The organism is Kribbella sp. NPDC051137, from assembly GCF_040682535.1.
GTDB classification, from domain to species: Bacteria; Actinomycetota; Actinomycetes; order Propionibacteriales; family Kribbellaceae; genus Kribbella; species Kribbella karoonensis.
Genome location: NZ_JBFBBI010000009.1, coordinates 56,588 through 111,764, shown reverse-complemented (window position 1 = coordinate 111,764; position 55,177 = coordinate 56,588). Strand labels below are relative to the sequence as shown.

59 protein-coding genes and 1 riboswitch (2 of these 60 cut by a window edge) are annotated in these 55,177 nt (G+C 69.7%); of the genes, 37 read left to right on the top strand and 22 right to left on the bottom strand.

Annotated features, from left to right (window positions below; all coding sequences use genetic code 11):
* The 5 genes from folP to AB0M51_RS40445 all read left to right on the top strand — a co-directional run.
* Positions 1-707: the 3' portion of a dihydropteroate synthase gene (folP, locus tag AB0M51_RS40465; protein ID WP_344191331.1), read on the top strand. 169 nt of this gene lie to the left of the window's left edge; only the last 707 of its 876 coding nucleotides appear in the window; its start codon lies off the left edge, out of view; the stop codon is at positions 705-707.
* Positions 704-1,510 (top strand): pyrimidine reductase family protein, encoded by an 807-nt coding sequence (locus AB0M51_RS40460; RefSeq protein ID WP_363754037.1) that lies wholly within the window; start codon positions 704-706, stop codon positions 1,508-1,510. Before folP ends, AB0M51_RS40460 begins: the two co-directional genes overlap by 4 nt.
* On the top strand, positions 1,510-2,196 hold the full coding sequence (locus tag AB0M51_RS40455) for a class III extradiol dioxygenase subunit B-like domain-containing protein (protein ID WP_363754034.1): 687 nt from the start codon (positions 1,510-1,512) through the stop codon (positions 2,194-2,196). The genes AB0M51_RS40460 and AB0M51_RS40455 overlap by 1 nt, the downstream gene beginning before the upstream one ends.
* Positions 2,197-2,300: 104 nt before the next feature.
* The gene (locus tag AB0M51_RS40450) at positions 2,301-2,909 is read left to right on the top strand and encodes a hypothetical protein (RefSeq protein WP_344191323.1); all 609 of its coding nucleotides are present in this window, start codon (positions 2,301-2,303) and stop codon (positions 2,907-2,909) included.
* Between the two features lie 33 nt (positions 2,910-2,942).
* Positions 2,943-3,845, top strand: coding sequence for an alpha/beta fold hydrolase (locus AB0M51_RS40445; RefSeq protein ID WP_363754030.1), 903 nt, complete (start codon positions 2,943-2,945; stop codon positions 3,843-3,845).
* On the opposite strand, the gene AB0M51_RS40440 is transcribed toward AB0M51_RS40445, so the two are convergent.
* Together AB0M51_RS40440 and AB0M51_RS40435 are read right to left on the bottom strand one after the other, a co-directional pair.
* Complete coding sequence (locus AB0M51_RS40440; RefSeq protein ID WP_363754027.1) at positions 3,820-4,461, bottom strand: hypothetical protein; 642 nt, start codon at positions 4,459-4,461, stop codon at positions 3,820-3,822. The two genes, AB0M51_RS40445 and AB0M51_RS40440, sit on opposite strands and share 26 nt — an antisense overlap.
* 22 nt (positions 4,462-4,483) lie before the next feature.
* Positions 4,484-5,476: an iron-siderophore ABC transporter substrate-binding protein gene (locus AB0M51_RS40435; RefSeq protein WP_363754024.1), complete on the bottom strand. Its 993-nt coding sequence runs from the start codon at positions 5,474-5,476 to the stop codon at positions 4,484-4,486.
* A gap of 148 nt (positions 5,477-5,624) precedes the next feature.
* Between AB0M51_RS40435 and AB0M51_RS40430 the strand changes: the two genes are divergently transcribed.
* The 8 genes from AB0M51_RS40430 to egtD all read left to right on the top strand — a co-directional run bounded on the left by AB0M51_RS40430 (position 5,625) and on the right by egtD (position 16,377).
* Positions 5,625-6,590, top strand: a complete 966-nt coding sequence (locus AB0M51_RS40430; protein ID WP_363754021.1) for an iron ABC transporter permease — start codon at positions 5,625-5,627, stop codon at positions 6,588-6,590.
* Positions 6,591-6,604: 14 nt separating this feature from the next.
* On the top strand, positions 6,605-7,615 hold the full coding sequence (locus AB0M51_RS40425) for an iron ABC transporter permease (protein ID WP_363754018.1): 1,011 nt from the start codon (positions 6,605-6,607) through the stop codon (positions 7,613-7,615).
* Positions 7,615-8,397: an ABC transporter ATP-binding protein gene (locus AB0M51_RS40420; protein ID WP_344191311.1), complete on the top strand. Its 783-nt coding sequence runs from the start codon at positions 7,615-7,617 to the stop codon at positions 8,395-8,397. Before AB0M51_RS40425 ends, AB0M51_RS40420 begins: the two co-directional genes overlap by 1 nt.
* Positions 8,398-8,482: 85 nt before the next feature.
* Positions 8,483-11,986, top strand: coding sequence for a glycoside hydrolase domain-containing protein (locus AB0M51_RS40415; RefSeq protein ID WP_344191309.1), 3,504 nt, complete (start codon positions 8,483-8,485; stop codon positions 11,984-11,986).
* A gap of 119 nt (positions 11,987-12,105) precedes the next feature.
* The gene (locus AB0M51_RS40410) at positions 12,106-13,326 is read left to right on the top strand and encodes a glutamate-cysteine ligase family protein (protein ID WP_363754013.1); all 1,221 of its coding nucleotides are present in this window, start codon (positions 12,106-12,108) and stop codon (positions 13,324-13,326) included.
* Positions 13,323-14,654 carry an ergothioneine biosynthesis protein EgtB gene (gene egtB, locus AB0M51_RS40405; RefSeq protein WP_344191305.1) on the top strand — a complete coding sequence of 444 codons (1,332 nt, stop codon included), beginning with the start codon at positions 13,323-13,325 and terminating at the stop codon, positions 14,652-14,654. The genes AB0M51_RS40410 and egtB overlap by 4 nt, the downstream gene beginning before the upstream one ends.
* Positions 14,654-15,415, top strand: coding sequence for an ergothioneine biosynthesis protein EgtC (gene egtC, locus AB0M51_RS40400; protein WP_344191303.1), 762 nt, complete (start codon positions 14,654-14,656; stop codon positions 15,413-15,415). Before egtB ends, egtC begins: the two co-directional genes overlap by 1 nt.
* Positions 15,412-16,377, top strand: coding sequence for an L-histidine N(alpha)-methyltransferase (gene egtD / locus AB0M51_RS40395; RefSeq protein ID WP_344191301.1), 966 nt, complete (start codon positions 15,412-15,414; stop codon positions 16,375-16,377). The genes egtC and egtD overlap by 4 nt, the downstream gene beginning before the upstream one ends.
* Here the strand turns inward: egtD and AB0M51_RS40390 are convergent, their stop codons facing one another.
* The 3 genes from AB0M51_RS40390 to AB0M51_RS40380 all read right to left on the bottom strand — a co-directional run bounded on the left by AB0M51_RS40390 (position 16,378) and on the right by AB0M51_RS40380 (position 19,482).
* Positions 16,378-17,562, bottom strand: a complete 1,185-nt coding sequence (locus AB0M51_RS40390) for an extracellular solute-binding protein (protein ID WP_344191299.1) — start codon at positions 17,560-17,562, stop codon at positions 16,378-16,380. It lies immediately after the preceding gene.
* 125 nt (positions 17,563-17,687) lie between these two features.
* Complete coding sequence (locus AB0M51_RS40385; RefSeq protein WP_344191297.1) at positions 17,688-18,599, bottom strand: carbohydrate ABC transporter permease; 912 nt, start codon at positions 18,597-18,599, stop codon at positions 17,688-17,690.
* The gene (locus AB0M51_RS40380; protein WP_344191295.1) at positions 18,580-19,482 is read right to left on the bottom strand and encodes a sugar ABC transporter permease; all 903 of its coding nucleotides are present in this window, start codon (positions 19,480-19,482) and stop codon (positions 18,580-18,582) included. The genes AB0M51_RS40385 and AB0M51_RS40380 overlap by 20 nt, the downstream gene beginning before the upstream one ends.
* A gap of 129 nt (positions 19,483-19,611) precedes the next feature.
* On the opposite strand from AB0M51_RS40380, the gene AB0M51_RS40375 reads away from it, so the two are divergent.
* A complete protein-coding gene (locus AB0M51_RS40375) occupies positions 19,612-20,661 on the top strand; it encodes a LacI family DNA-binding transcriptional regulator (RefSeq protein WP_344191292.1) in 1,050 nt (349 codons plus the stop codon).
* A 29-nt stretch (positions 20,662-20,690) separates the two neighbouring features.
* The gene (locus AB0M51_RS40370) at positions 20,691-21,413 is read left to right on the top strand and encodes an alpha/beta hydrolase (RefSeq protein WP_344191290.1); all 723 of its coding nucleotides are present in this window, start codon (positions 20,691-20,693) and stop codon (positions 21,411-21,413) included.
* A gap of 40 nt (positions 21,414-21,453) precedes the next feature.
* Here the strand turns inward: AB0M51_RS40370 and AB0M51_RS40365 are convergent, their stop codons facing one another.
* Together AB0M51_RS40365 and AB0M51_RS40360 are read right to left on the bottom strand one after the other, a co-directional pair.
* Entirely contained in the window at positions 21,454-22,149 is a 696-nt protein-coding gene (locus AB0M51_RS40365) for a CHAP domain-containing protein (RefSeq protein ID WP_363754004.1), read from the bottom strand.
* A gap of 109 nt (positions 22,150-22,258) precedes the next feature.
* Entirely contained in the window at positions 22,259-22,747 is a 489-nt protein-coding gene (locus tag AB0M51_RS40360; RefSeq protein ID WP_344191286.1) for a CHAP domain-containing protein, read from the bottom strand.
* Between the two features lie 193 nt (positions 22,748-22,940).
* Here AB0M51_RS40360 and AB0M51_RS40355 point away from each other — a divergent pair, with 193 nt between their 5' ends.
* On the top strand, positions 22,941-23,585 hold the full coding sequence (locus tag AB0M51_RS40355) for an NBR1-Ig-like domain-containing protein (RefSeq protein WP_344191284.1): 645 nt from the start codon (positions 22,941-22,943) through the stop codon (positions 23,583-23,585).
* An 82-nt stretch (positions 23,586-23,667) separates the two neighbouring features.
* Here the strand turns inward: AB0M51_RS40355 and AB0M51_RS40350 are convergent, their stop codons facing one another.
* The 3 genes from AB0M51_RS40350 to AB0M51_RS40340 form a co-directional block, all read right to left on the bottom strand.
* Positions 23,668-23,994, bottom strand: a complete 327-nt coding sequence (locus tag AB0M51_RS40350; RefSeq protein WP_344191282.1) for a hypothetical protein — start codon at positions 23,992-23,994, stop codon at positions 23,668-23,670.
* Positions 23,995-24,125: 131 nt separating this feature from the next.
* Positions 24,126-24,608: a type IV toxin-antitoxin system AbiEi family antitoxin domain-containing protein gene (locus tag AB0M51_RS40345; RefSeq protein WP_363754269.1), complete on the bottom strand. Its 483-nt coding sequence runs from the start codon at positions 24,606-24,608 to the stop codon at positions 24,126-24,128.
* Positions 24,609-24,638: 30 nt separating this feature from the next.
* Positions 24,639-25,148 carry a MarR family transcriptional regulator gene (locus AB0M51_RS40340; RefSeq protein ID WP_344191280.1) on the bottom strand — a complete coding sequence of 170 codons (510 nt, stop codon included), beginning with the start codon at positions 25,146-25,148 and terminating at the stop codon, positions 24,639-24,641.
* A gap of 80 nt (positions 25,149-25,228) precedes the next feature.
* Between AB0M51_RS40340 and AB0M51_RS40335 the strand changes: the two genes are divergently transcribed.
* Genes AB0M51_RS40335 through rpe form a run of 7 tightly spaced genes read left to right on the top strand, consistent with a single transcriptional unit; the run spans position 25,229 to position 31,571 of the window.
* The gene (locus AB0M51_RS40335; protein WP_344191278.1) at positions 25,229-26,140 is read left to right on the top strand and encodes an ABC transporter ATP-binding protein; all 912 of its coding nucleotides are present in this window, start codon (positions 25,229-25,231) and stop codon (positions 26,138-26,140) included.
* Positions 26,137-27,735, top strand: a complete 1,599-nt coding sequence (locus AB0M51_RS40330; RefSeq protein WP_363753998.1) for an ABC transporter permease — start codon at positions 26,137-26,139, stop codon at positions 27,733-27,735. Before AB0M51_RS40335 ends, AB0M51_RS40330 begins: the two co-directional genes overlap by 4 nt.
* A gap of 55 nt (positions 27,736-27,790) precedes the next feature.
* On the top strand, positions 27,791-28,171 hold the full coding sequence (locus AB0M51_RS40325) for a TIGR03618 family F420-dependent PPOX class oxidoreductase (protein WP_363753995.1): 381 nt from the start codon (positions 27,791-27,793) through the stop codon (positions 28,169-28,171).
* A complete protein-coding gene (cbiE, locus tag AB0M51_RS40320) occupies positions 28,161-29,360 on the top strand; it encodes a precorrin-6y C5,15-methyltransferase (decarboxylating) subunit CbiE (RefSeq protein WP_363753992.1) in 1,200 nt (399 codons plus the stop codon). The genes AB0M51_RS40325 and cbiE overlap by 11 nt, the downstream gene beginning before the upstream one ends.
* 25 nt (positions 29,361-29,385) lie before the next feature.
* Positions 29,386-30,126, top strand: coding sequence for a precorrin-4 C(11)-methyltransferase (cobM, locus tag AB0M51_RS40315; RefSeq protein ID WP_344191270.1), 741 nt, complete (start codon positions 29,386-29,388; stop codon positions 30,124-30,126).
* A complete protein-coding gene (locus AB0M51_RS40310) occupies positions 30,123-30,851 on the top strand; it encodes a cobalt-precorrin-6A reductase (RefSeq protein WP_363753988.1) in 729 nt (242 codons plus the stop codon). Before cobM ends, AB0M51_RS40310 begins: the two co-directional genes overlap by 4 nt.
* Before the next feature lie 54 nt (positions 30,852-30,905).
* Complete coding sequence (gene rpe / locus AB0M51_RS40305) at positions 30,906-31,571, top strand: ribulose-phosphate 3-epimerase (protein WP_344191266.1); 666 nt, start codon at positions 30,906-30,908, stop codon at positions 31,569-31,571.
* Here the strand turns inward: rpe and AB0M51_RS40300 are convergent.
* Complete coding sequence (locus AB0M51_RS40300) at positions 31,536-32,744, bottom strand: MFS transporter (protein ID WP_363753985.1); 1,209 nt, start codon at positions 32,742-32,744, stop codon at positions 31,536-31,538. The two genes, rpe and AB0M51_RS40300, sit on opposite strands and share 36 nt — an antisense overlap.
* 35 nt (positions 32,745-32,779) lie before the next feature.
* Between AB0M51_RS40300 and AB0M51_RS40295 the strand changes: the two genes are divergently transcribed.
* Entirely contained in the window at positions 32,780-33,580 is an 801-nt protein-coding gene (locus AB0M51_RS40295) for an HAD-IIA family hydrolase (RefSeq protein WP_344191262.1), read from the top strand.
* Here AB0M51_RS40295 and AB0M51_RS40290 read toward each other — a convergent pair.
* From AB0M51_RS40290 to AB0M51_RS40265, 6 genes are all read right to left on the bottom strand, one after another.
* Positions 33,577-34,317, bottom strand: a complete 741-nt coding sequence (locus tag AB0M51_RS40290) for a polysaccharide deacetylase family protein (RefSeq protein WP_344191260.1) — start codon at positions 34,315-34,317, stop codon at positions 33,577-33,579. The two genes, AB0M51_RS40295 and AB0M51_RS40290, sit on opposite strands and share 4 nt — an antisense overlap.
* A 116-nt stretch (positions 34,318-34,433) precedes the next feature.
* Positions 34,434-35,096, bottom strand: coding sequence for a polysaccharide deacetylase family protein (locus tag AB0M51_RS40285; RefSeq protein ID WP_363753980.1), 663 nt, complete (start codon positions 35,094-35,096; stop codon positions 34,434-34,436).
* Between the two features lie 52 nt (positions 35,097-35,148).
* Complete coding sequence (locus AB0M51_RS40280; protein WP_344191256.1) at positions 35,149-35,886, bottom strand: amino acid ABC transporter ATP-binding protein; 738 nt, start codon at positions 35,884-35,886, stop codon at positions 35,149-35,151.
* Positions 35,873-36,607 (bottom strand): amino acid ABC transporter permease, encoded by a 735-nt coding sequence (locus tag AB0M51_RS40275; RefSeq protein ID WP_344191254.1) that lies wholly within the window; start codon positions 36,605-36,607, stop codon positions 35,873-35,875. The genes AB0M51_RS40280 and AB0M51_RS40275 overlap by 14 nt, the downstream gene beginning before the upstream one ends.
* Positions 36,607-37,449, bottom strand: a complete 843-nt coding sequence (locus tag AB0M51_RS40270; RefSeq protein ID WP_363753975.1) for an ABC transporter substrate-binding protein — start codon at positions 37,447-37,449, stop codon at positions 36,607-36,609. The genes AB0M51_RS40275 and AB0M51_RS40270 overlap by 1 nt, the downstream gene beginning before the upstream one ends.
* A 143-nt stretch (positions 37,450-37,592) precedes the next feature.
* Positions 37,593-38,255: a DNA-binding protein gene (locus AB0M51_RS40265; RefSeq protein WP_363753972.1), complete on the bottom strand. Its 663-nt coding sequence runs from the start codon at positions 38,253-38,255 to the stop codon at positions 37,593-37,595.
* A 146-nt stretch (positions 38,256-38,401) separates the two neighbouring features.
* Between AB0M51_RS40265 and AB0M51_RS40260 the strand changes: the two genes are divergently transcribed.
* The 8 genes from AB0M51_RS40260 to ribH all read left to right on the top strand — a co-directional run bounded on the left by AB0M51_RS40260 (position 38,402) and on the right by ribH (position 47,666).
* The gene (locus tag AB0M51_RS40260) at positions 38,402-40,573 is read left to right on the top strand and encodes a VWA domain-containing protein (protein WP_363753969.1); all 2,172 of its coding nucleotides are present in this window, start codon (positions 38,402-38,404) and stop codon (positions 40,571-40,573) included.
* 154 nt (positions 40,574-40,727) lie between these two features.
* Positions 40,728-41,978 (top strand): protein kinase, encoded by a 1,251-nt coding sequence (locus tag AB0M51_RS40255; protein ID WP_363753966.1) that lies wholly within the window; start codon positions 40,728-40,730, stop codon positions 41,976-41,978.
* 48 nt (positions 41,979-42,026) lie between these two features.
* Positions 42,027-43,235 carry an MFS transporter gene (locus tag AB0M51_RS40250; protein WP_363753963.1) on the top strand — a complete coding sequence of 403 codons (1,209 nt, stop codon included), beginning with the start codon at positions 42,027-42,029 and terminating at the stop codon, positions 43,233-43,235.
* Positions 43,236-43,293: 58 nt separating this feature from the next.
* Positions 43,294-43,426: riboswitch (FMN riboswitch) on the top strand.
* Positions 43,427-43,638: 212 nt separating this feature from the next.
* The gene (gene ribD / locus AB0M51_RS40245) at positions 43,639-44,649 is read left to right on the top strand and encodes a bifunctional diaminohydroxyphosphoribosylaminopyrimidine deaminase/5-amino-6-(5-phosphoribosylamino)uracil reductase RibD (RefSeq protein ID WP_363753960.1); all 1,011 of its coding nucleotides are present in this window, start codon (positions 43,639-43,641) and stop codon (positions 44,647-44,649) included.
* Positions 44,650-45,282, top strand: coding sequence for a riboflavin synthase (locus AB0M51_RS40240; protein ID WP_363753957.1), 633 nt, complete (start codon positions 44,650-44,652; stop codon positions 45,280-45,282).
* A complete protein-coding gene (gene pnuC, locus AB0M51_RS40235) occupies positions 45,279-45,953 on the top strand; it encodes a nicotinamide riboside transporter PnuC (protein ID WP_363753954.1) in 675 nt (224 codons plus the stop codon). The genes AB0M51_RS40240 and pnuC overlap by 4 nt, the downstream gene beginning before the upstream one ends.
* A gap of 1 nt (position 45,954) precedes the next feature.
* On the top strand, positions 45,955-47,193 hold the full coding sequence (locus tag AB0M51_RS40230) for a bifunctional 3,4-dihydroxy-2-butanone-4-phosphate synthase/GTP cyclohydrolase II (protein WP_344198289.1): 1,239 nt from the start codon (positions 45,955-45,957) through the stop codon (positions 47,191-47,193).
* Positions 47,193-47,666, top strand: coding sequence for a 6,7-dimethyl-8-ribityllumazine synthase (gene ribH / locus AB0M51_RS40225; RefSeq protein ID WP_344198287.1), 474 nt, complete (start codon positions 47,193-47,195; stop codon positions 47,664-47,666). Before AB0M51_RS40230 ends, ribH begins: the two co-directional genes overlap by 1 nt.
* A gap of 453 nt (positions 47,667-48,119) precedes the next feature.
* Here ribH and AB0M51_RS40220 read toward each other — a convergent pair whose 3' ends face one another.
* The gene (locus AB0M51_RS40220; RefSeq protein ID WP_363753949.1) at positions 48,120-49,073 is read right to left on the bottom strand and encodes a hypothetical protein; all 954 of its coding nucleotides are present in this window, start codon (positions 49,071-49,073) and stop codon (positions 48,120-48,122) included.
* Between the two features lie 61 nt (positions 49,074-49,134).
* On the opposite strand from AB0M51_RS40220, the gene AB0M51_RS40215 reads away from it, so the two are divergent.
* A complete protein-coding gene (locus AB0M51_RS40215) occupies positions 49,135-50,100 on the top strand; it encodes a WYL domain-containing protein (RefSeq protein ID WP_363753946.1) in 966 nt (321 codons plus the stop codon).
* Here the strand turns inward: AB0M51_RS40215 and AB0M51_RS40210 are convergent.
* Complete coding sequence (locus AB0M51_RS40210; RefSeq protein ID WP_363753943.1) at positions 50,091-50,573, bottom strand: MarR family transcriptional regulator; 483 nt, start codon at positions 50,571-50,573, stop codon at positions 50,091-50,093. The genes AB0M51_RS40215 and AB0M51_RS40210 overlap by 10 nt on opposite strands.
* Before the next feature lie 66 nt (positions 50,574-50,639).
* On the opposite strand from AB0M51_RS40210, the gene AB0M51_RS40205 reads away from it, so the two are divergent.
* Positions 50,640-51,272, top strand: a complete 633-nt coding sequence (locus AB0M51_RS40205; RefSeq protein WP_363753940.1) for an NAD(P)H-binding protein — start codon at positions 50,640-50,642, stop codon at positions 51,270-51,272.
* Positions 51,273-51,725: 453 nt separating this feature from the next.
* Here the strand turns inward: AB0M51_RS40205 and AB0M51_RS40200 are convergent, their stop codons facing one another.
* Both AB0M51_RS40200 and AB0M51_RS40195 read right to left on the bottom strand, forming a co-directional pair.
* Positions 51,726-52,703, bottom strand: a complete 978-nt coding sequence (locus AB0M51_RS40200; RefSeq protein ID WP_363753937.1) for a P1 family peptidase — start codon at positions 52,701-52,703, stop codon at positions 51,726-51,728.
* Positions 52,704-52,734: 31 nt separating this feature from the next.
* On the bottom strand, positions 52,735-53,115 hold the full coding sequence (locus AB0M51_RS40195) for a VOC family protein (protein ID WP_344198274.1): 381 nt from the start codon (positions 53,113-53,115) through the stop codon (positions 52,735-52,737).
* Positions 53,116-53,186: 71 nt separating this feature from the next.
* On the opposite strand from AB0M51_RS40195, the gene AB0M51_RS40190 reads away from it, so the two are divergent.
* The 3 genes from AB0M51_RS40190 to AB0M51_RS40180 are packed head-to-tail and all read left to right on the top strand — an operon-like array spanning position 53,187 to position 54,829.
* Positions 53,187-53,450 carry a phosphoribosyl-ATP diphosphatase gene (locus AB0M51_RS40190; protein WP_344198272.1) on the top strand — a complete coding sequence of 88 codons (264 nt, stop codon included), beginning with the start codon at positions 53,187-53,189 and terminating at the stop codon, positions 53,448-53,450.
* 51 nt (positions 53,451-53,501) lie between these two features.
* Entirely contained in the window at positions 53,502-54,350 is an 849-nt protein-coding gene (hisG, locus tag AB0M51_RS40185; RefSeq protein WP_363753932.1) for an ATP phosphoribosyltransferase, read from the top strand.
* A 14-nt stretch (positions 54,351-54,364) separates the two neighbouring features.
* On the top strand, positions 54,365-54,829 hold the full coding sequence (locus tag AB0M51_RS40180) for a PH domain-containing protein (protein ID WP_344198268.1): 465 nt from the start codon (positions 54,365-54,367) through the stop codon (positions 54,827-54,829).
* On the opposite strand, the gene AB0M51_RS40175 is transcribed toward AB0M51_RS40180, so the two are convergent.
* Positions 54,807-55,177, bottom strand: the end of a protein-coding gene (locus AB0M51_RS40175; protein ID WP_363753928.1) for an aldose 1-epimerase family protein. It continues 511 nt past the right edge of the window; 371 of the gene's 882 nt are visible here — the last part of the coding sequence; the start codon falls outside the window, past its right edge; the stop codon is at positions 54,807-54,809. The genes AB0M51_RS40180 and AB0M51_RS40175 overlap by 23 nt on opposite strands.

Sequence of the window (55,177 nt, the reverse complement as noted above, 5' to 3'; positions counted from 1 at the left end):
ACCTGGTCGACATCGGCGGTGTCAAGGCCGGGTACGGCGAACCCGTCGACGAGGCCGAGGAACTGCGCCGGACCGTCGACTTCGTGGCCACGGTCCGCGACCGGCACCCGGAGCTGCTGATCAGCGTCGACACCTACCGCAGCGGCGTCGCCCGCCGGGTCGGCGCCGCCGGGGCGAACCTGATCAACGACACCTGGTCCGGTCACGACCCCGAGCTCGCCGGCGCCGCCGCCGAGGTCGGCGCGGGCCTGGTCTGCAGCCACGTCGGCGGCCTGAAGCCGCGCACCGACCCGCACCGGATGGCGTACGACGACGTGGTCGCGGACGTGATCCGGACGACCACCGCGCTGGCCCGGAAGGCGATCGCGGCCGGTGTGCGCCCGGACGGGATCGTCATCGACCCGACCCACGACTTCGGCAAGAACACCCTGCACTCGCTCGAGGTGACGCGCCGGGTCGACGAGCTGGCGGCGACCGGCTGGCCGGTGCTGGTGGCGATGTCGAACAAGGACTTCCTCGGCGAGACTCTCGACCTGCCGTCCGGCCGGCGCGGCCCGGCGACCCTCGCCGCGGTCAGTGTCGCGGCCTGGCTCGGCGCGCGGGTGTTCCGGGTCCACGACGTCGCCGGCGTCCGGCAGGCGCTCGACCTGATCGCCGTACTGCGGCAGACCGCGACCCCGGCGTACACCCGAAGGAGCCTGGTGTGATTCGAGATCGTGCGGCCGGCCCGGAGCTGACCGAGGACGAGCTGATCGCCGCGTACGCGGTGGCCGATCGGTCGGTGCCGCGGCTCCGGGCGAACTTCGTCACCAGCCTGGACGGCGCGGTGACGGTGAACGGCCTGTCCGGAGGCCTGTCCAGCAAGGACGACCAGAACATGCTCGGCCGGCTCCGGATGCTCGCGGACGCCGTCCTGGTCGGCGCCGGCACGCTGCGCGCCGAGGGGTACGGCGGTCTGCGGCTCGGGGCGAAACGCCGCGCCTGGCGGGTCGAACACGGCTTGCCGGAGAACCCGACGCTCACCGCGGTCTCGGCCCGGCTCGACCTGCCCGCGGACAGCCCGATGTTCACGGACGCGCCGACGCGGGCCATCGTGATCACCTGTGCGGCGTCGCCGGCCGGACAGCGGGAGGCCCTCGCCGAGGTCGCCGACGTACTGGTCTGCGGCGAGGAGGCTGTTGATCTGAGGGCGGCCGTGGAGGCGCTGGGGGAGCGGGGGCTGAAACAGATCCTGTGTGAGGGCGGCCCGCACCTGCTGGGTTCGCTCACCGACGCCGACCTGGTCGACGAGCTGTGCCTGACGGTCTCACCCCTCCTCGCCGGTCCCGGCGCGCGCCGGATCACCGACGGCCTCGGCTCCACCGACGCCCGCCAGCTCCCGCTCCTCCACATCCTCTCCACCGACGACAACTTCCTCTTCCTCCGCCACGGCCGGGACACGCACCCAGACGCACCGCCCGCTGCCGCGGCGGAGGCGGGCCAGGCTTCGTCCGCGGGAGGGGCGGACTGATGGCAGTCGTTGCGGCGGCGGTTTGTCCGCATCCGCCGATCATCGTGCCGGAGCTTGCCTCGGGGGCCGCGCCGGAGCTCGAGCCGTTACGCGCCGCCTGCCGGACCGCGCTCGACGCGTTGTCGTCGGCGACCAGCATCGTCGTCGTCGGCTCCGGCCCTGCGTCAGCGACGTACGCCGCGGACGCGGGCGGTTCGTTCGGCCCGTACGGCGCGCCCGACGTACGCATCGGCTCCGGCCCGCGCGTCCTGCCGCTGTCGCTGACCGTCGGCGGCTGGCTGCTCGAGCAGTCCAAGTCCGCCGAGCTGCCCCGCAGCTACCTCGCGGTCCCGACCGGCGAAACCCCCGGGCGCTGCCTGGAAATCGGCCACGAGCTTGCTGCAGGCAACGAACGGATCGGCCTGCTGGTGATGGGCGACGGCTCCGCCCGACGCAGCGATCACGCCCCTGTCCACCTGCATCCCCGCGCCGAGATCTTCGACACCACGGTCGCGAAGGCCTTCCAGGACGTGGATCTCGACGTACTCGCCGCCCTCGACCCAGACCTGGCGGCGGTCCTCCAGGCGGCCGGCCGCGCCCCCTGGCAGGTCCTCGCCGGTGCACTCGCCGGTACGACGCTCGACGCCGACCTGCTGTACGACGCAGCGCCGTACGGCGTCGGCTACTTCGTCGCGTCCTTCACTTAGAATTCCAGTTGCTCCAGACCCCATTTCGCCCCGGCGGCGACCTGCGACGTCGCCGAGGTGACGGCGTACCTGCGGCGGTGGACGGAGTCGCTGATACTGGCGGGGTGACTGAGGAACGGACGGGGTATCGGCGGTCGGCGAAGTCGCCGCGGGGTGAGGCGCGGCGGCGGGAACTGCTCGACAAGGTCGCGGACGACCTCGGGACGAACGGGCTGGTCGACTTCTCGCTGCGGCGCGCGGCGCGGGCGGCCGGTACGACGCACAAGGTGCTGCTGTACCACTTCGACGGCGCGGAAGACCTGCTGACGCAGGCGGTCCTGCAGTTGCGCGAACGCCGGATCACGCGCGCGGTGTCGGCGGCGGCCGAGCGGGGCGGGTCGCTGGCCGAGCGGGTGCGGTCGATGTGGCCGACGCTGATCGGTGAGGAGTCGTGGGTGTTGGACCAGGCGATCGGGCTGGCGATGTACGACGCCGCGCGGTACGCCGACCTGGCTCGGTCGGCGTCGCGGCAGTACCTGCCGACGTTGCTGGCGTTGTGCCCGGACGACTGGGCGGAGGAGCGGCGTACGGAGGTGGCCGAGCTGATTCTCGGGACGTTGCGGGGGTTCTTGATCGAGTGGCGGACGAGTGGGGACGCCGCCGGTATCGAGGCCGGGTTCGCGGCGCTGACCCGGGCGTTGGAGCGCGAGGAGCAGGCTCCGGGTCTGCCCTAGACAACTTTGCGAACCACGTGGTTCACTTCCGCTATGCGCGAGAAGGTGAGCTTCACGAGTGCCGGCGTTGCGTGTGCGGCCTGGCACTACCCGGGGACCAACGGCGGATGCGTGGTGATGACCGGCGGCTTCGCAGTGACGAAGGAGCCGGGGACGGATCGGTTCGCGGAGCAGTTCGCCGCCGCCGGATTCAGCGTGCTGGCGTTCGACCACCGCAACTTCGGCGAGAGCGCGGGAGCGCCGCGGCAGGTGGCGCAGGTGCGGGACCAGTTGGAGGACTGGCGGGCGGCGATCGCGTACGCGAAGACGCTGCCCGGGGTGGAACGGGTGGCGATCTGGGCGTTCTCGCTGCCCGGCGGATACATCGTGCAGCTGGCCTCGGAGGACCTCGGCCTGTCGGCGGCGATCGCCCAGTCCGCCAACGTCGACGGCCCGACTGTCACCCGCCATGCGTCCCGCTACCAGTCTCCCGGCAGCGCGCTACGGCTGATCGGACGAGCGTTGCTGGACGTGGCAGGCGGGTGGCTGGGTCGCCCGCCCCGCCTGGTCGATCTCGCCGGTCCAACCGGGACGGTCGCGCTCCTCAACACACCCGATGCGCAGCTCGGCAGCGAGATCCTCAGCCCCGGCAACCGCTACCCCGACTGGCAACAGTCCGTCGCCGCCCGCTCGGTCCTCCCCGCGGTGTTCTACCGGCCCGCGAAGTACGCTCCGCACGCCCGCTGCCCGATCCTGTACGTCGTCTGCCAGGACGACAAGTCAGCCCTGGCAGCTCCGACACTCAAAGCAGCCGCCACCACCTCGAAGGCCCAGGTCCTCCAGGTCCCCGGCAACCACTACGCCCCCTTCACCACCGCCCACGAACAGGTGGTGGAGACGGAGTTGTCCTTCCTGAGCAGGCATTTGGTGGTTAGTCGGACTCCACAGGCACGGTAGGCCAGCGGTCGGCTGTGCTGGCCAGGTCTTGGCGGTCGGCAGCCGTGAGCTGGTGGATCAGTTCGGTGCGGGCCGCTTGTACTGCGGCTACTGCTTCAGCCGAGCTGGGGTGAGGGCCGGACCAGTTGCAGGCGGCGTCCCCGGCGTACCACTGGCCGGTGGCGGAGCGGCGTACGTGGGAGGTGGCCAGGCGGGCCGCGGGGAGGGGGACGCCGGCGAGTTGTACGACGGCGTCGACGGCGACGACGTCCGCGGACAGGTCCAGTAGCGGCTGGAGTTCGACAGCGTCCGTGTGGACGAACTCGTAGCCGGCCGGTGCTCGTTCGGTCAGCCAGGTGAAGGCGTCCGTGGCTACGGCTGCCAGCTCGGCGGACAGCTCCGGGTCCAGCGTTTGGACGCCGCACACCCGCGGATCGGTCGGACGGAGCGCCGCCTGGCAGCGGCGGACCAGCATCTCCTCGGGGAGCGTCTGGCGGCGTCCGACGATCCGCGACAGGCCGACGATGTCGAAGTTCAGCTCGTCGGGGGTCCGCTTCCGGCCGGGCTCGAACGCGGCGCCGGGCGCCGTACCGCGGGTCGTCCACGGGCCGACATGCCACCGGGTGAGAGCCGTCATACGGCCGACCCTACAAGCGCGATCACGCCGGCCGGACAGGCGCCGGTACGCCGAACGTCTTCGCGAGGTCGTCCAGGATCGACCACGCCCCCTGCAGGCCGACCGCGGTCATCCAGGTGAGGTCCGGTACGTCGTGCACCTTCGGAGCCAGCGGCTTCCAGAGCGGGTTCGCCTCGAACTGGGCGGCCGTCTTCGCGCTCAGCCCCTTCTCGTCGGCGTACGTCGTGACGAAGATCGCGTCCGCGTCGGCGTCCTTGATCCGCTCCGGGCTGATCTCCAGCGCGAAGCCGGCGACGTCCTGCGACTTCGGGCGCTTCAGGCCGGCGTCCTTCAGCACGATCCCGGAGTAGCTCGCGTTCTGGTACAGCCGGGTCGGCCCGTCGACGAACCGGACCACCGAGATCGTCGGGTTGTGCGCCTTCGCGTTGATCGCGTCCCCGGTCGTCTTCGCGGCCTTCTCGTACGCCGAGATCTCCCGCTCCGCGAGGTCCTCCTTGCCGAGCGCCTTGGCCTCCAGCCGGATGTTGTCCTTCCAGGTCGCGCCGGTGGTCTCGGACATGATCGTCGGCGCGATCGCGGACAGCTGGTCGTAGAGCTTCTCGTGCCGGACCTTCGCGGTGATGACCAGGTCCGGGTCGAGCGCGGCGATCTTCTCCAGGTTCGGCTCGGCGAGCGTGCCGACCGACTCGGCCTCGGAGCCGTACGTCTTCCGGTCGTCGCCGAGGTAGTCCGGGAGTTGCCCGTTGATGGTGCGGTAGTCGGTGTACCCGACGACCGGGGTGTCGAGGATCAGCGTCGCGTCCACGTAGCTGGTGTCGAGCGCGACGACCCGCTGCGGCCGGCTCTTGATCTCGGTCTTGCCCATCGCGTGCTCGACGGTCCGCGGGAAACCCTCGCCGGCCGCACCGGCGGCGGCCGGGTCGTCGCCGGATCCGGACGAGCCGCAGGCGGTCAGCGTGAGGGCGGCAGCGCTGACCGAGACGGCGAGCAGGGCGGTGATGCGGGGCAGGCGCACGGGTGTCTCCAGATCGGCACGAGCGGCGGGTTAAGGTGGCTCTCCACCTCACAAGTAAGGCAACCCTAACCATATGCCCCCGCCCTCCGCACCCCTACCCGTGTCTGCCGTCCCACCGCCGCGTCCAGTCGTCCGGCGGGGTGCTGCTTTGGGTGTCCTCGTGGTGTTGTTGTTGCTCGCGTTCACCGCGAGCCTCGCGTTCGGATCGCGCTGGTTGGGGCCGGGTGCCTTGTGGCACGCGCTGACCGCGAACAACGGGTCCGACCCGGACGTCATCGTCCGCAGTCTGCGCTTTCCCCGCACGGTCGTCGCCGTACTGATCGGCCTGTGCCTGGGGATCGCCGGCACGCTGATGCAGGGCCACACCCGGAACGCCCTGGCCGAGCCCGGCATCTTCGGCGTGAGCTCGGGCGCCGCGTTCGCGGTCGTACTCGGACTGCAACTCGGCCTGGTCGACTCGGTCGGCGCCACCGTCTGGGTCGCGCTCATCGGCTCGCTGATCGCCACCTTCGCCGTACAGCAGCTGGCCTCGAGAGGTAGCGGCGCATCACCGATCGGCCTGGCGCTGACGGGCGCGGCCGTGGCGGCGATGCTCGGTGCGCTGACGTCCGCGATCGTCCTGCTCGACGCGAACACGCTGGACAGCTACCGCTTCTGGGCCGTCGGCTCGGTCGCCGGACGCGGCCTGGACGTCGCAGGGCAGGTCCTGCCGTTCGCGGTGATCGGGTCGTTCCTGGCCGCGGTCAACGCCCGCGATCTCGATCTGCTCGCCCTGGGCGACGACGTCGCGGCCGGACTCGGACTGTCGGTACGCCGAGCACGCCTGGTCGGACTCGCCGCGATCGGCCTGTTGACCGCGGCCGGCGTCGCGGCGTGCGGGCCGATCGGGTTCCTCGGATTGCTGGCCGGCCACGTCGCGCGGCGGATCTTCGGCGCTCGCAACACCTGGCTGATCCCCGCCGCGGGCGTGATCGGCGCGACCACGCTGGTACTGGCGGATCTCGTCGGCCGGCTCGTCGGCGGTGCCGGTGAGGTCCAGGCAGGCGTGGTCCTCGGCATCGTCGGCGCTCCCGTGTTCGTCCTCGTCGTACGCCGCCGGGCGGTGGCGTTGTGAGGTCGCGGACCGTGATGTTGAGTGTGTTGTTCGCGGCCCTGGCGGTGGTGGTCGCGGTGGTGTCGTTGAGTGTCGGTACGACGAAGATCCCGGTCGCGGACGTGGTCGACGTACTGCTCGGCGGCGGCCGGCGCGGGACCCGGCTCGTCGTGCTGGAGCTGCGGTTGCCGCGGGTCGCGACCGGCCTCCTGGTGGGGATCGCGTTCGCCGTGTCGGGTGCGTTGCTCCAGACGTTGTCGCGCAACGCGCTGGCCAGTCCGGACATCGTCGGCGTGAACTCGGGCGCGTCCGCCGGTGCGGTCGCGGTGATCGTGCTCGCGGGGACGGGCGGCGGCAACATCTCGGGGGTCGCCGCCAAGGTCGGGATCCCGCTGGCGGCCGTGCTCGGCGGGCTGGTCGCGACGTTGGTCGTGGGCGCGTTGTCGATCCAGCGCGGTGTGGTCGACGCGGGCAAGGTGGTGCTGATCGGCGTCGGCATCGCCGCCGCGGCGAACTCGCTGGTGGCCTGGCTGCTGGTGATCGGCGACGTCAACGACGCGGGCCGGGCGGCCGCCTGGCTGGCAGGCTCGCTCAACTCGAGGGCGTGGAGCGACGCGATCCCGGTGCTGCTCGCGGTGGTCCTGTTGTTGCCGGTGGCAATGCTATTCAACCGGGACCTGTCCGCGTTGGTCCTCGGCGACGACGTCGCCTCCTCGCTCGGCGTCCGGGTGGCGCGCGTCCGGCTGGCTCTGTTGGTGATCGCGACCGTGCTGGCCGCGATGGCGACCGCGGGCGCCGGTCCGATCGCCTTCGTCGCGCTGGTGGCGCCGCAGGTCGCGCAGCGGCTTACCCGGATGGAGCGGCCGCCCTTGCTGACCACTGCGACACTCGGAGCGCTGTTCGTCGTCCTGGCGGACCTGCTGGCGCGGAACGGGTTGCAATGGGCGCAGGTCGGCCCGTACGAGTTACCTGTTGGTGTGGTCACGGCCGCGTGTGGAGCGCCGTACCTGCTTCATCTCATCGGCCGTCAGCAGAAGGGGCGCTAATGCACGTCGAGAACCTGACCCTGGCGTACGACGCTGCGCCGGTGGTGGACGGCCTGACGTTGGACGTGCCGACCGGTCAGCTGACTGCCGTGGTCGGGCCGAACGGCTCCGGCAAGTCCACGCTGCTCCGGGGGATGAGCAGGCTGCTCCCACCCCGCAGCGGACAGGTGCTGCTGGACGGCAAGGACATCCACCAGTTGCCGGCCCGCGAGCTGGCCAGAAAGCTAGGCGTGCTGCCACAGGGGCCTGTGACTCCAGAGGGCATCACTGCGGCCGAGCTGGTGTCCAGAGGCCGGCACCCGCACCGGGGGCTGTTCGGACGGCTCACGGCTGAGGACGACGCCGCCATCGAGGAGGCCCTGGCGGCGGTTGAGTTGACGGAGCTCCGTGCACGTCCCGTGGACCAGCTGTCCGGTGGGCAACGCCAGCGCGTGTGGATCGCGATGGTGCTCGCCCAAGGTACGCAACACCTCCTGCTCGACGAGCCCACGACGTACCTGGACCTTGCACACGCGGTGGACGTCATGAATGTCGTACACGTGGCAGCCACGACGGGGCGGACCGTTGTCGCCGTGCTGCACGACCTGACGCTGGCAGCGCAGTACGCCGACCACCTGGTCGTGATGGGTGACGGACGGATCGCCGCGGAGGGAAGGCCGGCCGACGTACTCACGGCTGCCCTGTTGGAGGAGGTGTTCGGCCTGAGAGCCACCGTGGTACAGGTAGGCGGCGCCCCGGTGGTGGTGCCTGATCGCCTGCACCACCTGCCCGGGTCGGGTTGATTGGTCTATACAGGCTGGCTCGAAAGGATTGTCGGGTCCGGCGCGGCCACGGAGGCTTGGCGGCATGCGCTGGACACGAGTAGTGGTGGCGGTTGGACTGATGGTGACGATGACCGGCTTGGCGCCATTGGCGCACGCCGCCGGCGCGGCACCGGGCATGTGGACCGAGACGTCGTACAACTCGGTCTTCAAGGACAGCGGGCGGTCACCGGAGGCGGGCGACGAGATCCGGCTGGACACTGCGAAGAACGACTACGAGGCGGCGCAGATCGTGCTGCGCGGACCGGCCGCGTTCACCGTGAACAGCGTGGACTTCAGCGCGCTGCAGGGGACCGGTGACGCGATCGCGGCGAGCGAGATCAGCTACAACCCGGTCGGGTACGAGTACCTGGACCGCAACTCGTACAACGGCTGGGAGCCGGACAACTTCGTCGTACCGACGATCCGGACCGCGCCGGGCGACTTCCCGGACCGGTTGCTGAACCAGACGAGCATCGACGTACCGGCGAACCAGACGCAGTCGATCTGGGTCCGGGTGCACGTGCCGGCGACCGCGAAGGGCGGCATCTACACCGGCCGCGCGACCGTCCGGACGACGAACGGGAACCTGACCGTGCCGATCCGGGTGAACGCCCGGAACGTGGTGATCCCGCCGGCCGACCAGAGCGAGTTCACCAACGTGATGTGGACGAACTTCCTCGGCCTGACCTCGTGGGACATGGGCCAGGGCGACACCGTCAAGCTGTTCTACGGGCACGACCGGTACTCGCCGGAGTGGTGGCAGCTGATCGACAACTGGGCCGACACGATGAAGCGGTACCGGCAGAACGACCTGCAGCTGCCGCTGGTCAACCTGCTCACCGACGGCGGCAGCAAGGTCGATGCCGCGGGCAACTACACGTTCAACTTCAGCCGCTTCGACCAGGTCGTGCAGCGGTTCCTGGACAAGGGTGTGGTGAACCGGCTGGAGGGCTTCACCGGCGCCGGTCCGCAGAACCCGGACCACAACCCGCAGTACCCGCGGTACCTCCAGGAGGTGACGCCGAAGGAGACCGGCCGGCAGCTCCCGGACTTCGTGTACTGGGACTCGCCGGAGGCGGACAACTGGTACAAGCAGTTCTATCCGGCGCTTCGTCAGCACGTGGCGGAGAAGGGCTGGTCGAACATGTTCTGGATGCACGTGGGCGACGAGCCGGGGGCCGGCGGCGACCCGGGCTGGTTCGGTGTCGCGAGCAAGCTGAGGCAGTACTGGCCGGACGTGAAGATCGGTGACGCGGTCGTGAACGACCTGGCCCCGAGGGTCGCGCACGCGGAGGACATCGTGATCCCGAACCTGTTCACGTACACCGCGAACCCGAAGCCGTTCGACGACGAGCGCAAGGCCGGCAAGCCGCTGTGGTTCTACAACTGCAACATCCCGGCCGGAAACCATCTCAACAGGTTCATCGACCAGCCGGAGTGGGACCAGCGGCAGACCATGTGGCTCGCGTACGGCAAGGGCGCGACCGGGTACCTGCACTGGGCGTACGGCAACTGGCAGTTCAAGATGAGCGACCAGACCGTCAAGGGCGACGGGTACATCGTCCGCCCGGACACGGTGCACAACACGGTCGAGGCCTCACCGCGGTACGAGTCCCTGCGGGACGGCATGGAGGACTGGGAGGTCCTCAACCACCTCGGCAAGACCAACCCGGGGTTGGCGCACGACCTGGCGACCGCCGTGGTGCAGGCGAGCGACAAGTACTCGCCTGACGTGAGCTACATGCAGCGGATCCGCGCTCTTGCACTGGACGCCTCGGCAGGGCTGCCTGTTACCGGCCTCAAGTACACCAAGACCACCATTTCGAACGGCGTACAGATCGACCTGGGGCGTCAGGCGCAGGTCGACGGCGTAAAGCTGCACTGGGGCTCCGCGTGGGCCAGCAAGTACCACGTGCAGATCTCGTACGACGGTACGAAGTGGGCGGAGGCGGCGAACCGGACCGACGACCCCGCTGACGATCTGGCCAAGCCGGGTGGCGATGACTTCCTGGGTATCAATGCGAAAACGCGCTACATCCGGATCACCGTGGACGGCACAGCGCCGTACGACCTGCAAGGGCTCGATGTAGTGGGGCACAGCCTGCTGCAGCAGAACCTTGCGGGTGGGAAGACGTACACGAAGAGCATCGCACCGTCGACACGGTTCCCTGACGCCGGTAACGAGGCGACCGACGGGGTGTTAGGGGACAACTGGGGCGACGGCAAGCAGTTCGGGTACGAGTTGGCCAACGTCGGTGACAGCGTGCACCCGGCGGTCACCATCGACCTCGGCTGGGCGCAAACGGTCGGCACGGTACGCGTGCACGCCTACGAGGAGTACCCGGACTACCGGCCCGACCAGATCACGGTCGCGACCAGCACCGACGGTACGAACTTCACCAACCGCGGGCAGGTCAGTTCGGTGAACGGGGCCTCACGGATCTGGTACGACATCGGCTTCGCTCCGTCGAAGGCCCGGTGGGTGCGGCTGACCTTCGACAAGACGATGCACAACAAGTACCAGACCGGCGTGTTCATCGACGAGATCGAGGCGTACGGCGCCGGGCATGCGGGCGACGTCGTACCCGGCGCCACGGCGTACCAGTGGAACGACGCGGGTGGTGCCGGCCACGAGGTGATCTTCGCCCCGACCGCGGCCGGCACCTTGGGGCGCTGGGACTGGAGTGGTGCGGCAGGGCTGAAGCGCAACGATCTCGGCGGAGGCCCTGTCGCCGGTAAGAGCACCGGCTACGCCTGGGAGAACCAGCAGCACGCAGTGGCCCGAAGTACGACGGGCACGCTGCTGCACTGGTGGTGGATCGAGGGCGAGTCAGCAGCGCACTACGCGGACTGGGGAGGTGACGCGGCCGGTGACCCGGCCGCAGTGGTCTGGTCCGGGCAGCAGCACATCTTCGCGCGTTCCTCGAGCGGGGGCCTCACCCACTGGTGGTGGGACCCCGCGGACGGCCGGTTACGCCTCGACAGCTGGGAAGGTGCGCCAGGGCCCATCGTCGGTACGCCGTCCACGTACGTGTGGGACAACCAGCTGCACGTGGTCGCTCGTGGCGCGGACAACCACCTGTATCACTGGTGGTGGCAGCTGGGTGACTTCGAGCCGCATTTCGCGGACTGGGGCGGTGAGGCGTACTCCGACCCCACCACGTTCGTCTGGAACGGGCAGCAGCACGTCTACACCCAAGCCGCGGACGGGCAGCTCTACCACTGGTACTGGGACGCCGGTGACGGGCTGCACCAAGTCGAATGGGGAGGTGCTCCGGCGAAGTTCGTCGGGGCACCATCTGCGTTCAAAACCGGGACACAGCAGCACGTGGTCGCTCGTGGCCCCGGAAACACGCTCTACCACTGGTGGTGGGACCAGGGCACCAGCAAGGTGACGTGGGAGGACCTCGGCGGGCAGGTGTACGCCGATCCGGTGGCGTTCGCGTTCGCTGACCAGCATCAGTATTTCGCCCAGAGCGGAACCGGAACGCTGTACCACTGGTGGTGGACGCCGCAGGACGGCTGGCACCAGAACGACTGGGGCGGTTCGGTGCAGGTTCCCGCCTGAAAACTGTCGGTGCCGCCGGGGAACATCTCGATCATGACTCGACTCGTTGCCCAGGCGTCACCGACCGGTAATTTTCTGGTCGGTTGTCCAGCCCCTGGCCCGGAGCTAGGTTCGCTGACGTGACCTCGCCCGGTGGTTTCCCGGCGACGACTCCGATCGGCTCCCGGGCCGAGGCGGAGGGCTACGTCGCGATGGTCTGTTTCAAGCACGGTCCACCTCGGCTGTACGGCGTCGAGCTCGAGTGGACCGTGCATCACGCGGAAGACCCGCACCGGCCGCTCGACGCCGGACAACTGAGCAAGGCCCTGGGCGAACACGCCCCCGCGACCCTGGTCCGCGGCAGCCCGCAGCTGCCGTTGCGCCGGGGCGCTCTGGTCACCGTCGAGCCCGGTGGCCAGGTGGAGATCTCCGGTCCCGCGACCGACTCGATCCCACGGCTGATCGACGACACCGCCGCCGACGCCGCCGAGCTCACCTCCCTGCTGCTGGACGCCGGCCTGATGCCCGGCGACCACGGCCTGGACCCGTTCCGGGCTCCCCGGCGGATCCTCACCGTCCCGCGGTACGCCGCGATGGAGCACGCCTTCCAGCGGCTCGGACCGCACGGCCCGCGGATGATGTGCAGTACCGCCGGCCTGCAGATCTGCCTCGACGCCGGTGAGTCGGACCAGACCGCTCTGCGCTGGCGAGCCCTGCACGATCTCGGTCCCGCGCTGGTCGCACTGTTCGCGAACTCCCGCCGCCGGGCCGGCTCCGACACCGGCTGGGCGTCCGCCCGAACGCAGGCCACCTTCGGGACCTGTGCCCCGTTCACCGAGCCGCCGCCGCTCGACGGCGACCCGGCGGCCGCCTGGGCCCGGACCGCGATGGAGGCGCCGGTGCTGTGTCTGCGGCGTGGCGACACGTGGGACGCACCGACCGGGCTCACGTTCGGCGCCTGGGCGGACGGCCAGTTGCCCGGCGACAGACCGACGTACGACGATCTCGACTACCACCTGTCCACGTTGTTCCCGCCGGTCCGGCCGCGCGGGTATCTCGAGGTGCGCTACCTCGACGCGCAGCCGGGCGACGGGTGGATCGCCCCGACCCTGCTGCTCACCGCACTGATGTCCGCGCCGCTCGACCAGGTCCTGGCCGCGGCCGAGCCGGCCGCGGGCCGCTGGTTCCCGGCGGCCCGCGAGGGCTTGCGAGACACGTTGGTACTGCGTGCCGCCCGAGACGTGGTGGCACTCGGCACCGCGGTCCTGGACCGGACCGGTGCGGATCCCGAACTCACCGCTGCCGTCGCGACCCGGCTGCAGCGCATCGTCGACACCACCCGAGGAAGGCGAGCTTCATGAGTCACCAACTGTCCAACCTGTCTGCGGAAGGCCTGCGGACCTTCGTCGGAGAGCAACTCGAGCGCTCGCGGGCGCGGACGGTGCAGCTGACCGACGCGGTCGACACCGACGACCTGGTCAAGCAGCACTCGAAGCTGATGTCACCGCTCGTCTGGGACTATGCCCACGTCGGCAACCAGGAGGAGCTCTGGCTGGTCCGCGACGTCGGCGGCCGGGAGCCGCTGCGACAGGACATCGACGAGCTGTACGACGCGTTCCAGCACCCGCGGGCGGACCGTCCTTCCCTGCCGCTGCTCGGTCCGGCGGAGACGCGTGTCTACGTGAACGAAGTACGGGACAAGGTGCTCGACGTCCTGGATCATGTGAAGTTCGACGGCGGGCGTGAACTCGTGGACAACGCGTTCGCGTTCGGGATGATCGCACAGCACGAGCAGCAGCACGACGAGACCATGCTCGCGACGCATCAGCTGCGCGCCGGTGCACCGGTGCTGGACGCGCCCCCGCCTCCGGCCGGACGGGCGTTGCCGTCGGCGGAGGTGTTCGTGCCGGGCGGGGTGTTCGAGATGGGTACGTCGATCGAGCCGTGGGCGTTGGACAACGAGCGACCGGCCCATGCCGTCCACGTCAAGCCCTACGTGATCGACACGGTGCCGGTGACGAACGCGGACTATCTGCGGTTCGTGCTCGGCGGCGGGTACTCGGATCCGCAGTGGTGGTCGGAGGCCGGTTGGGCGCATGTGCGGAAGGCGTCGCTGGTGGCACCGCGGTTCTGGTCGCACGAGGACGGGGAGTGGTGGCGGCTGCGGTTCGGGCATTTGGAGCGACTGCCGCTGGACGAGCCGGTGATGCACGTCTGCTTCTACGAGGCGGAGGCGTACGCGAAGTGGGCCGGCAAGCGGCTGCCGACCGAGGAGGAGTGGGAGTTCGCGGCCCGGTTCGATCCGGCGTCCGGGCGGACGCGGCGGTTCCCGTGGGGTGACGAGTCGCCCGGCCCGCAGCACGCGAACCTCGGCCAGCGGCATCTCTCGCCCGCACCGGTGGGCGCGTATCCGGCCGGGGCGTCGCCGCTCGGGGTCGAGCAGTTGATCGGCGACCTGTGGGAGTGGACGTCGAGCGACTTCCGTCCGTACCCCGGGTTCCGCGCGTGGCCGTACGACGAGTACTCGCTGGTGTTCTTCGGACCGGACTACAAGATCCTCCGCGGCGGCTCGTTCGGTACCGACGAGGTCGTCGCCCGCGGCACGTTCCGCAACTGGGACTACCCGATCCGCCGGCAGATCTTCGCCGGCTTCCGCTGCGCCCGCGACCCCCGCCCCGAAGAACTCTGATGTGCCGCCACCTGGCCTACCTGGGCCCACCTGTCACGCTCGCGTCCCTTGTCCTGGAACCGCGGCATTCGCTGTACGAACAAAGCTGGGCGCCGTCGGACATGCGCGGCGGCGGCTCGGTCAACGCCGACGGCTTCGGGCTCGGCTGGTATCCCGAGGGGGACGCGGCCGTGTCCGGCGGACCCGTGCGCTACCGGCGGGACGTGCCGATCTGGACCGACGAGAACCTCCCCGAGCTGGCCGGGGCGATCCGGTCCGGCGCCGTCCTCGCCGCCGTGCGCAACGGCACGGTCGGCATGCCGTACGGACAGCCGGCCGTCGCGCCGTTCGCGTCCGGCCACTGGCTGTTCAGCCACAACGGGCGGATCGCCGGCTGGCCGGACACGACGCTCAAGCTGGCCGAGCAGTTGCCGGTCGCCGACCTCCTGGGCCTCGACGCGCCGACCGACTCCGTCTTCCTCTGGGCCCTGATCACCCGGCGCCTCGGCGACGGCGAGCCGCCGGCCGACGCGGTCGCGGCCGTCGTCCGCGAGGTGGAGGCCGTCGCGCCGGGCTCGCGGCTCAACTTCCTGCTCACGGACGGGGAGCAGGTGATCGCGACGACCTGGACGCACTCGCTCCACGTCCGCCGTACCACCGACTCCGTCACCGTCGCCTCCGAACCGTTCGGGGACGGCGCCTGGCACGCAGTACCCGATCGTTCCCTGCTCGTGGCCACCGCCACGACCGTGCAGGTCACCCCGATGGAAGGACACCTGTGACCCTCATCGACGTACAGCTGACCCCGGACTACGCCGCGCGCGCCCTCCGCGACGACGTGCGGGCGGGGTTGTCGGCGACGCCGAAGTGGTTGCCGCCGAAGTGGTTCTACGACGCCCGGGGGAGTGAGCTGTTCGAGCAGATCACCCGTCTCCCGGAGTACTACCCGACGCGCGCCGAACGGGAGATCCTGCAGGCCCGCGCCGCGGAGATCGCGACGCTGACCAACGCGCACACGCTGGTCGAGCTCGGTTCGGGTTCGTCCGAGAAGACCCGGCTGTTGCTCGACGGACTCCGCGACCACGGCACGCTCACGAGTTTCGTGCCGTTGGACGTCTCCGAGACCGCACTGCGCGAGGCGTCCGACGCGATCAACGCCGACTACCCGGCCCTCGACGTCCACGGCGTGGTCGGCGACTTCACCGCGCATCTCGACAAGCTGCCGGGTGACCCGCCGCGGCTGGTCGCGTTCCTCGGCGGCACGATCGGCAACCTGATCCCCTCCGAACGCGAGACGTTCTACCGTTCGGTCCGCGACGTCCTCGAGCCGGGCGAGTGGCTGCTGCTCGGAACGGATCTGGTGAAGGACCCGGCGACCCTGGTCGCGGCGTACGACGACGCGGCCGGTGTGACGGCCGAGTTCGACAAGAACGTCCTGCGGGTGATCAACCGGCAGCTCGGCGCGGACTTCGACGTCGACGCGTTCGAGCACGTGGCGATCTGGGACGCGGACAACGAGTGGATCGAGATGCACCTGCGCGCCACCCGCGCGATGCAGGTGCTGATCCCGGAGATCCACCTTGAGGTGACCTTCGCGGCCGGCGAGGAGATCAGTACGGAGATCTCCGCCAAGTTCCACCGCGCCGGCGTCGAGGCCGAACTCGACAAAGCGGGCTTCACCCCGGCCGCATGGTGGACCGACGGTGAAGCCCGCTTCGCACTGTCACTCTGGGAAGCTGTGTAGCTAGCTTCCCTGCTTGATCAACCCGTTGATCTTGTCGACGTAGCTCGGGAGGTCGGTAATCGGCTTCTTGCCGCTCAGGATGGGCTGGTAGTTGGCCGTGGTCAGGTCACCGACCTGGCTCGCCCACTGGGTGGTGAACCGGACACCGACCGTCTTCTCCGCCGCCAGGTCCGCCTTGACCGTGTCGACGACCGTCGGCTGCTGCGCCTTCGTCAGCGCGTCGAAGTAGCTCGCCTGTGCGGGCGTGTACGCCGGCGGCGCGACCGGCGAGGCCGGCAGTACGGCGTCCCACACCTTGGTGTTGATGTACTCGAGCACCTTGAACGTCGCGTCCTGGTCCTTCGTGTACTGCGGCGTGCAGATCCCGACCGAGTCGTACAGCGTGGTCGGCGTGTTCACCTGCGGGAACGGCGCGAACCCGTACTTGATCTTCGGCTTGTCGGTCTGGAACCCGGCCGCCAGCCACTGCCCGCCGAACGTCATCGGCACCTTCCCGGCGGAGAACAGCGACTGCACGTTCGACGCGTCGTACCCGGGAGGCGCGACCGAACCGTTCTTGATCGCGGCGGCCAGCTTCTGCACGCCCTCGGTGTACTTGCCGTCGGCCTCGGCCTTCGTCGGGTGGTTCACGTTGTCGGTGAACGGCGCGCCGCCGGCGGAGACGGAGTACATGCTCATCGTGAACGGACCGTCCGCGCTCGTCAGCTGGTCGGCGACCAGACCGTACTTCGCTCCGTTCTTACCCGCGAGCTTCGCGGCGTCGGCGTACATCTCGTCCCACGTCCAGCCGGCCTTCGGCAGCGGCAGGCCCGCGGCGGTGAACGCGTCGGCGTTGTACCAGACGCCGTACGTGTTCATCAGCGACGGCAGACCGCCCATCTGGCCGTCCGCGGTCTTCCAGTTGTCCATCGCGGACGGCACGAACTTGTCGGACTTGAAGTCGCCGTCGCCGTTCTTGAGCTTGTCCGCCCAGTCGACCAGCAGGCCCTGGGACGTGTACTGCTGCTCGGTGTCGTTGCCGCACCAGAACAGGTCCGGCAGCTTCTTCGCCTGGGTCAGCGACGCCAGCTTGTCGCCGTACGCACCGCTCGGCGAATCCAGGAGCTGGACCTTGATGTTGTCGTCCTTGAAGCCTTCCAGCGCCTTCTTGATCGCGGCGTTGGTGTCGGCAGACTCCCACGTCATCACGGTCACGGTGACCGGCCCGTTGCTCGAGCCGCCCGAGCCCGACCCGCCGCTGCAGGCCGTTGCCGTCAGCAACCCCGCGCATGCGAGCGCGGTGACAGCCATTGTCCTCTTCACAACAATCCTCATTTCTGGTTCGTGCTGCCGAGAGCGCCGAGGCCCTGGATGAAGTAGCGCTGCGCGGCGAAGAAGATGATCAGCGGCGGCAGCATGTACAGCAGGTTCGTGGCCATGTAGTAGCTCCAGTCCGGCGTCTTCCCGGCGAACGGCGAGATGAACGACGCCATACCCACCGACAACGGCCACTTGCCGGACGAGTACAGGTAGACCAGCGGATTCAGGTAGTCGTTCCAGGACGCCTGGAACGCGAGGATCGCCATCGTCAGCCAGGCCGGCCGGGTCAACGGCAGCATCACGCTGACGAAGATCCGCAGGTGCCCGGCGCCGTCGATCTTCGCCGCCTCGTCGATCGAGTACGGGATGGCCAGGAAGTACTGCCGGGCCAGGAAGATGAACAACGGGTTCCCGCCGAGGAACGCCGGCACGATCAGCGGCAGCCAGGTGTCGTACCAGCCGATGCTCTTGTACATCTGGAACAACGGGATCAGGCCGACCACACCGGGCAGCAGCATGCTGCCGACGAACAGGTAGAACCACACCTTGCGACCCGGGAACCGCAACCGGGCCAGCGCGTAGCCGGCCATCATCGCGGTCATCACGCCGCCGATCACGCTCAGCGCGGTGATGATCATCGAGTTCAGGAACAGCCGCGGGAAGTGGATCGCCTGCGGACCCTTGACGAAGTTGCTCCAGTTGAACTCGTGCGGCAGCAGCTTCGGCGGGATGTCGAAGACGGCGGTCTTGCTCTTCAGCCCGATCGTGATCATCCACAGCAGCGGGACCACCATCACCGCGCAGATGAACAGCGCTACGACGTACCACGACGTCGTACCGATCACGCGTGGCTTCTTCTTCGCGGGCCGCACGGCCGGATCGGCGGCCGTGGCCGGGCGGGCGTCAGTCGGAAGTGCTGTCACTGTACGTCCAGATCGATGAGAACTTCGCGGTCAGGGCGATCACGGCGATGATGATCACGAACAGCACCCACACCTGCGCGGACGCGTATCCCAGTTGCGGGATCCGGCCCAGCGTCGGGAAGCCGTTGTTGTAGATCCCGAGCATCAGCACGTTGGTGCTGAACCCCGGGCCACCGCCGGTCAGGATCTTCGGCTGGTTGAACGTCTGCAGCGCCGCCGTGGTCTGCAGGATCACCTGCAGCAGCATGATCGGGCTGATCATCGGCATCGTGATCCGGAAGAACACCGACCACGGGCCGGCGCCGTCCACCTTGGCGGCCTCGTACAGCTCGGTCGGCACCGACTGCAGCGCGGCCAGGAAGATGATCATGGTCCCGCCCACACCCCACAGCATCACCAGTACGACGGCCGGCATCGCCATCTTGGGACTCTGCAGCCACAGGCTCGTCGGCAGACCGAGCCGGTCGAGGATCGTGTTCAGCAGCCCGACCTGCGGGTCCAGCATGAACTTCCACAGCGTGATCGTCGCGACCGCGGGCAGGACGACCGGCAGGTACGCGAGCGTCCGGACCACCCGGACGCCGGCGAACCGCTGGTTGCAGAACATCGCCAGCGCGAGCCCGAGGATCAGCGACAACGGGACATAGAGCAACACCAGATAGCCGGTCGCCCGCAACGACGGCCAGAAGGCCGGGTCGGTGGAGAACAACCTCCGGAAGTTGCCGAGGCCGACGAAGACCGGGTTCGTCAGCCCGTTGTACTTCGTCAGCGCGAGATAGAACGATCGGATCAGCGGATATCCCACGAAGACCACGAACCCGATCACCGCCGGAGCGATGAACAGGTACGCCGCCTTCACATCGGAGCCGGCATTCCGGCTCATGCCACCGCGGCTCTTTCTCCGGGTGGTTCCGCCTGGAGTGGCACTACTCATCCGGCCTCCTGGACGGTAACGTTTCCAACGTTTTACTGTTGGGTGACGATGCCGTGTCCCGAAAAGGAAGTCAACCCCGTGTCCGAAACGTTTCCAACCAAGCCGGAGGTCGCTCGGCCGACGATGATCGACGTCGCCCGCCGGGCCGGCGTCGGGCTCGGCACGGTGTCGCGTGTCGTGAACGGCGGCCACGGCGTCCGGGACGAGACCGCGCAGCGCGTCCGGGCCGCGATCGACGAGCTCGGCTTCCAGCGCAACGAGGTGGCCCGCGCGCTCCGGCCGGGCAAGAAGTCGACGTCGCTGGCTCTGGTGCTGGGTGACCTGACCAACCCCTTCTACGCGAGTATCGCGAAGGCGTCGCTGGAGATCGCCGGGCAGTCCGGGTTCGCCGTCGTGCTGGGCAGTGTCGACGAAGACCCGGAGGGCGAGAAGCGCGCGATCCAGGAGCTGGTCAGCCGTCAGGTCGCCGGGCTGATGATCGTCCCCGACCAGGGCGACCACGCGTTCCTCGAGGGCGCCGGCGTACCGGTGGTGTTCGTCGACCGGCCGGCCACCGGCATCGAGGCCGACATCGTGATGGTCGACAACGAGGGCGGCGGCCGGATCGCGGCCGAGCACCTGCTCAGCCAGGGCCACGAGCGGATCGCGATCATCCTCGCGCCGTCGTACTACACGATCGGCCGCCGGTTGCGCGGCTTCCGGCGGGCGCACCGCGCGGCCGGGGTCGAGGTCGACGAGTCGCTGGTGATCCAGTTGCCGGAGGGCAACGCGGAGGCCGCGGAGAAGGCGACCCGCGAGGTGATGCTGCGGCCGGACCCGCCGACCGCGATCTTCGCCTCGACGAACTTCCTGGTCGAAGGTGTGCTGCGCGCCCTCGGCGAACTGGACCAGGACCCGGCGGTGGTCGGGTTCGACGACTTCCGGCTCGCCGACATGCTGCCGACGCCGGTCACGGTCGTTGCCTCCGACATCGCCGAGCTCGGCCGCCGCGCGGCGCGGTTGTTGCTCGACCGCGCTTCCGGCGCCGACACCCGGCCGCCGCAGCGGATCGTGCTGCCGTGTGCGTTGATCGAGCGCGGGTCCGGCGAGCGCCCGCCGGATTCTGCTGCGAACAGAAACCCTCGATGATCGAGCGGCCCGCTGGCTAAGGTCGCAGCGTGCACTACGAGTCCTTCGGCGCCGGCCGCCCGATCTTCTTCCTCCCCAGCTGGGGCGGCGATGCCGGCGAGGCCCGCGACGTCCACGAGCCCGTCTTCGAACGTCGCACAGGCTGGCGGCGCGTGTACGTCGATCCGCCCGGCACAGGGAAGTCGCGCGCCGATCCCGCGATCACCGACCAGGACGGGATGCTCTCGTCCATTGCGGGGCTCATCGACACAGTGGCCGGTGGCGAACCGTTCGCGCTCGCCGGTACGTCGGCCGGCGGACTGCACGCGCGCGGGATCGTCAAGCGCGACCCGTCCCGCGTCCTGGGATTGTTGCTCAGGGCACCGGGTGTCGTCATCGACCGCTCCCGCCGCACGCTCCCGACCGACGCGTTTCTGCTGCCGTCCGCAGCCCGTGAACGCCAGCACGAGTACTACGAAGCAGCTGAGGCCGCGGCGGACCTCGAGTTCCTCGGCCGGATCCAGCGTGATCCGTCGACGTACGGCCTGCGTGAAGATCCGTCGATCCACTTCGACCGCCCGACCCTGATCGTCACCGGTCGCCAGGACACCATCGCCGGGTACGCCGACGCCTGGCCGCTCCTCGACGACTACCCGCGCGCGACGTACGCCGTACTCGATCAGGAAGACCACTTCCTGCCAGGCCCGGGCTCGGCGCTGTACCGGGCGCTCGTGGAGGACTGGCTGGACAGGGTCGAGCACCCGGGCGCGTGAGGGGCGGAGCGCGCGGCCGGGTGCTCGGGTCCGGGGTGGATCAGAAGTTCGGGTAGGCCCAGCCGAGGTAGTTGTTGAAGTACGGCAGGGCCCGCTTGCCGATCGCGCCGCTGACGCTGGTCGCCCAGAAGTTGCCGTCGCCGGTCGCCACGCCGACGTGGCCGTACGGTGCGGCCAGGTTCCAGAAGACCAAGGCGCCCTTCGGCGGGTTCAGATCACCCTTGTGTGCGACTCCGCGGTTCACGGCGTCGTTCCAGTCGGCCATGGCGGAGGCCCAGATCGCGGTCTTGCCGTACGAGTTCTCGGCAGCCTTCTCGCAGTACCCCTGATAGGCCGTCGACCCGCTGCGGGCGGCGTACCAGGCGATGGCGTTGTCGGCGCGCGGGTTGCTGGTGCACAGCGGCGCGATCAGGCCGCTGCTTCCGGTGTTGACGTAGGAGTCGGTGATGTAGCCCTTGCCGGGGATGTGGTCCCAGACCAGGCTCCGGCCGTACTTGCCGGTGACGGGCTCGCCGTAGATCTGGCAGTCGATCTCGACCGTTCCGTTCGGTTGGGTGCCGACCGAGCCGAAGCTGGTCGCGTTCCCGGACCGGATCGCGACGCCGGTGCCGCTGTCGGTGACGACGGTTCCGGTGGCGGCGCTGGCGGTAAGGGTGCCGGTGCCGAGGGCGGTGACGCCGGCGAGGAGGGCAGTGACGGCAACACGGGCGGTGATGCGCATGAGGGCGGTACGCATGGTGTGTTCCCTTCCTTGAAGTTGTACTCGCAGGGAACCAAAAGGCGCCGGTGTTGTCGCAGTAGGCAACGGCGCCCGCGGGGCGGTCGGGCGCCGCTGCCCGGGGGCGTCAGAAGTTGGGCTGTGCCCAGCCGAGGTAGTTGGAGAAGTACGGCAGGGCGCGCTTGCCGATCGCGCCGCTGACGCTGGTGGCCCAGAAGTTGCCGTCGCCGGTGGCGACACCGACGTGGCCGTACGAGCTGATGTTCCAGAACACCAGGGCGCCCTTCGGCGGGTTCAGGTCGCCCTTGTGGGCGGCGCCGCGGCGTACGGCGTCGTTCCAGTTGGCGATGGCCGACGCGTAGACACCGGTCGTGCCGTACGCGTTCTCGACGGCCTTCTCGCAGTACCCCTGGTACGCGGTGGATCCGTTGCGGGCGGCGAACCAGTTGATCGCGTCGTCGGCCCGGGACTGCGGGCTGACGACGGTACTGATGGATGTACTGGTGGACGTACTGGTGGCGGGGGCGGCGGACGGGGCGGCGGTGGCGGGGAGCGCGGCGCCGCCGAGGGCGGTCAGGCCGAGGGCGGCGATGGCGGTCAGTCGAGCGAGCTTCATGACGGTTGCCTTTCACTCTGTGCTGCGTGGGGCGGTCTGTTACTTTGTGCAGACAATCAGAGCGTGATCAGATTGTCGCAGTGGGCAACGGAAATCAGTCACTCATCTTTGGTACTTTGAGTAGGTAAGTGACGGCGAGAGCGGAGAGTACGCCGTGCGCCCAGCCCAGGCCCGGTACGTGATCGGAGCGCGCATGCGCGAGCTGCGCGAGGCCGCCGGAGTGCCGCTGACCCGCGCGGCCGCCGAGTCGGGCTGGGACAAGGGCCACCTGTCCCGGGTCGAGCGCGGCCACACCAAGCCGAGCCGCGAGCTGATCGAGTGGTACGACGACTCGTTCGGTGCGAACCAGGCGCTGGTGAACCAGCTGACCGAGCTCGACGCCGCCGTACGGGCCGGTCGCGACATGTCCCAGCGCGACCTCCGCCGGCACGTCCAGCCGGTGCTGCTCGGCGGCTCGGTCCCGATCGACCACCACCCGGACGACCGCGCGGAGCTGGTGGGGGAGACGGTCCCGGACGGTACGCAGGTGCGTCGCGACGAGCTGTTCGAGAAGACCTGGGTGATCCGCAACAGCGGCGAGCGCCCGTGGTGCAACCGGTGGCTCACCCGGCAGGGCGTTCCGGGTACACCCGGCCGCCTCCGCTCGCCGACGCGGGCCCCGGTCCCCGACGCGACACCGGGCGATATCGTCACGGTCACCATGACCCTGCAGGCCCCGCCCCAGGTAGGCGCCTCCACCGCCTACTTCAAACTCACCGACGAAGCCGGCCGCCTGTACTACCCAGGCCTGGAGTCCCCACCCATCTACTGCACCATCCTCACCGTCTACGACCTGTAACCCAGCCCCGAGCCCAGCCCCACCCAGCCACTCGCCGGGGCCGTGGACAGTAACTGGGGGTGGTGAGGGGGAAATAACCTGTTCAAGGCCCCCGCAACGCCGGTCCGGCCCCCACGGGCGCGCGGCGGCGGTGGGCGCGGACGACTGCTTCGCCGATGCGGGTTGCCGTCGTGTACGGGTGGTCCAGGTCCGGCCGGCCGACCCGGACGACCTCGAAGCCCAGCGCGCGCAGGCGGTCCTCACGCCACTTCTCCGCCACGAGGTCCTTGGCATCGCCGTACTTCATCGCACCGTCGAACTCGACGATGCACGCACCGTTGAGCAAGCTGTCGACCCGTGCGATGAGCCGGCCGGACGCGTCGCGGATCTCGACCTGCAACTCCGGCTTCGGCAGTCCGTGGTTCGCCATCAGGACCCGGAGCCGCGACTCGCCGACCGAGTCGCTCAGCCCGTCGGCGAACTGCGCCGCCGCGCGTGCCGCGGGAGAACCGGCCTACGTCCTGTGCCGGTCCGCTGTTGCCACGAGTAGGTCCGGGCTGATCAGGCCCTCCCGCAGTGCGGCGTCGCCGAGCACAACTCCGACCTCGTACGACGACGCGCACGCCGTCTCGACGACAGCAGCGCCGGGGTGACCACGTGCAAGCCGTCGACGACCGCGATGTCGCCGGATTCGAACCGCGAGCGGTGTAGCTCGGCGATCTTGTCGGAACGCGTTCGACCGCTGGCTTTGGTCACGTGGACCTTGGACAGGTCGAGGCCCCAGGTAGGCAGTCCATGCAGGACGGTCGCCGACTGATGGCTGACCACAGCACCCGGCCCCAGCCGGTTGATGACCGCTCGGGTCTTCAGTAGATGCAGGCGCTTGCTCCGGTCCCAGCTCGTCTCACCCGCGGGCGGACCCGTGTCCTCGACATACACGTCACGAGACAGCCGCGACCACTGCCCTGTCCGGAGACGTCGCCGGAGTTCGCTGTCGGTGTAGCCGGACTCCATCGCGTCCGTCCGCGTGAACCAGCCGCCCAGTACCTGTTCGAGGCCTCGACGTATGGCGGGTCAGCTCCTGGGGCCGTACTGCGCCTCGAGTTCCGCGTCGAGTTCGGACTTGCGTTTCATCCAGCGTTCGCTGAGGCCCTTGACCTCTTCGCTGATGAAGTCGATGAAGGCGAGTGAGATGCGGATCCGGCGGTGCGCCTCGGTGCCTTCGCCGGAGGCGTCGAGGACCTTGCGGAGTGACTCGGACCAGCGGCTCAGCGAGGCGTCCTCGGTCATCATCGTCTGGTACCAGGCGTCGTCCTGGACGACGTACACATCGCGGCGGCTGCCGGGCTCGCGTTCGCGGGTCGCCAGCCGCAGCTGGAGCAGGTAGTTGACCGCGCCGGAGACGGCGGCCGGGCTGGCCTGCAGTTGCTCGGAGAGCTCGGCGGCGGTCATCCGGCCGGACACGCTCGACAGGATCGCGGCGAACGTCCGGCCCGCCATCCGCGGCCACCCCGTGTCGGCCAGCAGGTTGCCGAACTGCTCGGTGTACCGCTTGACGGCATCGTCGTCTCGATGTGCACTCACCGCCCCATCATCCCCTCTGAGCTGTCAGAAAGCTGTTAGGAAGATTCACAAACTTCTGAACGAAGTGTACCTTGTGAATCATGACATCAGCCATCGTGGTCTCCGGACTACACAAGTCGTATGGCAGTACGCACGCCCTCGACGGTCTCGACCTGGAGGTCGCGACCGGTGAGGTGCACGGATTCCTCGGCCCGAACGGCGCGGGGAAGTCCACCACCATCCGTGTCCTGCTCGGGCTGCTGCGGGGTGACGCCGGCGATGTCTCGTTGCTCGGCGGCGACCCCTGGCGTGACGCCGCCAAGCTGCACCGGCGGCTCGCCTACGTTCCCGGCGACGTCAACCTGTGGCCGAACCTGACCGGTGGCGAGGTGATCGACCTGCTCGGCCGGCTCCGCGGCGGGCTGGACGAGAAGAAGCGCGACGATCTGCTCCGCCGGTTCGACCTGGACCCGACCAAGAAGGGCCGGACGTACTCCAAGGGAAACCGGCAGAAGGTGGCGCTCGTCGCGGCCCTCGCGAGCGACGTCGAGCTGCTCATCCTGGACGAGCCGACCTCCGGCCTCGACCCGCTGATGGAGGAGGTGTTCCGGCAGTGCATCGAGGAGGAACGCCGGCGCGACCGGACCGTGCTGCTGTCGAGCCACATCCTCTCCGAGGTCGAGGCGCTGTGTGACCGGGTGAGCATCATCCGCCGCGGCAAGGTGGTCGAGACCGGCACGCTGTCCGAGCTTCGGCATCTGACGCGTACGTCGATCCAGGCCGAGCTGGCCGGGTCGCCGAACGGGCTGGCCCAGCTGCCCGGCGTGCACGATCTCGACGTCGAGGGCAACCGGGTGCGCTGCGAGGTCGACACCGCGCAGCTCGACGCGGTGATGCGGCAACTGTCCGCGAGCGGCATCAAGAGCCTGGTGGCGCAGCCGCCGACGCTCGAGGAGCTGTTCCTCCGGCACTACGAGGACGAGGTCGCGGAGCCCGAGGCGGCGCTGCGATGAACGACTTCGTCGGTACCGGGACGCTGGTGCGGCTCGCGCTGCGCCGCGACCGGTTGCTGATCCCGATCTGGATCGTCGTCTTCGTGATGTCGGCGGCCGGCTCCGCCAAGGCGTCGATCGCCCTCTACTCCGACCACAACGCGCTGGTCGAGGCCGCGCGTACGTCGAACGCGTCGCCCGCCCTGGTCTCGCTGTACGGGCGGATCTTCGACGAGTCCTCGCTCGGGGAGGTCTCGCTGTTCAAGCTGACCGCGTTCGGCGCGCTGCTCGTCGGCCTGCTGGCGGGCATGCTCGTCGTACGGCACACGCGGACCGAAGAGGAGTCCGGGCGGCTGGAGCTGCTCAGCGCCGGAGTACTCGGTCGGTACGCCGCTTTGACGGCCGGGCTGATCGTCTCCGCGGCGACCGTCATCCTGCTCGGGCTGGTGACCGCACTGTCGCTGATCGGCAGCGGGCTGGACGCGCGGGGCTCGTTCGCGTTCGGGTTGATGTGGGCGGCGGCCGGCCTGTCGTTCGCCGGTGTCGGGGCCGTGACGGCGCAGCTCACCGAGAGCGCCAGGGCGGCGAACGGACTGACCGCCGTAGTGCTCGGTGTGTCCTACGTACTCCGCGCCATCGGCGACTCGTCCGCGGACGGCAGTACGGGCTGGGTGTCGTGGCTGTCTCCCATCGGTTGGTCCCAGCAGGTTCGTGCGTTCGCCGGCGACCGGTGGGCCGTACTGCTGCTGCCGTTTGCGTTCCTGGTCGTCATGGTTGCTGCAGCGACCGCACTGATCCGGCGGCGCGATCTTGGAGCCGGTCTGGTGCGGCCGCGACCAGGCCCGCCGCGGGCAGCCGCTTCGTTGCGGTCGCCGCTCGCACTGGCCTGGCGGCTGCACCGTGGCTCCTTGCTCGCTTGGGGATTCGCTTTCCTGCTGCTGGGGCTGCTGGTCGGCAACATCGCCAGCAATGTCGACGGGTTTGTCACGAGTGACAGCGCGAAGGAGATGGTGCAGAAGCTCGGCGGTGTCCAGGGCATCACTGACGCGTTCCTGGCGACCGAGATGGGCGTGATGGGGCTGCTGGCGTCCGCGTTCGGTATCCAGGCCGCGCTGCGGCTGCGGTCGGAAGAGACCGCGCTGCGGGCAGAGCCTGTGCTGGCGACCGGCGTGACGCGTGCACAGTGGCTGGCGAGCCACGTACTGATGGCACTGCTCGGCACCGGCGCACTGATCCTGGTAGCCGGTCTTGGGTCCGGTGTCTCCAGTGGGGCTTCGCTCGGCAACATGGCCCGCCAGGTGCCGCGGATGCTGGCGGCGGCCGCCGTACAGCTGCCTGCGATCTGGCTGGTGACCGCATTGGTCGTCATCCTGTTCGGGCTGGCGCCGAAGGTCGTCACCGCGGGCTGGGGTCTGTACGGGATCTTCCTGCTGATCGGCCAGTTCGGCGAGATCTTCAACCTGCCGCAGTGGGTGATCAACCTGAGCCCGTACGGCCACACGCCGCGGCTGCCCGGCGGCGACTTCTCCGTCACCCCCGTGCTCTGGCTGACCGGTATCGCCGCTGCACTGACCGTTGCTGGTTTCGCCACGTTCCGGCGCCGCGACATCGGCTGACGCCCAGACAGGCCCGCCCGGCAGCGTTCCGGGCGGGCCTGTCTACGATCGCGGGGTGTTGAGTGAGCAACTGGTCGGGTTCTGGACCGAGCGGCACCTGTGTGTGCTGAGTACGGTCCGGGCCGACGGGACCGTCCATGCGACGCCGGTGGGCGCCACCCTCGACCCTGATGCCGGAGTACTGCGGGTGATCTGCTCCGGTACGTCGTACAAGGCGCGGACGATCAGCCGGCTGGGGGAGGCCTCCGTTGCGGTGACGCAGGTCGACGGCCGCCGCTGGAGCACCCTGGAGGGTCGTGCTGTCGTCAGCGACGACCTTGCCGACGTTCGCGACGCCGAGGAGCGCTACGCCAAGCGCTACAAGCAGCCCCGCCCCAACCCCGCCCGGGTGGTAATCCACATCACGATCACGAAGGCTCTCGGCAATGCCGGCTGACCCGCTCACCGTCGTCGGCATCGGCCCCGACGGCTGGCCAGGCCTCTCGCCGGCAGCCCAGCAAGCACTGGGAACGGCCGAGGTCCTGCTCGGCAGCCCCCGCCAACTGGCCCTCCTCTCACCCGCTGTGGGTGCGGAGCGGGTGGCGTGGCCTTCGCCGCTCTCCGAGGGACTGCCTCAGCTGCTTGAGGAGCACCGTGGCCGTCGCATCTGCGTGCTCGCCAGCGGCGACCCGACCTTCCACGGCATCGGTACGACGCTGGTCCGCCTCCTCGGCTCCGACGCCGTACACGTGATCCCGCACCCGTCCAGCGTCTCGCTCGCCTGCGCGCGTCTCGGCTGGCCGCAAGACCAGGTACAGGTGGTCAGCACGGTGGCCAACCCCGTCGACCGCCTGCACCCGCACCTACAACCGAACCGTCGGCTGCTGATCCTCAGCCGCACCTCTCAGACCCCCTCCGAGGTCGCACAGCTACTGGTAGCCCGCGGCTACGGCAACAGCGCTTTCACGGTCCTGGAGCAGCTGGACGGCCCAGCCGAACGCATCCGCACCGCAACAGCGGCCGAATGGTCCGACGAGGTCGACCCGCTCAACGTGATCGCCGTCCACTGCCCGCCCGACGCGCCGGTGCTTTCCACCGTTCCCGGCCTCCCCGACGACGCCTACGAGCACGACGGCCAACTCACCAAACGCGAAGTGCGCGCCGTCTCCCTCTCCCGCCTCGCGCCGGTACCGGGCCAACTCCTCTGGGACATCGGCGGCGGCGCCGGCAGCATCGCGATCGAATGGTCCCGCCATCACCCGACCTGCCGAGCCATCGCGATCGAACGCGACCCCACCCGTGCCAAACGCCTCGAACGCAACGCGACAGCACTGGGCGCCGCAGTCACCGTCGTCGAAGGCCCCGCCCCGGCAGCCCTTGACGGTCTCGAATCACCCGACGCGATCTTCATCGGCGGCGGTGCCACCGCTCCGGGGCTGTTCGACGCCTGCTGGAACGCCCTGCCCCCGGGTGGCCGCCTGGTCGCCAACGGGGTCACGCTCGAGACGGAGGCGCTCATCATCCAGTGGTACAAGGAGTTCGGCGGCGACCTCGTACGCCTGGACGTCCAGCGCGCGTCCCCGATCGGCACCATGACCGGCTGGCGCCCCGCCCTGCCCGTCACCATCTGGAGCGTGACCAAGTGACCGTCACCATCTGGAGGGTGACCAAGTGACCGTGCATTTTATCGGCGCCGGGCCCGGTGCGGCCGATCTGATCACCGTGCGGGGGCGGGACCTGATCGCCTCGTCGCCGGTCTGCCTGTACGCCGGTGCGCTGGTCCCGGTCGAGCTCCTCGACCACTGCCCGCCCGGAGCCCGCAAGATCGACACCGCGAACCTGACCCTCGACGAGATCATCGCCGAACTCGCCGCCGCCCACACCGCCGGCCACGACGTCGCCCGCCTGCACTCAGGCGACCCGTCCGTCTTCAGCGCGATGGCCGAACAACTCCGCCGCCTCGACGCCCTGCAGATCCCGTACGACGTGACCCCCGGAGTCCCGGCGTACGCCGCCGCGGCCGCCACGCTCAACCGCGAGCTGACCGTCCCCGAACTCGGCCAGACCGTCGTGCTCACCCGCATCGGCGGCAGCGCCAGCGCGATGCCGGCCGGCGAGGACCTGGCCACCCTCGGCGCGAGCCGCGCGACGATCGTCCTGCACCTCGCCGTGCAGCAGATCGACCGCGTGGTCGCCGAGCTCGTCCCGAACTACGGCGCCGACTGCCCGGTCGCGGTGGTCGCCCGCGCGTCCCGCGACGACGAGGTCGTCCTCCGCGGCACGCTCGCCGGCATCGCGGACCAGGTGAAGTCCGCGGGCATCCGCCGTACCGCGGTGATCATCGCCGGAAAGGTGCTGTCGGCAACGACCTTCCGGGACAGCCATCTGTACTCGGCCGACCGGGCCCGATGAGGGTCCTGCTCCTCGGCGGCACCGGCGAGGCCCGCGAACTGGCGCGGCTGCTGGTTGCCGGCGGCGTCGAGGTGATCTCGTCGCTGGCCGGCCGGACGACCGACGCCCGCCGGCCCGACGGCGAGATCCGGGTCGGCGGCTTCGGCGGCGTCGACGGCCTGATCGCCTGGCTGCAAGCGCATCCCGTCGATGTCGTCGTGGATGCCACGCACCCCTTCGCCACCCGGATGACCGCCAACGCCGCGGCCGCCACGACCCACCTCGGCCTCAGCTTCCTCGTCCTGCACCGCCCGGGCTGGACCTCCGGAGACGACTGGCACTGGGCCGATTCGCCCGCGGCGGCTGCGGAGTTGCTGCCCGGGCTCGGCTCACGGGTGTTCCTCACGATCGGCCGGCAAGGCCTCGACGCCTTCGCGACCACCGGCCTCTGGACCCTCGCGCGGTGCGTCGACCCACCTCAGCCGCGGCCGAGCTGGTGCGAACTCGTCCTTGCCCGAGGCCCCTTCTCCGAGACGGACGAGCTCCAGCTGCTGAAGCAGCACCGTATCGACGTACTGGTGACCAAGAACAGCGGCGGACCCGCCACGGCACCCAAGCTCCGCGCCGCCCAACAGCTGCACCTCCCGGTGGTCGTCATCCGCCGGCCACCGCTTCCCGCCGGCCTCGACGTCGTGACGTCATCCCCTCAAGCCTTCGACTGGGTGATGCGCGAGGCCCGGAGCTGACCAGGGGAGCTACCGTCTGCGGACGCGGAGGCGGGCGGCCGATAGATTGACGCCATGGGGATACAGATCGCGCCGAGCATCCTGTCCGCCGACTTCGCCCGGCTCGCCGACGAGGCGGTGGCCGTGTCGAACGCCGACTGGCTGCACGTCGACGTGATGGACAACCACTTCGTCCCGAACCTGACCCTCGGGATGCCGGTGGTCGAGTCGCTGGCGAAGGCGACCGACAAGCCGCTCGACTGTCACCTGATGATCGAGGACCCGGACCGCTGGGCACCCGGGTACGTCGAGGCCGGCGCGTCCAGTGTCACGTTCCACGCCGAGGCGTGCCGCGCCCCGATCCGGACCGCGCGGGAGATCCGCGCGAAGGGCGCACGGGCCGCGATGGCGCTGAAGCCCGCGACGCCGATCGAGCCGTACGAGGACCTGCTGTCCGAGCTCGACATGATCCTGATCATGACCGTCGAGCCCGGGTTCGGCGGGCAGAAGTTCCTCGACGTGTGCGTGCCGAAGATCCGCCGCACCCGCGAACTGCTCGACAAGCACGGCCTCGATCTGTGGATCGAGATCGACGGCGGGGTGTCGGCCGAGACCATCGAACGCTGCGCGGAGGCGGGCGCCGACGTGTTCGTGGCCGGCTCGGCCGTTTACGCGGCCGACGACCCGAACGCGATGGTCGAGCAACTACGCGGCCTCGCCGAGCAGGCCGGCGCTCGGTAGCTCCGCCGACTCCTCCACCTCGGGCGGCACCCGGAGCAGCAGCACCGTCGCGAGCACCGCGAGCACGGCGGCCAGCAGCCACACGTACCGCACGCCGAGGCCGTCGATGACCGCACCCGACACCGCGGCACCGATCGCCCCGCCGCCGGTCGCCGCGCCGCTCATCCACCCGAAGACCTCGGTCTTCGCCACGTCCGGGGTCAACGCACCGAGCCGCCCGTAGAGCGCGCCGATCGCGGGCGCCAGCGTCAGCCCGGACACCGCCAGCGCGATCCCGAGCGACACCGGCGACCAGGTCGCGAACACGCACAGCAGCATCCCGGCCGCGACGAGCGCTGCCCGGCGCCACAGGTGCGACGTCCCGCGGCCGGGCAGCGCACCCGCGACCGCACCGCCGACCAGACTGCCGAACGCCCAGACGGTCTCGAAGACGCCGGCGACCAACCGCTGCCCGTGGTCGTCGGCGAACGCCACGATCGCCAGCGAGATCCCGCTGAACGACATGATCCACACAGCGAACGCGAGGATCAGCGGCAACCGGTGCCGATGCCAGAGCAACTGCCGCGTCGTCAGCGGCACCTGCGTCCGCGGACCGCGATCGAGCGGCTCGGGTTGTCGCAGCACGTACCACCAGATGAAGGCGGCCGACATCGCGGCCGCGAGCAGCACTCCCAGACGGGGGCTCGCGACGCTGACCGCGGTCGCCCCGAGCATCGGCCCGACCATGAACAGCAACTCCTGCGTCGTCGCGTCCACGGAGTACGCCGTACGTAAGGCGGGTCCGTCGACGACCCGCGGCCAGGCAGCGCGCAACGTCTGCGAGATCGGCGGCACGAGAGCACCGGCGACCACCGTGATCACGGGCAGCAACCGGAACTGCCCCGCGGGCAGTAGGACGACCGCGAGCAGCGCGACGCTCCAGCCGAGCCCGGTCACGAGCAGCACGCGGCGCGGCCCGCGACGGTCGGCGGTGCGTGACCACAGCGGCCCGGCGATCGCCGTACCGACGGAATAGGCGCCCGCGACGACGCCGGCCCAGCGGAACGAGCCGCTCGCGTCCTTGGCGAGGAACGCGATCGGCACCGTCGTGGCCAGCATCGGCAACCGGGCGAGCAGCGACGACACCAGCAAGGCCGGCACGCCTTGGGTGCGCCACAGTTCCCGATAACCCATGTCGTGAGTCTGGCGGGCGGCGCCGACAATTTACGATGAGCAGCGTGACCGAGCCCAAACCGGTGGATACCTGGCTGACCGACATGGACGGCGTCCTCGTGCACGAGGAGCGGTCGATCCCCGGCGCCAGCGATTTCATCGCCGCGCTGCAGGCGTCCGGCAAGAAGTTCCTCGTCCTGACCAACAACTCGATCTTCACCCCGCGCGACCTCCGCGCCCGACTGCTGGTGGCCGGCATCGACATCCCGGAGACGTCGATCTGGACCAGCGCGCTCGCCACCGCCCAGTTCCTCGACGACCAGCGGCCCGGCGGTACGGCGTACGTGATCGGCGAGGCCGGCCTGACGACCGCACTGCACGAGATCGGGTACGTGCTGACCGAGCGCGACCCCGACTACGTGGTGCTCGGGGAGACCCGGACGTACTCGTTCGAGGCGATCACGAAGGCGATCCGGCTGATCACCGAGGGCGCGCGGTTCATCGCGACCAACCCGGACCCGACCGGCCCGTCCCAGGAGGGCCCGCTTCCCGCGACCGGCTCGGTGGCCGCACTGATCACCCGCGCGACCGGGGTCGCGCCGTACTTCGTCGGCAAGCCGAACCCGCTGATGATGCGCAGCGCGCTGAACCGGATCGAGGGCCACTCGGAAACCACGGTGATGATCGGCGACCGGATGGACACCGACATCATCAGCGGGCTGGAGGCGGGCCTGCGCAGCGTGCTGGTGCTGTCCGGGTCGACCGGCGAGCACGAGGTCGAGCGCTTCCCGTACCGCCCGACCCGGATCGTCGCCTCGATCGCGGACGTCGTACCGCTGGTGAGCGCCCTCTCCTAGCAGGTCAGGGTGCGGAAGCCGTAGCCCTGCGCCTCGAGCGCCTTCAGGATCGCGGGCAGGGCGGCCACCGTCTGGGCGCGGTTGCCGCCGCCGTCGTGCATGAGGATCACCGAGCCGTTGTGCACGTTCTTCAGCACCCGCTGGACGATCGCCGCCGTACCGGGCTTCGTCCAGTCGCGGGAGTCGACCGTCCAGACGACGAGGTCTTTGTTCAGCTGACGGGCCCGTTGCCGGACGGTCGCGCTCACCCCGCCGTACGGCGGCCGCAGGCAACCCGGCGTACTGCCGATCTGGGCGCGGATCGCCTGGTCCGTCGACGCGACCTCCTGCTGGAACCTGGCCGCGGTCAGCTTGCGCAGGTCGCTGTGGTCCCAGGTGTGGTTCTGCACGCTGTGGCCGGCGTCGTGGATCCGCTTGGTCAACTCCGGATGCTTGCGCACGTTCTGACCGACCTCGAAGAACGTCGCCTTGGCGTGGTACTTCGCGAGCACGTCGAGCACCTTCGGGGTGTACTCGGCGTCCGGACCGTCGTCGAACGTCAGCACGACGTACTTCTTCGGCAGCGGCGTCGGACTGGGCACGACGGCAGCCGGGGCCGCGACGGCCGGAGCGGACGTGCCGGGCTTGGGCGGCGACTTCGCGGCCGCGACCACGACCGAACCGATCACCGCACTCACCAGCATCATCATCGCCAGGCCGACGGCCCTGTTCCCCGCACGCGTCAAGCGAACAGCCATGTTCCCCCCAGGGCGGTGGGTGGTCACTTCCTCACCCGACCAACCCTCGGTGAACTGCCGGCGAAAGCCAGCGGCCACGCCGCTTCCGGCTCAACAATTCACGGATACCGGACGCCTCAGGTGCACGACATCGTGGTGAAGGAGTACCCGCGGGCCTTCAGGGTCCGCAGGATCGTCGGCAGCGCGGCCACCGTCTGGCTGCGGTTGCCGCCGCCGTCGTGCATCAGGATCACCGAACCGCTGTGCACGTTCGCCAGTGCCCGGCGCACGATCACCGACGTTCCCGGGCGGGACCAGTCGCGGGTGTCGATCGTCCAGACCCGGATCTTCTTGCCGAGGAGCGAGGCGCGGCGCGCCTCCAGTTTGTTCATCCCGCCGTACGGCGGCCGCAGGCAGTGCGGGGTGTACCCGGTCTGCGCGCGGATCGCCCGATCCGCGGTCAGCACCTGCGACCTGAAGACCGGCCACGAGACGTGCCGCAGATCCGGATGCGACCAGGTGTGGTTCTGCACACTGTTGCTCTGCCGGTAGACCAGCCGGGTGTATGCCGGGTAGCGACGCACGTTCTGTCCGATCTCGAAGAACGTGGCCCGGGCACCGTAAGCGCGAAGAATCTTCAGGACCTGCGGCGTGTACTTGCTCGGGCCGTCGTCGAACGTCAGATAGACGTACTTCGGCGTCCGGGCCTGACCGGTGGCGGACGCGGTGGCCCGGGGCATCAGCCCGACCGCGACCACTCCGATGGCGAGCACAGCGACCAGCAACCGGCGAACAGGCATGGCTACCCCCAGATGTGGCTCCGACCTCCATCGTGCGCCGCGACCGGCTCACTCAGAGCACTTGCGACAGGAACTGACGAAGTCTCGGCGACTCGGCCGCGCCGAAGATCTGATCCGGTACGCCGGACTCGACCACGACGCCCTGATCCATGAACGCGACCTGGTCCGCGACCTCGCGCGCGAACCCCATCTCGTGGGTGACCACGACCATCGTCATCCCGGCGCCGGCGAGGTCGGCCATCAACGCGAGCACGCCCTTCACCAGCTCCGGGTCGAGCGCGGACGTCGCCTCGTCGAACAGCATCACCTCGGGCTTCATCGCCAGCGCCCGGGCGATCGCGACCCGCTGCTGCTGACCGCCGGACAGGTTCCCGGGGCGCGCCGTCGCCTTGTGGGCGAGCCCGACCAGCTCGAGCTGCTCACGCGCCGCGGCCTGCGCGGCCTCGGTGCCGAGCTTCTTGATCTTGCGCAGCGGCAGCGTGATGTTGTCGAGCACGCTCTTGTGCGGGAACAGGTTGAAGTGCTGGAACACCATCCCGATCCGGCGGCGCAGCACGTCCGGGTCGCTCCGCAGTACCGACTCGCCGCCCAGCTTCACATCGCCCGCGTCCGGCTCGAGCAGCCGGTTGACCGCGCGCAACAACGTCGACTTCCCGGACCCCGACGGGCCGATCACGCACGCGGTCCGCCCGGCCGGTACGGCGAGGTCGACACCGCGCAGCACCTTGTTGCGGCCGAAGGCGAGCTCGATCCCGCTGACCTCCAGGCTCGCGGCCTCAACGTGCTGCATGCTCGACCTCCTCCACCGGACGCCCTTCGCGGAGACGCTTGTCGAAGTGGTTCACCAGGTGCGTCAACGGCACCGTCATCACCAGGTAGAAGATGCCCGCGAGCAGCAACGGCGAGAGGTTGCCGTTGGTCGCGGCCGCGTCCTGGCCGATCCGGAACAGTTCGCGCTGACTCGCGAGCAGGCCCAGGAAGTACACCAGGCTGGAGTCCTTCACGAGCGCGATGAACTGGTTCACCAGCGCCGGCAGCACTCGTCGTACTCCTTGCGGGATGACGACCAGCCGCATGCCGCTGGGGTAGCTGAACCCGAGCGCGCGGGCCGCCTCGAGCTGACCCTTCTCCACGCTCTGGATCCCGGACCGGAAGATTTCCCCGATGTACGCCGAGGCGATCAGCGAGAGCGCGAGGATGCCGAGCGGGTACGGGTTCGGGCCCCACCAGTGCCGGGTGACGGGGGAGAGGCCCTGGCCGATCAGCAGGATGGTCAGAATCGCGGGCAGACCGCGGAAGATGTCGGTGTAGATCTTCGCCGGCCAGCGCAGCCACGGTCTCCGGGACAGGGCGAGGACCGCCACGATCATGCCGAGCACAGTGCCCAGCACGACCGAGGCGGCCGCCAGGATCAGCGTGTTGACCAGCCCGACCTTCAGCATCTCGGGCAGTACTTCCTTCATCGACTCCCAGTCGAGGAAGGTGTCACGCAGGGTGGACCAGATGTCCATCAGGCTTTGGGAGCCGTGAACTTGACCGATCCGCTGCCCGGCTTGAAGTTCGCCGGTACGGCGCGGCCCGGGTAGTACTGCTCGACCAACTTGGTCCAGGTGCCGTCGGCGATCACCTCGTCGAGCGCCTTGTTGACGGCCTCGCGGAGCTTGTCGTTGTTCTTCGCGACGGCGAACGCCATCGGCGCGTCACTCAGCTCCTTGGCGGCCAGGATCACCGTGCCGCCGCCCTGCTCCTTGGCCATCTTCTCGCCGATCTCGGCGGGCGAGACCCACGCGTCCGCCGTACCGGCCTTGAGCTGGCCGAGGGCGGCGTTGTAGTTCGGCACGCGGACCGGGTTCAGGCCCTTGCCGGTGGCGTAGTCGTCCTGAACGGTGCCCTGCACCACCACGACGCGCTTGCCTGGCAGCTGGTCGAACTTCGTGATGCCGGAGTCCTTGGTTGTGTTCAGCCCGAGGTAGCCGAAGTCGTAGCCGTTGCTGAAAGCAACTGTCTTCTTGCGGGCCTCGGTGACCGTGATCGAGGAGCTGCCGAGATCGAACTGGCCGCCGTTCACCTGCGACAGCAGCGCCGAGAAGTCGGTGCCGACGAACTCGGGCTTCAGGTTCAGCTTCGCCGCGACCGCGGTGATCAGGTCGTTGTCGAAACCGGTGAACTTGCCGTCCTTCACGTACACGTTCGGCGGCGCGTCGGTCAGCGTCCCGATCCGCAGCGTCCCGGGCTGCATCAGCCCGAGGTCCGGGCCGGCCGCGGAATCCTTCTTGTCGCTGCCGCAGGCAACCATCGCCGCCGTCAAGGTGATAGCCCCGACTACTGCGACAACCCGCCGAAACGCACGCACAACTGTCTCCTCACACCGTCAACGAACGCAGGGCGATCGGCCCCGCCGTGGCAACCCAACACCAGGGTTCCCGGTTCGTATTCCAGCGCGACGAGGCGTGAGACGGCGGCCGAAGTCGAGTCGGCCTGTGCTATATCAGACGATCAGCCGTGATGCTGCTCATAGTGCGCGAGGGCGTCGGCGGTCCGACCGGTGCCGTAGGCAAGCAGTAGCTCGGCGACGGCCGGCGACTCCTCCGCCGCGGCCGCGGCGGCCCGCTGGATCTCGTCGGCCGAGGCGACCGAGCGGAACAGGTCCTGGAGCTCCCGCACGACCGCGCGAGCGGGCAGCTCGGCGCGTCCCAGGGGGTCGGGATAAGTCGCGTGCCAGGCCTCGACCGGTCGCTCGGCGGAGAGGCCGGCGGGGGCGGCGAACGGCGTCGGCGCGCCCGCCGCCGGACTCGAGGCCTCGCCCGCTGCGCCGCCCGGGCGGCGCAGGTGGTTGTTCGTGGTCGCGCTGGTGTAGGCGCCGGTCGTCGACCGGATCGACGCCAGCTCGATCGCCACCCGCTCCGGCAGCAGCGCGTCGGCGACCGCGACGTCCGCGAGCTCGGAGACGGCGCGCAGCCGGGACACCACGGCCGGATTGCCGATCTTCACCCGCTGCGCGCTGACCAGTTGGGAGAGCATCGGCGCGGACAGCCCGATCACCTGCGCGAGCCCGCCCTGCGTCAGGCCGAGTGCCTGGGTGACTCTGCGCACCACCTCGCCCAGCGGCTCGCCGTACAGCTCGACCTGTTGCTTCAGGTTCTGCGTGCTCTGTTCCATCCCTCGTGCTCCTCCGCTCGGCGCCGTCCGTTGGCACCTGCAAAGATCTTCGCACTTGCGAACGACAATTTCCAGTGCAACGCCGCTTGACATTTGCGATCGCAAACTGCCAAGGTTTGCGGCAGCGAATCTCACCGGAGGAAACGATGACGACTCACCACGGACACCGCCGGCTGGCGGTGTGGGCGCTTCTCGCCGTCACGCTGACCGCGATTCTCGGCGGCCTGACGGCACCGGAGGCGCTCGCGGACCCGGATCCGGGCGGCGGCAAGCTCGTCCTCGTGCTCGACTCGTCCGGCTCGATGGCAGAGCCGGCCGGCGACGGGCACACGAAGATCGTGGCTGCCCGGACCGCCCTGTCCAGCGTGGTGACCAAGCTCCCCGCGAGCGCCCAGGTCGGCCTCCGGGTGTACGGCGCGACCGTCTTCAAACGCACCCAGGCAGGCGCCTGCACCGACACCCAGCTGACCGTCCCGATCGGGACCGGCAACAGGCCGCAGTTGCAGTCCGCCATCGCCAAGTACAAGCCGTACGGCGAGACCCCGATCGCCTATGCGCTCCAGCAGGCCGCGAAGGACCTCGGCCCGACCGGTCAGCGCACGATCGTGCTGGTGTCCGACGGCGAGGCGACCTGTGCGCCGGAGCCGTGCGCGGTCGCCCGCTCGATCGCCCAGCAGGGCATCGACCTGAAGATCGACGTGGTCGGCTTCCGGGTCGGCGGGAAGGCCCGTAGCCAGCTCCAGTGCGTGGCGCGTGAAGGTCGCGGCGACTACTACGACGCCGACTCGACCGTCGACCTGGAGGCCGGGCTGGACCGGTTGTCGGTGCGTGCGTTCCGCCCGTTCCGGATCTCCGGCACGCCGGTGCAGGGCGGTGCCCAGCAGGAAGGTGCGCCGGTGCTTGCCCCCGGCCACTACACCGACACCTTCGGCGACGACGCGACCGCGAAGTACTACGTGATCAAGCGCACGATGGCGAAGTCGACCCTGCGCGCCGGCGTCGCGTTCCGGCGGCCCTCCGGCGGCAGCTTCGTCCTGAAGGCCGAGGTCAAGCTGAACACCCTCGGTGGTGAAGCCTGCGGCTGGAGTTATCCGCTGGCCTTCGACGGTGACCAGGGTGTCGCGACCGGTGCCGCGTCCAGCTGGGCCGGCGACTACCCGAAGGAGTGCACGACCGGCGACCGGTTGGTCCTCACCGTGTCGGCCGGCGACGCCTACCGCGAGATGAAGGGGGTTCCGTACGAGTTGCGGATCGACGAGGAGCCACCGGTCGACGCCACGGCGAACCTGCCCACCAGGGCCGGTGACCCGACGTGGACGCCGATGCCCGGTTCCACGCCTCGCGAGGTCGTCCCCGGGTCGAGCTTCGCCGACGCGCCGTACCTTGCGGCCGGCAGCTACAAGACCACGCTGATGCCTGGCGAGGTCCAGCTGTACAAGGTGAAGGCCGACTGGGGTCAGCGGCTGCAGGCGCAGGTGAGCATCCCGCAGCTCGGGGCGGCCACCGCGAAGGCGTTCGGCACCCTGAGGTACCTCGACATGGGGCTGATCGCACCGACCGGCGAGGACGCTCTCGCGATCTTCGCGAAACAGGTCCCCGGCAATGCCGGCCGACGTGGGGTCATCACGCCGCGGGGCTCGGTCAAGGGCACCACCACGAAGGAGATCCGCTACCTCAACCGCGAAGGCCCGAACTCGATGGACGGCGGCAGCTCGACGGCCGGTGACTACTACGTCGCCGTCTCGCTGAGCCGCAAGGACGAGGACCGCGCGTTCGCGATCCCGATGACGCTGACCATCGGATTGCCGGGCACCGCCGGCGCGGGCAAGCCCGAGTACGTCGACGGCGCCACCCCGGTCGACGGCGGCACCGTCACCCCGACCTCCAGCCCGACGGAGTCCCCGTCCGCTACGCCGTCCGAGTCCTCCGGCTCGGGCTCCGGCGACAAGACCGAGGCGGGTGCACCGGTCGCCGGGCGCTCCGACACCGACAGCGGTACGCCGATCGCCCTGGTCGCGGGCCTCTCGGGTGGCGGCGTAGTACTCCTGCTGGTCGGCCTGCTGCTGGTAGTGCGCCTCCGCCGCACCCCGGCCGCGCACCAGGCCGGGCAGTACCCGGGTGGGCAGCACCCCAACGGGCCGCAGCAGCCCAACGGGCCGCAGCATCCGGGCGGGCAGCAGCCGGACCGACCGCAGTATCCGGGTGGGCAACAAACCAACGGGCCGCAGCATCCGGGTGGGGAGCAGCCCAACGGGCCGCAGTACCCGGGTGGGCAGCAGCCGGACGGGCCGCAGTACCCCGGGCAGCCTCGCCGCTGACCAGCACGACCGTTGACGAGCCTCGGCCGAATGTCCGGCCGGGGCTCGTCCCGTACATCCGCCGGTTGGCTTGGTCGGCGGGGCTCGCGTGTGAGGGCGGGCGTCTGGTGTTCGCGGTGCGGGTTCGCCCGGGGGAGGCGGTAGGTTCTGGGCGGTGGAGGCGTTTGCGGGACGGTTTCGGCTGATCGACCTGATCGGGACCGGCGGCATGGGTTCGGTGTGGCGCGCGTGGGACCTGCGGCGGTCGACGTACGTGGCCGCGAAGGTTCTCGGGCAGCACGATGCCGCGACGCTGCTGCGGTTCGTCCGGGAACAGTCGCTGCGGATCGAGCACCCGCACGTGATCGCGCCGCACGGGTGGGCCGCGGACGACGACAAGGTCGTGTTCGCGATGGACCTGGTCCGGGGCGGCTCGGTGGCGACCCTGCTCGGCGACCACGGCCCGCTGCCGACGGCGTACGTCGCCGTACTGCTGGATCAACTCCTGCGCGGGCTGTCCGCCGTACATGCGGCGCGGGTCGTACATCGCGATGTGAAACCTGCCAACCTGCTGCTGGACGTCACCGGCACCGGCCGGCCGCACCTGCGCTTGTCGGACTTCGGCGTCGCAGGCCTCCTCGACGAGCCGCGGATGACCCGGCAGAGCATGATCCTCGGCACCCCCGGCTACCTGGCCCCAGAGCAGTTGGAAGGCGCCGACCCCGACCCCCGCCAGGACCTGTACGCCGTCGGCGCCGTAGCCGCCGAACTCCTGACCGGCGAACGTCCCACGTCCGACGGCAGCCTGTCGATCCCGGTAGGCCCGCTCTCCGAGCTCATCCACCACCTCACCGCGCCCGACCCGTCCGATCGCCCCACCTCAGCCGCAGCCGCCGCCCAACTCCTCGCCACCGCTACAACCGGCCTTCCCCACACCTGGCCCACGGCCCCCGACGCCCCCGAGGTCTTCGACCAACTCCCACCCCTCCCACCACCCTGGACCCCCACAGGCCCCCAACCACCAGCCCCCAACCAACCACCCCCAAGCCCCCAACCCCCCGCGGGCTCCCGACCACCCGCGAGCTCCCAGCCGCCCGCGAGCTCGCAGCCGCCCGCGAGCGCCCGACCACCCGCGAGCGCCCGACCACCCGCGAGCGCTCAACCACCCGCGAGCAACCAATCACCCCCAAGCACCCAGCCGCCCGCGGGCTCCCGACCCCCCGCGAGCACCCGACCCCCCGCGAGCTCCAAACCACCCGCGGGCTCCCGACCACCCGCGAGCACCCGACCACCCGTTCGGGTTGCTCCTGTTGGAGTTGCCGCGGCTGGTGGGCGTGGGAGGCGGGGATTGTGGTGGGTGGCGGGAGGTTGTTTGGTCGGAGCCGTGGGGTTGTTGGGGAGTGCTGCTTGGTTGGTGTTCCGGTGAGGGGTAAATCGCGGGACGGGTAGCGCCGGTGGTGGAAGACTGCTGGAGATGGACTCGACAGCAGTCACCGCGCCGGTCGGGGAGCGACTGCGGCTGTTGGTGGCTGCGCTGGCGATCACGACCACGGTCGGCTACGGCGTACTGAGTTACGCGTTCAGCGCGCTGCTCGGGCCGATGAGCCGGGAGTTGGCGGTTTCCACGACCACGGCCGTCGGCGCATCGACCACCGCCGTACTGGTGAGCGGCCTGATCTCGATCCCGGTCGGGCGGCGGCTGGATGTGCGCGGCGGGCGCGGGCTGATGACGACCGGCTCGATCCTCGCCGCGCTCGCCGTACTCGGCTGGTCCCAGGTGCAGAACACCTTCCAGCTGTACGCCGTGTTCGTCGCGATCGGTGTCGCCTCGGCGATGGTGCTCTACCCGCCCGCCATGGCCGTCGTGGTCGCCGTCGCCGCGCCCGCCAGAAGAACCAACTCCATTCTCACCATCACGCTCGTCGGCGGCCTGGCGAGCTCGATCTTCATCCCACTCACCGGCTACCTCGCGCAGACCTTCGGCTGGCGCACCGCCCTCGCCGTACTGGCAGGCATCCTCGCGCTCATCACCATCCCGCTGCACCTGTTCGCCGTACCCCGGCAGACCCCGAGGCCACTGACCAGCGCAACACCGGCGAAATCACCGGCCAGAGTTCTCAGGGACCCAGGTTTCTGGCTCCTCGCCGGTGCGTTCGTCGTGCACAGCGCGGCCCTCGCGGTGATCGCCGTCCACCTGGTCCTCTACCTGGTCACCCTCGGCCACCCGCCGGCACGGGCGGCGAGCCTGGCCGGCCTGCTCGGACTGTTGTCGGTGACCGGCCGGCTCGTGACCAGCGTGTCCGTCCGGTGGTTGCCGATGGCGACGATCACCTCGCTGATCCTGTTCGTCCAGGGCATCGCGATCGCCCTGCTACCGGTGGTCGGCCGGCACGTCGCCGGCGCGGTGGGCTGCCTGGTGCTGTTCGGGCTCGGGTTCGGGGTGTCGTCGATCGCGACGCCCGCGATCCTGCTGGACCGGTACGGCGCGACCGGGTTCGGCACGACCGCGGGCATGCTCGGTACGCCGACCACGATCGCGAAGGCGACCGGTCCGCTGGCCGGAGCCGGGCTGGCGGAGGCGTTCGGGTACCGGCCGCTGGTGCTCGCGGTCGCGGTGGCGTGTGTGGTCGCGGCGGCAGGCCTCGCGCTGACCCGGAGGGTCCGCCCGAGGGCCACGATGTGACCTGGGTCGTGGCGGGGGTTGGCGGAGGGGGCATACTTGAGGCACGAGTGAAACCCACTCGCGTGCTCCGGGGTCGGTGTAATTCCGAGCCGGCGGTGACAGTCCGCGACCCGTGACTTCGCAAGAAGAAGCGGTTGACCTGGTGGAATTCCGGGACCGACGGTGAAAGTCCGGATGGGAGGCGCACGCGGTCGGCGGGTGTGCTCTGGCGCCCGGTGGCGCGGAGCGCGGGCTGTGAGGCCCGCGGGACGCGGCGGCGAGGGTCCGGCGGCAACGGGCGAGAGTCCGGGGCGGCCGGCGGGACCGGTGAAACGGTTGCGGCGACGGAGCAGATGTGCCGAGCGAGGCCCCGGTAGTGCGTCCGTGACGACGAGGGGCCCCAGTAGTGAACGACGTGTCGCCGATGGATGTCGCGTGGATGCGGCGTGCCGTCGAGTTGGCCGCGCGCGGCACCGGCAGCACGCATCCCAACCCGGTCGTCGGTTGTGTGATCACCGCGAGCGACGGTCATCCGGTCGGCGAGGGCTTCCATGCCGTCGCCGGCGGTCCGCACGCCGAGGTCGTGGCACTCCGGATGGCGGGCGACCGGGCCCGCGGCGGTACGGCGTACGTGACGCTGGAGCCCTGTAACCACACCGGCCGGACCGGTCCGTGCGCGGACGCGCTGATCGAGGCGGGCGTCGCGCGCGTGGTGTACGCCGTACCGGATCCGAACCGTACGGCGGCCGGCGGCGCGGACAAGTTGCGCAGCAAGAACCTCGACGTCGTCGAGGGCGTACTGCGGGCCGAGGCCGAGGCGGTCAACCGCGTGTGGCTGCACAGCGTGCGGATCGGGCGGCCGTTCGTCACCTGGAAGTTCGCGACCACGCTCGACGGGCGGTCCGCGGCGCCGGACCGGACGAGCAGGTGGATCACCGGCCCGCTCGCCCGCGCCGACGTGCACCGGCTGCGGGCGGAGTGCGACGCGATCGTCGTCGGCACCCAGACGGTCCTGGCCGACGACCCGGAGCTCACCGTTCGGGACGAGAACGACGTACCCGTGGCGCGGCAGCCGTTGCGGGTCGTGGTCGGCGACCGGGAGATCCCGCCGACCGCGCGGGTCCGCAACGACCGCGCGGAGACCCTGCTGCTGCCCACTCACGATCCCGCCGAGGTGCTCCGGCAGCTGGACGACCGGCAGATCCGGCACGTCTGGCTCGAAGGCGGCCCGACACTGGCCGCCGCGTTCCTGCGCGCCGGTCTGGTCGACCAGATCGTGGCGTACGTCGCCCCGGCCGTGCTCGGCTCGGGGTACGCCGCGGTCGGCGATCTCGGCGCGGAATCGATCGACCACCTGCGGCGGTTCAAGCTAGCGGACGTCACCCGCCTCGGCGACGACGTCCGGCTCACCCTGGTTCCTCTGGGAGGAAAGTAGATGTTCACCGGCATCATCGAAGAACTCGGCACGGTCGAGTCCCTGGAGCTGCTCGACGGCGACGCGGCCCGACTCACCATCCGTGGACCGAGGGTGACCGAGGACGCGGCGCACGGCGCGTCGATCGCGGTCAACGGCTGTTGCCTGACGGTCGTCGAGTACGGCGGCGGCGTGTTCACCGCGGACGTGATGCGCGAGACGCTGCAGCGCACCAGCCTCGGCGGTCTCGGGAAGGGCTCGCCGGTCAACCTGGAGCGGGCGGTCGCCGCGCACGAACGGCTCGGCGGGCACATCGTCCAGGGGCACGTCGACGGTACCGGCACGATCGCGTCGCGGACGCCCGGTGATCGCTGGGAGGACGTCCGGATCGCGACCTCGCCGGAGATCCTGAAGTACGTCGCCGAGAAGGGCTCGATCGCGATCGACGGGGTGTCGCTGACGGTCACCGGCGTCGACGACGCGAGCGGCACGTTCGGGGTCAGCCTGATCCCGACGACGCTCGAGCTGACGGTGCTCGGCGCGAACAAGGTCGGCGACACGGTGAACCTCGAGGTCGACGTGATCGCGAAGTACGTCGAACGCCTGCTGACCGCGGGCGTCACCCCTTCTTCTGTTGCTGGAGGCAACAAGTGAACCCGATCAACTGGCTGTTGACCTCCCAGGTCACGATCGCCGGCTCGCCGGTGCTGGTCCGGGAGATCGTCGGCAACGTGTTCGGCCTGGCCAGCGCGCTGTTCGGGATGCGCCGGCTGGTCGCCGCGTGGCCGGTCGGCATCGTCGGCAACGTGCTGCTGTTCACGGTGTTCGTCGGCGGCATCTTCGACACCCCGCAGGACAAGGACCTCTGGGGGCAGGCCGGCCGCCAGGTGTTCTTCGCGTTGATCAGCCTGTACGGGTGGTACCGCTGGTACCAGACCCGGCACCAGGGCGCCGGGCAGGCGGTCCAGCCGCGCTGGGCGACGATGCGGGAGCGGCTGGAGCTGCTCGGGATCGGCGTGGTGCTCTACGCGATCGCGTACTTCGTGCTGAAGGCGCTCGGCTCCTGGGGCCCGCAGTGGGACGCGTGGATCCTCACCGGGTCGATCCTCGCGACGTACGGGATGGCCCGCGGGTTCGTCGAGTTCTGGCTGATCTGGGTCGCCGTCGACGTGGTCGGCGTACCGCTGCTGGTGCAGGCGAAGTTCTACCCGTCGGCGACGATGTACGTCGTGTACGGGCTGTTCTGCGTACTCGGGTTCGCGTCGTGGTGGAAGATCCAGAACCGCGAACGGGCCGCAACCCCCGAAGCTGTGGTGGTGGGCTGAGATGGGAACCGTGCTGAAGCTCGACACGATCGAGCACGCGATCGAGGAGATCCGGGCCGGCCGGCCGGTGATCGTCGTCGACGACGAGGACCGGGAGAACGAGGGCGACCTGATCTTCGCCGCGTCCAAGGCGACTCCGGAGCTGCTGGCGTTCCTGATCCGGTACAGCTCCGGCGTGGTGTGCGTGCCGATGGAAGGCGCCGAGCTCGACCGGCTCGGGATCCCGCTGATGACGCCGCACAACCGCGAGCGGATGCGGACGGCGTACACGATCTCCGTCGACGCGCGCGACGGGATCAGCACCGGCATCTCGGCGGCCGATCGGGCCCGGACGATCCGGGTACTCACGGATTCCGCGTCGGAGCCGTACGACCTGGTGCAGCCGGGGCACGTGTTCCCGCTGCGCGGGCGCGACGGCGGCGTACTGGTCCGTCCCGGGCACACCGAGGCGTCGATCGACCTGGCGCGGCTCGCCGGTCTGACTCCGGCGGCGGTGATCTCGGAGTTGGTGAACGACGACGGGACGATGAAGCGCGGGCAGGACCTGCGTACGTTCGCGGACGAGCACGGGCTGTTGCTGGTGTCGATCGACGACCTCATCCGCTACCGGCGGCGGAACGAGACGCAGATCCAACGGGTCGCGACCACGACGTTGCCGACGCAGTACGGCGATTTCGTTGCCCACGGCTACCGGAACACGGTGGACGGTTCGGAGCAGCTCGCGCTGGTCCGCGGCTCGCTCGACGACGGGCCGACGCTGGTGCGGTTGCACTCGGAATGCCTGACCGGGGACGTGTTCGGGTCGCTGCGGTGCGACTGCGGGCCGCAGCTCGACGAGGCGTTGCGCCAGGTGGCTGCCGAGGGCGGCGTTGTCGTGTACCTGCGCGGGCACGAGGGGCGCGGGATCGGGCTGCTGCACAAGCTACAGGCGTACGAGCTGCAGGACGCGGGGCGCGACACTGTGGACGCGAACCTGGATCTCGGGCTGCCGGCCGACGCCCGCGACTACGGGACCGGCGCGCAGATCCTCGCCGATCTCGGCGTGAAGTCGGTGCGGCTGCTGACCAACAACCCCGACAAGCTCGCGGGCGTGCAGGGATACGGCATCGAGGTCGTCGAGCGGCGCGGCATCTCCATCGACCCGACCGAACACAACCTGCGCTACCTGCGCACCAAGCGCGACCGCATGGGCCATCACCTCCCCGCTGGCCTGCTGACCGAAGAGAACGGAGCCGGCTGATGTCGGGCAGTGGAGCACCCACCATCGAGGTCCCCCGCGTCGAAGGCGCCCGAGTCGCGGTCGTCGCGGCGCAATGGCATCCGAAGGTCACCGACGGTCTCCTGGCCGGCGCCTTGCGCGCGCTGGAGGACTCTGGGGTGGCTGAGCACACCGTCGTCCGGGTGCCCGGGTCTTTTGAACTGCCGGTCGCGTCCCTCCACGCCGCCAAGGCCGGGTACGACGCGGTCGTCGCCCTGGGCGTGGTGATCCGCGGTGACACCCCCCACTTCGAGTACGTCTGCCAGGCGACGACCGACGGGCTGATGCAGGTCGGTGTGACCACCGGAGTACCGGTCGGCTTCGGCGTCCTTACCTGCGACAACGACCCCCAGGCGCTGGACCGAGCCGGGTTGCCCGACAGCCGCGAAGACAAGGGCTACGAGGCAACCCAAGCCGCCCTGTCCACACTGGCCGCGATCCGCCGACTGAAGTAGACCCGTCCGACGCGTGGGGGGAGACGCGTAGTGGGTGTGCCGAGCGAGGGGATGTGATCAGCCCCCGCGTGCTCCCACCCACCCCCGGGCTCGCGCCCGGCTTCTGCGAGCTGCCGCTCGCGGGTGACTGCTGAGCGGGCGTGTCACGTGAGGCAGGGTCTGGTGAGTGGTGACGGGTGGACGCGTCGAGTGCTGGCGGTGGTGTGTGAGAAGTGTGGTCAGCCCTCACATGCGTCGCAGCCGAGCTTGATCGCGTGATCCCAGTAGTGAACTGCCTCACCGCGCGGAAATACTTGTTACCCACGGGCGCTGGCCAAACGGCCCACAGCCACCCAGTCACCACCCCGTCGCTTCGCTCGCGGGCCCGGGCCGAGTAGTCACCCGCCGGCGGCAGCCGGCAATAGTCCGGGCGGCAGCCCGGGGGGTGGGTGGGAGTGCGGAGCACGCGGGGGGCTATCCCTTCACGCGGGTGTGTTCCATGTACCAGTTGGTGGTCCAGGTGTTGCCGTTGTCGGTGGAGAAGGCTTGTTCCCAGGCGGCCTTGTCGGTGCCGGGTGTCCACAGGAAGCGGACGTCGATGGGCTGCCCCTCCCAGACGTCCGGGCCTTCGAAGAGGCCGACGCCGTTGGCGAAGGAGCCGACGACCGGAGTCTCCAGCTGGCCGCGGGTGCTGTTGATCCAGTGGATGGACCAGGTGCGGGACTCGGGGTTGTAGAGCCGAAAGGTCGCCCCGCGGAAGCCCTCGCTCGGGAACCAGCCTTCGTCGAAGCTGATCGCCCCGTCGAAGTACGTCGTGGCCTGCATCGTCGCGTCGTGTTCGTACCAGGTGAAGGGCTCCCCGAGGACTGGCCGCCGGCGCCGGTTGTGGAAGGACCAGCGGCCGATGAGGAAGTCGAAGTCGTCGGTGACCTTCGGGATGCCGAGCGGCGGCGGGGGAGTGGGACGCCGGGTGAAGTCCATGGTCCAGTTGGTTTCCCAGGTGTCGCCGCCGTCCGCGGAGTACGCCTGCTCCCAATGTGCCGTCTCTGAGGTGATGTCCGACCATTCGTAGCTGCACAGGATCGGTCGGCCTTCGTGCGTGTCCTCGCCGACCAGGCGGCAGCGCGTCCCGTCGGCGGTCCAGCCGCCGTGCACCGGTGGGTAGAGCTCCGTCGTGGTGCTGTTGACCCACCAGATGCTCCACTGCTTGCCCACCGGATCGAACACCCGCAGCGACAGCCCGTACGTCCCCTTCGTCGGGAAGCGCATCTCGTCGATGCTGATCTGCCCGTCGAAGTACGTCCGCGCGCTCGTGGTCCCGTCGTACTCGAGCCACTCGTCGCACCCGGCGAGGGCCCGTTTCAGTGTGCGGTGGTGTACGTCGAAGTACCCGTTCAGGAAGTCGAAGTCCCCGGTCACCTTGTCCATGCGTCCAGCGTCGGGCGCAAACCTGACATCCCATGGCAGTGATCCGGACTAATCTCGGACTATGCGTTCGAGCCGGCTGTTGTCGATCCTGCTGTTGCTGCAGACGCGTCGGCGGCTGACGGCGCGGGAACTCGCTGACGAGTTGGAGGTGTCGCTGCGCACGATCTACCGCGATGTGGAGGCGCTCGCGGCTGCAGGCGTTCCCGTGTACGCCGACCAGGGCCGTGCAGGTGGGTACCGCCTGGTGGAGGGCTACCGCACCCGCCTGACCGGCCTGACCGAACAGGAAGCAGCTGCTCTGTTCCTGGTCGGCATGCCCGGTGCTGCCGCCGCACTCGGGCTAACGGCCGAAACGAGCGCAGCCGAGCTCAAACTGCTCGCAGCGCTCGCCCCGGACCAGCGGGACCGGGCTGGTCGGCTGAAGCACAGGTTCCACCTGGACCTGCCCGCCTGGTACCAGGACGCCGAGAACTCACCACAGCTCGCGGCCGTCGCCGACGCTGTACTGCACGACCGCCGTGTCCGTGTCCTGTACCGCAGGTGGGAAGAGCCCCGCGAGGTCGAGCGCCTGCTCGAGCCGTACGGCCTAGTGCTCAAGAACGGCAGCTGGTACGTCGTAGCCGCGACAGCCGGCGGATTACGCACGTACCGCGTTTCGAACATCCTTGAGCTCACACCGACCGACGAGCAGTTCGAACGCGCCGACAGCTTCAACCTGGCCCAGCACTGGCAGGAGCACCTGGACGGCTTCGACCGCATCCGTTTCACGGCAGAGGCGGTCCTCAAGGTGTCGGCCAGGCTGGCCGCGAAGATGTACGACGTCTCGTACCCCGCACTCGTGAAGGCGGTCGCGGCCGCCGTACCGGAGCCAGACGGGAGCGTTGTGGTGACGGTCCCGATCGAGTCGGTCCAGAACGCCGCAGCCACGCTCAGCCGCTTCGGTGACGCCCTGGAGGTGCTGGAGCCGCAGGAGCTTCGGGCTGAGCTGAGAGAGCTCGGCCGGAAGCTCCACGACCTTTACTCCTGAGATAGCGCTCCGTTGGCGCGCTCTCCGGCCTCTGTGCTGCGCTTGAGGAAGTCCGCGATCACCGTGAGCTCGGCCTCGCTGTAGTCCGCCAGTACGTCGTCCATTGCGCCGATCATCGGCTGGTACAGCCGGACTACCTCCGTACTGCGGTCCGGCAGCACCCGGATCGTCACGCTCCGCCGGTCCGCGCGAGCCCGGTCGCGGGCGATCCAGCCGCCGCGTTCCAGGCGGTCGAGGATCCCCGTCAGCGTGGCCGGGTGCAGGCCGGCCTGGCGGGCGAGTGCGCTCGGGGTGAGCGGTCCGCTGCGCGCGAGGACGTCGAGGCAGTCGAGGTCGACGTCCTTGAGCGCCAGCTTGCCGCCGATCTGGTGGTTCAGCAGGGCGAGCTGGATCCGCAGGTCGCGAAGCCCGGCCTTGATCTCGTTCCCGGTCCGCCGGCGGTGCCGGACGTCACCTTGTTCTCTCTGTTCCATATATTATGATTTCCGTACTATATGAGTTGCAGATCAGAATCACGGTAGCGCACAGGAGGCGGTTCGATGCGGATCACGGTGTTCGGCGCGACGGGCGGGATCGGCGGGCACGTCGTACGGCAGGCCCTGGAGGCGGGGGAGAAGGTGACGGCGGTGGTGCGTACGTCGTCCGCGTTCGAGCTGGAGCATCCGTCGCTGGAGGTTGTGCGGGTGCGCGGGCTGGACGTGGCGGAGCCGCTGCGCGAGGCGATCGACGGCAGTACGGCGGTGATCTCCGGCGTCGGCGCCCGCGGGCGGAAGGACGGGCCGGTCGCGTCCCGCAGTACGAAGTCGATCCTCGCGGCGATGGACGCGGTCGGGGTACGGCGGTTCGTGGCGGTCAGCGCGGCACCGCTCGGGCCGACCCCCGGGGACTTCCTCAATCGGCGGGTGATCTGGCCGATGATCAACGCGTTCGCGGCCGACGTGTACGCCGATCTGCGGGTGATGGAGGCCGACATCATGAGCAGTGCCGCGGAGTGGACGATCGTGCGACCGCCGAAGCTCAACAGCAAGCAGTTGACCGGCCACTACCGGACAGCGCTCGGCGGGACCGTCCCCCGCGGCTACCTGATCTCCCGCGCCGACGTCGCCGACCTGATGCTCAAGTCGCTGACCGACCCGACGACCGTCCGTCAGCCGGTTGGTGTTGCCTACTGAGATCGCGGGACAGGTGCGAGCGGCGGAGGCCGTGCGCGACGAGGTACCGGACGTCCGGGACTGTGTCGTACATGAGTTGGATATGGAAGTAGTTCACGTGCTCCAGGACAGCGACTGCGGCGAAAACCACGCCCGGCACGGTGCTGGCGCCAGGGCGTTGTAGCAGCGACCAGACGGTGTAAAGGACGCCAGCCGTCAGTAGCGGGACATTCCAGCGGCGGGCGTGGGCAAACCAGCGTTTGCCCGGTAGCGGGCTGCGTGGGTCTTGGCGGAGCTTCAGGAACCAGTACGCGGCGCCTTGGAGTAGTAGCACGGCGAAGAGGGCGTAGCCGGCGAGGTTGGGGGTTGTTGCCGGTAGGCCGACCAGGTGGAACCACAGGAAGTACTGCAGGGGGATGTTGAGCAGTTCGAGTGTTGCCAGGGAGCGCAGACGATGAGTGATCCGGGAGAGGGTCACTGCGTTGGCTGGATTCGGTTGTGGGGGACGGCGTGGGCGGTGTGGTTCTGGAAGCCGGTGGTGGTTCGGGCCATGGTGAGGGAGTTGAGGAGGGCTTCCTCGACTGATTCGGTGACCGCCTGGAACGGGGTGCGGAGGTCGCGGTCGGCGTAGGACGGCGTACGGCTGGTGGTGAAGGCGATCGCGTAGTCGCCGCTGCCGGGGGCATAGTCGGAGCCGACCCGGGCCATCGCGAAGATCGCCCGGCGGGCGAGGCGTCCCAGTTGCCGGGAGTCGAGCGGGAGGTCGGTCGCGACCACGATCATGCAGGAGTTGCCGTCGGAGTCGATCGGCTCGGCCGGCACCTGTCGCCCCAGCACAGTCAACACACCCGAAAAGTTCGCCTGCACCAACACACCAACAGTTCCGTCGGTCAAGGCGCGGGAGGCGGTGCCGATGCCGGCCTTGAAGCCGAGGGCGGCGGTTCCCGTGCCGGCGCCTGCGCAGCCTTCCTGGGGGAGAGTTGCGGAGGCTGCGTCCAGGGCGGCGTGGACGTGGGCCGGCGTGATGGGGCGGCGGCGGATGTCCGACAGGTGGCCGTCGTTGGTCTCGCCGACGATCGGGTTCAGGCTGGTCGCCCGCGGGTTCCGGTCGAGGAGCCAGCTGACGAACGCGTCCGCGACCCGGAACGTGCTCAGCGTCCCGGTCAGCAGGATCGGCGTCTCGATCACGCCGAGCTCATCCACCTGCGTGGTCCCGATCAACTTCCCGTACCCGTTGCCAACAGCAACCGCCGCCGGCAGCGTCGCCTCCCAGCCGTCCGGAACGATCGCCGTGACCCCGGTGTTCACCCCGTCGCCCGTGATCGTGGTCTGCCCGACCCGCACTCCTGGCACGTCGGTGATCGCATTCAGCGGCCCGGTGGGCAACGTGCCGACGACGACGCCCAGCTCACGAACTCTCCGAGGACTCTGCACACGGTTGTCGTCAGTCACAGGCAGCAGCATCTCACCTCGACCGGCCCGCTCAGCCGCCTAGCGGCGAGCGGTCGCCCACGAACCACAGGTGCCCGAACGGGTCCAGGAACGATCCCTGGCGGTGGGTGCCCCACGGTACGGCGTGGTCGCGGACCGGGTCGAAGCTCCCGTCGGCCCCGGCCTCGACGGCACGCGCGACGAACGCGTCCGGGTCGTCCACGAACACCTCGACCCGCACCGTCGGCGCCCCCGTGTCCGCGGGCGTCTTCCAGATGTTGTTGCCCGGCTCGCCCAAGAAGACCGGAGCGCCGTCGATGCTCAGGCCGATCACGCTGCCCAGGTTCCACAGTTCGACCGCGCCGAGTGCCCGCGCGTACCAGGCCGCGGCCGCCGGAGCGTCCGCCACCGCCAGCATCACCGAGATCTCCACGGGTTCAGTATGGTCCGTCCACCGGACCTGGGGGCCGGACTCCTGGGAGCGCCCCGTAGGCTGGGCGCGCGATGAAGACTTTTGACGAGCTGTTCGCCGAGTTGGGTGAGAAGGCGCGGACGCGGCCGGAGGGTTCCGGGACCGTGGCGGCGCTGGATGCCGGCGTGCACACGATCGGCAAGAAGCTGGTCGAAGAGGCCGCCGAGTCCTGGATGGCCGCCGAGCACGAGGGCAAGGAGCGGGCTGCGGAGGAGATCTCGCAGTTGCTGTACCACGCCCAGGTGATGATGCACGCGCTCGGCCTGGACCTCGACGACGTGTACCGACATCTGTAGGGAGCCCCCTCCAGCAGATCACCGGTTCACACCCCAGAAAGGGCAGTCGCCATGCTGCGCGTCGCAGTACCGAACAAGGGCTCGCTGAGCGAAGCCGCCATCGGGATCCTCACCGAAGCCGGCTACAAGCAGCGCCGGACCACCAAGGACCTCACCCTCACCGACTCGGCCAACGAGGTCGAGTTCTACTACCTGCGCCCCCGCGACATCGCCGTGTACGTCGGCGAGGGCACCCTCGACGTCGGGATCTCCGGCCGCGACCTGGTGCTCGACTCGCACGCGGACGCGGACGTGATCATGGGCCTCGGGTTCGGCTCGTCGACGTTCCGGTTCGCCGGGCGGCCCGGGGTCGCGAACTCCGTGAAGGACCTGGCCGGCCAGCGGATCGCCACGTCGTACGCCGGGGTGCTCCAGGACCACCTCGCCGAGAACGGCGTCCAGGCGTCGGTCGTGCGGCTGGACGGCGCGGTCGAGTCGGCTGTCCAGCTGGGCGTCGCGGACGTGATCGCGGACGTCGTCGAGACCGGTACGACGCTACGTCAGGCCGGGCTCGAGGTGTTCGGGGAGCCGATCCTGCAGTCCGAGGCGGTCCTGATCAAGCGGCACGGCGTGGACGTCCCGCCGAACGGCCTGCAGCAGCTGGTCCGCCGGCTCGAGGGCGTCCTGATCGCGCGGAACTACGTGATGATGGACTACGATATCCGCGCCGAGGACGTGGACGCGGCCACCGCGGTCGCGCCCGGGCTGGAGTCGCCGACGGTGTCGCCGCTGCACCGGCAGGGCTGGGTCGCCGTCCGGGTGATGGTGCGGCGGGCCGACGCGCAGCGGCTGATGGACCAGCTCTGGGAGGTCGGCGCCCGCGCGATCCTCACCACCGACATCCACGCCTGCCGGATCTGACCGGGTGATCTGAGATGGCGTCCCGGGACCGGTTGCTGACCTTCCACCCCTGGATCGTGTCCGGGATGTCGGCCGGGATGGGGCTGTCGCTGGTCGCCGTGTTCGGGGTGATCTGGTTCCGGCTGTCGCCGGCGGACCGGGCGACGTTCGACTGGTTCCAGCGGATCACGCTGCTGGCGTTCTTCGGCGCTGTGCTGTGGATCCTGTACCGGATGTCCACGCTCCGGGTGACGGCGTACCCGGACCGGCTGCGGGTGCGGAACGTGTTCAAGTCCTACACGCTGAAGTGGTCCGAGGTGACCGCGCTCCGGTTCCGGCCGGGAGACGCGTGGCTGCAGCTGTTCGATGCCGACGACAACCGGATCGGGATCCTCGCGATCCAGGCTTCCGAAGGAGCGCGGGCGACCCGCGCCGCCAAAGAACTGGCGGCGGTCGCCCGCGAACACGGCGCCGGCGCTAGACCGACACCTGGAACGTAGTCGTGTGGGAGTCGCCCGGCTGCAGGACGATCAGGTCCTGACCGGTGCGGAACGCGTCCGGCGGGCAGGTCATCGGTTCGACGGCGAGGGCGGTACGGCCGACCGGCTCGCCGGTGAACAGCTGCATCCACTTGGTGTCGCTCGTCAGCACCGACCGAGCGCCGGTGGCCGGGTCGGTGAGGGAGACCGACCAGGTGCTGGGCAGGTCGGTGAAGGCGTTGTCGATGACGGTGGCGCCGATCGGGCGCGGCTCGTGGAAGTCGTACGGCGTTCCGTCGACCGGAGTGAGGCCAGTCGGCGTCATCCGGTCCGAGACCTCCAGACGCTGAGCCGCGCGGAACTCCAGGA

Excerpts from the sequence above, each read along its gene's own strand:
- AB0M51_RS40455 (WP_363754034.1), top strand. The coding sequence starts at position 1,510 with ATGGCAGTCGTTGCGGCGGCGGTTTGTCCGCATCCGCCGATCATCGTG.
- AB0M51_RS40445 (WP_363754030.1), top strand. The coding sequence starts at position 2,943 with ATGCGCGAGAAGGTGAGCTTCACGAGTGCCGGCGTTGCGTGTGCGGCC.
- AB0M51_RS40440 (WP_363754027.1), bottom strand. The coding sequence starts at position 4,461 with ATGACGGCTCTCACCCGGTGGCATGTCGGCCCGTGGACGACCCGCGGT.
- AB0M51_RS40425 (WP_363754018.1), top strand. The coding sequence starts at position 6,605 with ATGTTGAGTGTGTTGTTCGCGGCCCTGGCGGTGGTGGTCGCGGTGGTG.
- AB0M51_RS40420 (WP_344191311.1), top strand. The coding sequence starts at position 7,615 with ATGCACGTCGAGAACCTGACCCTGGCGTACGACGCTGCGCCGGTGGTG.
- egtB (WP_344191305.1), top strand. The coding sequence starts at position 13,323 with ATGAGTCACCAACTGTCCAACCTGTCTGCGGAAGGCCTGCGGACCTTC.
- egtC (WP_344191303.1), top strand. The coding sequence starts at position 14,654 with ATGTGCCGCCACCTGGCCTACCTGGGCCCACCTGTCACGCTCGCGTCC.
- AB0M51_RS40390 (WP_344191299.1), bottom strand. The coding sequence starts at position 17,562 with ATGACGTGGGAGTCTGCCGACACCAACGCCGCGATCAAGAAGGCGCTG.
- AB0M51_RS40380 (WP_344191295.1), bottom strand. The coding sequence starts at position 19,482 with ATGAGCCGGAATGCCGGCTCCGATGTGAAGGCGGCGTACCTGTTCATC.
- AB0M51_RS40365 (WP_363754004.1), bottom strand. The coding sequence starts at position 22,149 with ATGCGTACCGCCCTCATGCGCATCACCGCCCGTGTTGCCGTCACTGCC.
- AB0M51_RS40360 (WP_344191286.1), bottom strand. The coding sequence starts at position 22,747 with ATGAAGCTCGCTCGACTGACCGCCATCGCCGCCCTCGGCCTGACCGCC.
- AB0M51_RS40355 (WP_344191284.1), top strand. The coding sequence starts at position 22,941 with ATGCGCGAGCTGCGCGAGGCCGCCGGAGTGCCGCTGACCCGCGCGGCC.
- AB0M51_RS40350 (WP_344191282.1), bottom strand. The coding sequence starts at position 23,994 with ATGGCGAACCACGGACTGCCGAAGCCGGAGTTGCAGGTCGAGATCCGC.
- AB0M51_RS40335 (WP_344191278.1), top strand. The coding sequence starts at position 25,229 with ATGACATCAGCCATCGTGGTCTCCGGACTACACAAGTCGTATGGCAGT.
- AB0M51_RS40330 (WP_363753998.1), top strand. The coding sequence starts at position 26,137 with ATGAACGACTTCGTCGGTACCGGGACGCTGGTGCGGCTCGCGCTGCGC.
- cbiE (WP_363753992.1), top strand. The coding sequence starts at position 28,161 with ATGCCGGCTGACCCGCTCACCGTCGTCGGCATCGGCCCCGACGGCTGG.
- AB0M51_RS40310 (WP_363753988.1), top strand. The coding sequence starts at position 30,123 with ATGAGGGTCCTGCTCCTCGGCGGCACCGGCGAGGCCCGCGAACTGGCG.
- rpe (WP_344191266.1), top strand. The coding sequence starts at position 30,906 with ATGGGGATACAGATCGCGCCGAGCATCCTGTCCGCCGACTTCGCCCGG.
- AB0M51_RS40300 (WP_363753985.1), bottom strand. The coding sequence starts at position 32,744 with ATGGGTTATCGGGAACTGTGGCGCACCCAAGGCGTGCCGGCCTTGCTG.
- AB0M51_RS40295 (WP_344191262.1), top strand. The coding sequence starts at position 32,780 with ATGAGCAGCGTGACCGAGCCCAAACCGGTGGATACCTGGCTGACCGAC.
- AB0M51_RS40290 (WP_344191260.1), bottom strand. The coding sequence starts at position 34,317 with ATGGCTGTTCGCTTGACGCGTGCGGGGAACAGGGCCGTCGGCCTGGCG.
- AB0M51_RS40285 (WP_363753980.1), bottom strand. The coding sequence starts at position 35,096 with ATGCCTGTTCGCCGGTTGCTGGTCGCTGTGCTCGCCATCGGAGTGGTC.
- AB0M51_RS40280 (WP_344191256.1), bottom strand. The coding sequence starts at position 35,886 with ATGCAGCACGTTGAGGCCGCGAGCCTGGAGGTCAGCGGGATCGAGCTC.
- AB0M51_RS40275 (WP_344191254.1), bottom strand. The coding sequence starts at position 36,607 with ATGGACATCTGGTCCACCCTGCGTGACACCTTCCTCGACTGGGAGTCG.
- AB0M51_RS40265 (WP_363753972.1), bottom strand. The coding sequence starts at position 38,255 with ATGGAACAGAGCACGCAGAACCTGAAGCAACAGGTCGAGCTGTACGGC.
- AB0M51_RS40260 (WP_363753969.1), top strand. The coding sequence starts at position 38,402 with ATGACGACTCACCACGGACACCGCCGGCTGGCGGTGTGGGCGCTTCTC.
- AB0M51_RS40250 (WP_363753963.1), top strand. The coding sequence starts at position 42,027 with ATGGACTCGACAGCAGTCACCGCGCCGGTCGGGGAGCGACTGCGGCTG.
- ribD (WP_363753960.1), top strand. The coding sequence starts at position 43,639 with ATGGATGTCGCGTGGATGCGGCGTGCCGTCGAGTTGGCCGCGCGCGGC.
- AB0M51_RS40240 (WP_363753957.1), top strand. The coding sequence starts at position 44,650 with ATGTTCACCGGCATCATCGAAGAACTCGGCACGGTCGAGTCCCTGGAG.
- AB0M51_RS40230 (WP_344198289.1), top strand. The coding sequence starts at position 45,955 with ATGGGAACCGTGCTGAAGCTCGACACGATCGAGCACGCGATCGAGGAG.
- ribH (WP_344198287.1), top strand. The coding sequence starts at position 47,193 with ATGTCGGGCAGTGGAGCACCCACCATCGAGGTCCCCCGCGTCGAAGGC.
- AB0M51_RS40220 (WP_363753949.1), bottom strand. The coding sequence starts at position 49,073 with ATGGACAAGGTGACCGGGGACTTCGACTTCCTGAACGGGTACTTCGAC.
- AB0M51_RS40215 (WP_363753946.1), top strand. The coding sequence starts at position 49,135 with ATGCGTTCGAGCCGGCTGTTGTCGATCCTGCTGTTGCTGCAGACGCGT.
- AB0M51_RS40210 (WP_363753943.1), bottom strand. The coding sequence starts at position 50,573 with ATGGAACAGAGAGAACAAGGTGACGTCCGGCACCGCCGGCGGACCGGG.
- AB0M51_RS40205 (WP_363753940.1), top strand. The coding sequence starts at position 50,640 with ATGCGGATCACGGTGTTCGGCGCGACGGGCGGGATCGGCGGGCACGTC.
- AB0M51_RS40190 (WP_344198272.1), top strand. The coding sequence starts at position 53,187 with ATGAAGACTTTTGACGAGCTGTTCGCCGAGTTGGGTGAGAAGGCGCGG.
- hisG (WP_363753932.1), top strand. The coding sequence starts at position 53,502 with ATGCTGCGCGTCGCAGTACCGAACAAGGGCTCGCTGAGCGAAGCCGCC.
- AB0M51_RS40180 (WP_344198268.1), top strand. The coding sequence starts at position 54,365 with ATGGCGTCCCGGGACCGGTTGCTGACCTTCCACCCCTGGATCGTGTCC.